57 protein-coding genes and 1 tRNA gene (1 of these 58 cut by a window edge) are annotated in these 55,807 nt (G+C 61.2%); 24 read left to right on the plus strand and 34 right to left on the minus strand.

Features of this window, described 5'->3' with window-relative positions:
- Positions 1-58: 58 nt before the first annotated feature.
- The 7 genes from QLG02_RS10755 to pncC form a co-directional block, all read right to left on the minus strand.
- Positions 59-151, minus strand: a tRNA-Ser gene (locus QLG02_RS10755).
- Between the two features lie 214 nt (positions 152-365).
- Entirely contained in the window at positions 366-554 is a 189-nt protein-coding gene (gene csrA / locus QLG02_RS10760) for a carbon storage regulator CsrA (RefSeq protein ID WP_005305164.1), read from the minus strand.
- Between the two features lie 93 nt (positions 555-647).
- On the minus strand, positions 648-1,895 hold the full coding sequence (locus QLG02_RS10765; protein ID WP_011707428.1) for an aspartate kinase: 1,248 nt from the start codon (positions 1,893-1,895) through the stop codon (positions 648-650).
- Positions 1,896-1,911: 16 nt separating this feature from the next.
- Complete coding sequence (alaS, locus tag QLG02_RS10770; protein ID WP_043127213.1) at positions 1,912-4,536, minus strand: alanine--tRNA ligase; 2,625 nt, start codon at positions 4,534-4,536, stop codon at positions 1,912-1,914.
- 471 nt (positions 4,537-5,007) lie between these two features.
- Positions 5,008-5,508, minus strand: coding sequence for a regulatory protein RecX (locus QLG02_RS10775; RefSeq protein ID WP_017411244.1), 501 nt, complete (start codon positions 5,506-5,508; stop codon positions 5,008-5,010).
- A 41-nt stretch (positions 5,509-5,549) separates the two neighbouring features.
- Positions 5,550-6,614, minus strand: coding sequence for a recombinase RecA (recA, locus tag QLG02_RS10780; protein ID WP_011707431.1), 1,065 nt, complete (start codon positions 6,612-6,614; stop codon positions 5,550-5,552).
- A gap of 79 nt (positions 6,615-6,693) precedes the next feature.
- A complete protein-coding gene (pncC, locus tag QLG02_RS10785; RefSeq protein WP_016352049.1) occupies positions 6,694-7,185 on the minus strand; it encodes a nicotinamide-nucleotide amidase in 492 nt (163 codons plus the stop codon).
- Between the two features lie 234 nt (positions 7,186-7,419).
- Between pncC and mutS the strand changes: the two genes are divergently transcribed.
- Positions 7,420-10,002, plus strand: a complete 2,583-nt coding sequence (gene mutS / locus QLG02_RS10790) for a DNA mismatch repair protein MutS (protein ID WP_282465152.1) — start codon at positions 7,420-7,422, stop codon at positions 10,000-10,002.
- Positions 10,003-10,095: 93 nt separating this feature from the next.
- On the opposite strand, the gene QLG02_RS10795 is transcribed toward mutS, so the two are convergent.
- On the minus strand, positions 10,096-11,694 hold the full coding sequence (locus QLG02_RS10795) for a BCCT family transporter (protein ID WP_268030036.1): 1,599 nt from the start codon (positions 11,692-11,694) through the stop codon (positions 10,096-10,098).
- A gap of 9 nt (positions 11,695-11,703) precedes the next feature.
- Positions 11,704-12,231 carry a hypothetical protein gene (locus QLG02_RS10800; protein WP_011707435.1) on the minus strand — a complete coding sequence of 176 codons (528 nt, stop codon included), beginning with the start codon at positions 12,229-12,231 and terminating at the stop codon, positions 11,704-11,706.
- A 163-nt stretch (positions 12,232-12,394) separates the two neighbouring features.
- Here QLG02_RS10800 and QLG02_RS10805 point away from each other — a divergent pair, with 163 nt between their 5' ends.
- Positions 12,395-12,874 (plus strand): MarR family transcriptional regulator, encoded by a 480-nt coding sequence (locus QLG02_RS10805; RefSeq protein WP_011707436.1) that lies wholly within the window; start codon positions 12,395-12,397, stop codon positions 12,872-12,874.
- A 46-nt stretch (positions 12,875-12,920) separates the two neighbouring features.
- Here QLG02_RS10805 and QLG02_RS10810 read toward each other — a convergent pair whose 3' ends face one another.
- Positions 12,921-13,502 carry a YjaG family protein gene (locus QLG02_RS10810; protein WP_282465153.1) on the minus strand — a complete coding sequence of 194 codons (582 nt, stop codon included), beginning with the start codon at positions 13,500-13,502 and terminating at the stop codon, positions 12,921-12,923.
- A gap of 162 nt (positions 13,503-13,664) precedes the next feature.
- On the opposite strand from QLG02_RS10810, the gene QLG02_RS10815 reads away from it, so the two are divergent.
- Positions 13,665-14,609 carry a D-2-hydroxyacid dehydrogenase gene (locus QLG02_RS10815; protein ID WP_106551741.1) on the plus strand — a complete coding sequence of 315 codons (945 nt, stop codon included), beginning with the start codon at positions 13,665-13,667 and terminating at the stop codon, positions 14,607-14,609.
- Positions 14,610-14,675: 66 nt separating this feature from the next.
- Here the strand turns inward: QLG02_RS10815 and mepM are convergent, their stop codons facing one another.
- On the minus strand, positions 14,676-16,013 hold the full coding sequence (gene mepM / locus QLG02_RS10820; RefSeq protein WP_016352056.1) for a murein DD-endopeptidase MepM: 1,338 nt from the start codon (positions 16,011-16,013) through the stop codon (positions 14,676-14,678).
- 260 nt (positions 16,014-16,273) lie between these two features.
- Here mepM and QLG02_RS10825 point away from each other — a divergent pair, with 260 nt between their 5' ends.
- Positions 16,274-17,566 carry a LapD/MoxY N-terminal periplasmic domain-containing protein gene (locus QLG02_RS10825; RefSeq protein WP_282465154.1) on the plus strand — a complete coding sequence of 431 codons (1,293 nt, stop codon included), beginning with the start codon at positions 16,274-16,276 and terminating at the stop codon, positions 17,564-17,566.
- Positions 17,566-18,507 carry a TAXI family TRAP transporter solute-binding subunit gene (locus QLG02_RS10830; protein ID WP_077095162.1) on the plus strand — a complete coding sequence of 314 codons (942 nt, stop codon included), beginning with the start codon at positions 17,566-17,568 and terminating at the stop codon, positions 18,505-18,507. Before QLG02_RS10825 ends, QLG02_RS10830 begins: the two co-directional genes overlap by 1 nt.
- Here the strand turns inward: QLG02_RS10830 and QLG02_RS10835 are convergent.
- Positions 18,502-19,176: a transglutaminase-like cysteine peptidase gene (locus tag QLG02_RS10835; RefSeq protein WP_282465155.1), complete on the minus strand. Its 675-nt coding sequence runs from the start codon at positions 19,174-19,176 to the stop codon at positions 18,502-18,504. The two genes, QLG02_RS10830 and QLG02_RS10835, sit on opposite strands and share 6 nt — an antisense overlap.
- Before the next feature lie 85 nt (positions 19,177-19,261).
- The gene (znuA, locus tag QLG02_RS10840) at positions 19,262-20,176 is read right to left on the minus strand and encodes a zinc ABC transporter substrate-binding protein ZnuA (RefSeq protein WP_282465156.1); all 915 of its coding nucleotides are present in this window, start codon (positions 20,174-20,176) and stop codon (positions 19,262-19,264) included.
- Positions 20,177-20,270: 94 nt separating this feature from the next.
- On the opposite strand from znuA, the gene znuC reads away from it, so the two are divergent.
- Complete coding sequence (gene znuC, locus QLG02_RS10845; protein ID WP_106551737.1) at positions 20,271-21,035, plus strand: zinc ABC transporter ATP-binding protein ZnuC; 765 nt, start codon at positions 20,271-20,273, stop codon at positions 21,033-21,035.
- Positions 21,036-21,056: 21 nt separating this feature from the next.
- A complete protein-coding gene (znuB, locus tag QLG02_RS10850) occupies positions 21,057-21,836 on the plus strand; it encodes a zinc ABC transporter permease subunit ZnuB (RefSeq protein WP_011707445.1) in 780 nt (259 codons plus the stop codon).
- 89 nt (positions 21,837-21,925) lie between these two features.
- Here the strand turns inward: znuB and QLG02_RS10855 are convergent, their stop codons facing one another.
- Positions 21,926-22,843, minus strand: a complete 918-nt coding sequence (locus QLG02_RS10855; RefSeq protein ID WP_282465157.1) for a LysR substrate-binding domain-containing protein — start codon at positions 22,841-22,843, stop codon at positions 21,926-21,928.
- A 91-nt stretch (positions 22,844-22,934) separates the two neighbouring features.
- Between QLG02_RS10855 and QLG02_RS10860 the strand changes: the two genes are divergently transcribed.
- Positions 22,935-23,792, plus strand: a complete 858-nt coding sequence (locus tag QLG02_RS10860) for a DMT family transporter (protein ID WP_011707447.1) — start codon at positions 22,935-22,937, stop codon at positions 23,790-23,792.
- A 10-nt stretch (positions 23,793-23,802) separates the two neighbouring features.
- On the opposite strand, the gene QLG02_RS10865 is transcribed toward QLG02_RS10860, so the two are convergent.
- Complete coding sequence (locus tag QLG02_RS10865) at positions 23,803-24,384, minus strand: uracil-DNA glycosylase family protein (RefSeq protein WP_102987937.1); 582 nt, start codon at positions 24,382-24,384, stop codon at positions 23,803-23,805.
- Positions 24,385-24,486: 102 nt separating this feature from the next.
- Here QLG02_RS10865 and rarD point away from each other — a divergent pair, with 102 nt between their 5' ends.
- Entirely contained in the window at positions 24,487-25,395 is a 909-nt protein-coding gene (rarD, locus tag QLG02_RS10870) for an EamA family transporter RarD (RefSeq protein WP_282465158.1), read from the plus strand.
- Here rarD and QLG02_RS10875 read toward each other — a convergent pair.
- The gene (locus tag QLG02_RS10875; protein ID WP_106551732.1) at positions 25,377-26,111 is read right to left on the minus strand and encodes an ABC transporter substrate-binding protein; all 735 of its coding nucleotides are present in this window, start codon (positions 26,109-26,111) and stop codon (positions 25,377-25,379) included. The two genes, rarD and QLG02_RS10875, sit on opposite strands and share 19 nt — an antisense overlap.
- A 44-nt stretch (positions 26,112-26,155) precedes the next feature.
- Between QLG02_RS10875 and QLG02_RS10880 the strand changes: the two genes are divergently transcribed.
- Positions 26,156-26,554: a GIY-YIG nuclease family protein gene (locus QLG02_RS10880; RefSeq protein WP_106551731.1), complete on the plus strand. Its 399-nt coding sequence runs from the start codon at positions 26,156-26,158 to the stop codon at positions 26,552-26,554.
- 216 nt (positions 26,555-26,770) lie between these two features.
- Here the strand turns inward: QLG02_RS10880 and pspG are convergent, their stop codons facing one another.
- From pspG to QLG02_RS10900, 4 genes are all read right to left on the minus strand, one after another.
- Positions 26,771-26,989, minus strand: coding sequence for an envelope stress response protein PspG (pspG, locus tag QLG02_RS10885; protein ID WP_010636066.1), 219 nt, complete (start codon positions 26,987-26,989; stop codon positions 26,771-26,773).
- A gap of 42 nt (positions 26,990-27,031) precedes the next feature.
- Positions 27,032-27,238, minus strand: coding sequence for a PspC domain-containing protein (locus tag QLG02_RS10890; RefSeq protein ID WP_045788971.1), 207 nt, complete (start codon positions 27,236-27,238; stop codon positions 27,032-27,034).
- Between the two features lie 2 nt (positions 27,239-27,240).
- The gene (gene pspA / locus QLG02_RS10895; protein ID WP_017782532.1) at positions 27,241-27,903 is read right to left on the minus strand and encodes a phage shock protein PspA; all 663 of its coding nucleotides are present in this window, start codon (positions 27,901-27,903) and stop codon (positions 27,241-27,243) included.
- A 206-nt stretch (positions 27,904-28,109) separates the two neighbouring features.
- A complete protein-coding gene (locus QLG02_RS10900; RefSeq protein WP_282465159.1) occupies positions 28,110-28,838 on the minus strand; it encodes a 1-acylglycerol-3-phosphate O-acyltransferase in 729 nt (242 codons plus the stop codon).
- 176 nt (positions 28,839-29,014) lie between these two features.
- Here QLG02_RS10900 and QLG02_RS10905 point away from each other — a divergent pair, with 176 nt between their 5' ends.
- The 10 genes from QLG02_RS10905 (at position 29,015) to QLG02_RS10950 (ending at position 36,536) form a co-directional block, all read left to right on the plus strand.
- Positions 29,015-29,395 (plus strand): hypothetical protein, encoded by a 381-nt coding sequence (locus tag QLG02_RS10905; RefSeq protein WP_039214077.1) that lies wholly within the window; start codon positions 29,015-29,017, stop codon positions 29,393-29,395.
- A gap of 54 nt (positions 29,396-29,449) precedes the next feature.
- The gene (locus tag QLG02_RS10910) at positions 29,450-31,492 is read left to right on the plus strand and encodes a protein-disulfide reductase DsbD domain-containing protein (RefSeq protein WP_282465160.1); all 2,043 of its coding nucleotides are present in this window, start codon (positions 29,450-29,452) and stop codon (positions 31,490-31,492) included.
- Between the two features lie 10 nt (positions 31,493-31,502).
- Positions 31,503-32,258: a DsbA family protein gene (locus tag QLG02_RS10915; RefSeq protein ID WP_029302149.1), complete on the plus strand. Its 756-nt coding sequence runs from the start codon at positions 31,503-31,505 to the stop codon at positions 32,256-32,258.
- 3 nt (positions 32,259-32,261) lie between these two features.
- Positions 32,262-32,789, plus strand: coding sequence for a protein disulfide oxidoreductase (locus tag QLG02_RS10920; RefSeq protein ID WP_282465161.1), 528 nt, complete (start codon positions 32,262-32,264; stop codon positions 32,787-32,789).
- 279 nt (positions 32,790-33,068) lie between these two features.
- Positions 33,069-33,353: a DnaJ domain-containing protein gene (locus QLG02_RS10925; RefSeq protein WP_005305278.1), complete on the plus strand. Its 285-nt coding sequence runs from the start codon at positions 33,069-33,071 to the stop codon at positions 33,351-33,353.
- A 23-nt stretch (positions 33,354-33,376) separates the two neighbouring features.
- Complete coding sequence (locus tag QLG02_RS10930; protein WP_282465162.1) at positions 33,377-33,919, plus strand: hypothetical protein; 543 nt, start codon at positions 33,377-33,379, stop codon at positions 33,917-33,919.
- 12 nt (positions 33,920-33,931) lie between these two features.
- The gene (locus tag QLG02_RS10935) at positions 33,932-34,699 is read left to right on the plus strand and encodes a hypothetical protein (protein ID WP_282465163.1); all 768 of its coding nucleotides are present in this window, start codon (positions 33,932-33,934) and stop codon (positions 34,697-34,699) included.
- Positions 34,700-34,710: 11 nt separating this feature from the next.
- Positions 34,711-35,613 (plus strand): hypothetical protein, encoded by a 903-nt coding sequence (locus QLG02_RS10940; protein WP_236381986.1) that lies wholly within the window; start codon positions 34,711-34,713, stop codon positions 35,611-35,613.
- Between the two features lie 238 nt (positions 35,614-35,851).
- Positions 35,852-36,103: a hypothetical protein gene (locus tag QLG02_RS10945; RefSeq protein WP_026080289.1), complete on the plus strand. Its 252-nt coding sequence runs from the start codon at positions 35,852-35,854 to the stop codon at positions 36,101-36,103.
- 58 nt (positions 36,104-36,161) lie between these two features.
- The gene (locus tag QLG02_RS10950; protein ID WP_282465164.1) at positions 36,162-36,536 is read left to right on the plus strand and encodes a hypothetical protein; all 375 of its coding nucleotides are present in this window, start codon (positions 36,162-36,164) and stop codon (positions 36,534-36,536) included.
- A gap of 133 nt (positions 36,537-36,669) precedes the next feature.
- Here QLG02_RS10950 and QLG02_RS10955 read toward each other — a convergent pair whose 3' ends face one another.
- Positions 36,670-36,864: a hypothetical protein gene (locus tag QLG02_RS10955; RefSeq protein WP_282465165.1), complete on the minus strand. Its 195-nt coding sequence runs from the start codon at positions 36,862-36,864 to the stop codon at positions 36,670-36,672.
- A 361-nt stretch (positions 36,865-37,225) separates the two neighbouring features.
- Here QLG02_RS10955 and QLG02_RS10960 point away from each other — a divergent pair, with 361 nt between their 5' ends.
- Complete coding sequence (locus tag QLG02_RS10960; protein WP_282465166.1) at positions 37,226-38,926, plus strand: DUF262 domain-containing HNH endonuclease family protein; 1,701 nt, start codon at positions 37,226-37,228, stop codon at positions 38,924-38,926.
- Between the two features lie 123 nt (positions 38,927-39,049).
- Here QLG02_RS10960 and parC read toward each other — a convergent pair whose 3' ends face one another.
- The 11 genes from parC to nudF form a co-directional block, all read right to left on the minus strand.
- Complete coding sequence (gene parC / locus QLG02_RS10965; RefSeq protein ID WP_282465167.1) at positions 39,050-41,341, minus strand: DNA topoisomerase IV subunit A; 2,292 nt, start codon at positions 41,339-41,341, stop codon at positions 39,050-39,052.
- 160 nt (positions 41,342-41,501) lie between these two features.
- Positions 41,502-43,397, minus strand: a complete 1,896-nt coding sequence (parE, locus tag QLG02_RS10970; protein ID WP_005305312.1) for a DNA topoisomerase IV subunit B — start codon at positions 43,395-43,397, stop codon at positions 41,502-41,504.
- A gap of 114 nt (positions 43,398-43,511) precedes the next feature.
- On the minus strand, positions 43,512-45,521 hold the full coding sequence (locus QLG02_RS10975; protein ID WP_282465168.1) for an FUSC family protein: 2,010 nt from the start codon (positions 45,519-45,521) through the stop codon (positions 43,512-43,514).
- A 1-nt stretch (position 45,522) separates the two neighbouring features.
- Positions 45,523-46,389, minus strand: a complete 867-nt coding sequence (locus QLG02_RS10980; RefSeq protein WP_011707470.1) for an HlyD family secretion protein — start codon at positions 46,387-46,389, stop codon at positions 45,523-45,525.
- Positions 46,382-46,651, minus strand: a complete 270-nt coding sequence (locus QLG02_RS10985) for a DUF1656 domain-containing protein (protein WP_045525566.1) — start codon at positions 46,649-46,651, stop codon at positions 46,382-46,384. The genes QLG02_RS10980 and QLG02_RS10985 overlap by 8 nt, the downstream gene beginning before the upstream one ends.
- Before the next feature lie 66 nt (positions 46,652-46,717).
- Positions 46,718-47,119, minus strand: coding sequence for a GFA family protein (locus tag QLG02_RS10990; RefSeq protein WP_029302140.1), 402 nt, complete (start codon positions 47,117-47,119; stop codon positions 46,718-46,720).
- Between the two features lie 37 nt (positions 47,120-47,156).
- Positions 47,157-47,780, minus strand: coding sequence for an NUDIX hydrolase (locus tag QLG02_RS10995; protein WP_282465169.1), 624 nt, complete (start codon positions 47,778-47,780; stop codon positions 47,157-47,159).
- Positions 47,781-47,782: 2 nt separating this feature from the next.
- Complete coding sequence (locus QLG02_RS11000; RefSeq protein ID WP_254197419.1) at positions 47,783-48,370, minus strand: YqiA/YcfP family alpha/beta fold hydrolase; 588 nt, start codon at positions 48,368-48,370, stop codon at positions 47,783-47,785.
- Positions 48,371-48,379: 9 nt separating this feature from the next.
- Complete coding sequence (gene cpdA, locus QLG02_RS11005; protein WP_011707475.1) at positions 48,380-49,198, minus strand: 3',5'-cyclic-AMP phosphodiesterase; 819 nt, start codon at positions 49,196-49,198, stop codon at positions 48,380-48,382.
- A gap of 26 nt (positions 49,199-49,224) precedes the next feature.
- Complete coding sequence (locus QLG02_RS11010) at positions 49,225-49,671, minus strand: DUF1249 domain-containing protein (protein WP_017409511.1); 447 nt, start codon at positions 49,669-49,671, stop codon at positions 49,225-49,227.
- A gap of 108 nt (positions 49,672-49,779) precedes the next feature.
- Positions 49,780-50,421, minus strand: coding sequence for an ADP-ribose diphosphatase (gene nudF, locus QLG02_RS11015; protein ID WP_016352088.1), 642 nt, complete (start codon positions 50,419-50,421; stop codon positions 49,780-49,782).
- A gap of 304 nt (positions 50,422-50,725) precedes the next feature.
- Between nudF and tolC the strand changes: the two genes are divergently transcribed.
- Positions 50,726-52,051 (plus strand): outer membrane channel protein TolC, encoded by a 1,326-nt coding sequence (tolC, locus tag QLG02_RS11020; protein WP_024944694.1) that lies wholly within the window; start codon positions 50,726-50,728, stop codon positions 52,049-52,051.
- Positions 52,052-52,154: 103 nt separating this feature from the next.
- Here the strand turns inward: tolC and hldE are convergent, their stop codons facing one another.
- Positions 52,155-53,582 (minus strand): bifunctional D-glycero-beta-D-manno-heptose-7-phosphate kinase/D-glycero-beta-D-manno-heptose 1-phosphate adenylyltransferase HldE, encoded by a 1,428-nt coding sequence (gene hldE / locus QLG02_RS11025; RefSeq protein ID WP_024943164.1) that lies wholly within the window; start codon positions 53,580-53,582, stop codon positions 52,155-52,157.
- Positions 53,583-53,887: 305 nt separating this feature from the next.
- Between hldE and lpxL the strand changes: the two genes are divergently transcribed.
- Both lpxL and QLG02_RS11035 read left to right on the plus strand, forming a co-directional pair.
- Complete coding sequence (gene lpxL, locus QLG02_RS11030) at positions 53,888-54,811, plus strand: LpxL/LpxP family Kdo(2)-lipid IV(A) lauroyl/palmitoleoyl acyltransferase (RefSeq protein WP_282465170.1); 924 nt, start codon at positions 53,888-53,890, stop codon at positions 54,809-54,811.
- A gap of 152 nt (positions 54,812-54,963) precedes the next feature.
- Positions 54,964-55,431 carry an energy transducer TonB gene (locus QLG02_RS11035; RefSeq protein ID WP_043164539.1) on the plus strand — a complete coding sequence of 156 codons (468 nt, stop codon included), beginning with the start codon at positions 54,964-54,966 and terminating at the stop codon, positions 55,429-55,431.
- 110 nt (positions 55,432-55,541) lie between these two features.
- Here the strand turns inward: QLG02_RS11035 and QLG02_RS11040 are convergent, their stop codons facing one another.
- Positions 55,542-55,807, minus strand: partial view of a CYTH domain-containing protein gene (locus QLG02_RS11040; protein ID WP_282465171.1) — the end only. 694 nt of this gene lie beyond the right edge of the window; 266 of the gene's 960 nt are visible here — the last part of the coding sequence; its start codon lies beyond the right edge, outside the window; it ends in the stop codon at positions 55,542-55,544.

Here is a 55,807-nt window from a genome sequence, read left to right on the forward strand (position 1 = left end):
ACCTCTGACCACCTGGTTCGTAGCCAGGTACTCTATCCAGCTGAGCTACGGGCGCAAATGGCGGAGAAGGGGGGATTCGAACCCCCGATGCGGGTATAAGCCGCATACTCCCTTAGCAGGGGAGCGCCTTCAGCCTCTCGGCCACCTCTCCGTTTGCGGGGCTGATAATACTTCACAGGGATTTTTAGTCAAACACTTTTTTGGAGAAAAAAGCGCGTTCGCTCAGCATTTGGTCAAAGCGTGGAATATTCAAGCAATATCGACACTTATCCCGCTCTTTTGCTCCCTGCGACGCGATTTTCAGCACGCCAGAAAAACAAAAGGCGACACATGAGGTGTCGCCTTGTCACAGCCATTAACGCCGCTTAGAAGCCGGATTGGCCCGGAACTTTCTCGGCCTGGATGCGCTGGTAGATCTCTTCGCGGTGTACGGAGACCTCTTTCGGTGCGTTCACACCGATACGAACCTGATTGCCTTTTACGCCCAGTACGGTGACAGTCACTTCGTCACCAATCATCAGGGTTTCCCCTACACGACGAGTCAAAATAAGCATTCGCTTGCTCCTGTATCCTGTTTTGTATTTATATCGATATGCGACATTATCTTACAAAGATACCGATATGGTAAATGGTTGAAACTAAATCAATCAGGGATTGTTTCCCAAGGGCTGCTCATGAGGCTCCTGATCCAGCCCAAAAGCGGAGTGCAAGGCACGCACTGCCAGCTCCAGGTACTTCTCGTCAATCACCACGGATATCTTGATTTCAGAGGTGGAAATCAACTGCATGTTGATCCCCTCCTCGCCCAATACCTTGAACATGGTGCGGGCGACGCCAGGATGGTTCCACATCCCGACTCCGACGATGGAAACCTTGGCGATCTCACCGTTGCCCTGCACGCAGGCGGCCCCCAGCTCGCTGGCGGTCTCCTCCAGCAGGGCGCGCGCCCGGCGATAGTCATCGCGATTCACCGTGAAGGTGAAGTCGGCGGTCCCATCGCCTAGCGTGTTCTGCACTATCATGTCGACATCAATGTTGGCGTCGCTGATCGGATTCAGGATCTGCGCAGCCACGGTGGGCCTGTCCGGCACACCCAGAATGGTCAGGCTCGCCTCGTTGCGATTGAACGCTATCCCGGATACCAGGGGAGCTTCCATCCTCTCACCTCCATATGTGATTAAGGTTCCCTCTCCATCGACAAAGCTCGACAGCACCCGCAGCGGTACGCGGTACTTGCCCGCGAACTCCACCGAACGGATCTGCAGCACCTTGGCGCCGAGGCTGGCCATCTCCAGCATCTCCTCGAAGGTGATGGTATCGAGACGGCGCGCCTTGGGCTCGATCCGCGGATCCGTGGTATAGACCCCATCCACATCGGTAAAGATCTGGCATTCATCGGCCTTGATGGCCGCCGCCACGGCAACCGCCGTGGTATCAGAACCACCGCGGCCCAGCGTCGTGATGGCGTTATGCTCGTCACGGCCCTGGAAGCCGGCGATCACCACCACCTTGCCCGCGCCCAGTTCAGCCTGAACCTGCTCGGTGTCGATGTGGGTGATGCGCGCCTTGCCATAGGCGGAATCGGTATGAATGCGAACCTGATCGCCGGTCATTGAGACCGCAGGACAACCGCGTTTGTTCAACGCGATCGCCAGCAGCGCTATGGTGACCTGTTCACCGGTGGAGACCAGCACATCCATCTCGCGCCGGTTGGCATCAGGATCCAGCTGCTGGGCCATGCCCAGCAACCGGTTGGTTTCGCCCGACATGGCGGAGACCACCACCACCACGTCATGTCCCTGGGCGCGGGTCTGCTCGACCCGCTCAGCTACCGCCTCGATCCGCTCCAGCGTGCCGACCGAGGTGCCGCCGTACTTCTGTACATAGAGTGCCACAGATCACCTCGCCCGATTACAGGCGCTCTTCCAGCCAGGAGTGTACGGATTGCAGGGCTGCCGGCACTGCCTCTGGCTGGGTACCACCCGCCTGGGCCATGTCGGGACGACCGCCGCCCTTGCCACCCACCTGCTGGGCGACCAGATTGACCAGCTCACCGGCCTTGACCTTGCCGGTCAGGTCGTTGGTGACGCCCGCGATCAGGTTGACCTTGCCCTCGCCACTGGTGGCCAGCAGCACGACACCGGACTTCATCTGGTTCTTCAGTTCGTCCAGCATGCCGCGCAGGGATTTCGGATCGGCCCCTTCCAGCGCTGCAACCAGCACCTTCTGACCCTTGATCTCGATGACCTGACCCAGCAGGTCGTTACCGGCCTGAGCGGCCAGCTTGGCCTTGAGCTGCTCCAGCTCGCGCTCCATCATCTTGGCCTTGTCCAGTACCTGACGTACCTTGTCGGCGATGCAGAACTGGTCGCCTTTCACCAGGGCGGCAGCTTCTTCGATCTGCTCGCCAACCTGATGCATGAAGTCGATGGCGGCCTTGCCGGTCACCGCTTCGATACGGCGCACACCGGCGGCGATGCCGCTCTCGGCGATGATCTTGAAGAAGCCGATATCACCGGTACGCTTGGCGTGAGTACCGCCGCACAGCTCGGTGGAGTAGTCGCCCATGCGCACCACGCGCACGTCGTCTTCGTATTTCTCGCCAAACAGCGCCATGGCGCCGGCGGACTTGGCGGCTTCCAGGTCCATCAGCTGGGTAGTGATTTCGTGGTTGGCGCGGATCTGGTTGTTGACCAGCTCCTCGACCCGGCGAATGGTCGCCATGGTCATCCCCTCGAAGTGGGAGAAGTCAAAGCGCATGCGCTCGGCGCCCACCAGAGAGCCTTTCTGGGTCACGTGCTCACCCAGCGCCTGACGCAGGGCAGCGTGCAGCAGGTGGGTCACGGAGTGGTTCAGGGCGATGGCCTGGCGACGCTCGCCATCGACCACGGCTTCGACCTCGGCCCCTTTCTCCAGGGTGCCCAGCTCCATATAGCCCTTGTGGATGATCGCCTTGCCCGCTTTGACGGTATCGGTCACGGCAAAGATGCCGTCGTCCACTTTCAGGGTACCGCTGTCGCCGATCTGGCCGCCGGACTCGGCGTAGAAGGGGGTCTGCTCCAGCACGATGACAGCTTCGTCACCAGCGATAAGACCGCTCACCTCGTCCACGCCCTTGTAGATGCCGACCACACGGGTGCGCTCGGTCAGGGTCTTGTAACCGGTGAAGGGGGTCTCGAAGTCGAGCTTGAGCATCTCGTTGTAGTTCACGCCGAAGCTGGAAGCCTCTTTGGCACGAGCACGCTGCTTCTCCATCTCGGCCTTGAAGCCCTCTTCGTCGATGCCGATCTCGCGCTCGCGCACCACGTCGGCCGTCAGGTCGGCCGGGAAGCCGTAAGTGTCATACAGCTTGAACACCACCTCGCCCGGAATGACCTTGGCATCGCCGAGATTGGCCAGCACGTCTTCCAGCAACAGCAGGCCTCTGTCCAGAGTACGCACAAACTGCTCTTCCTCGATGCGCAGCACGCGCTCGACCAGCGGCAGCTGGGCAATCAGCTCGGCGGCGACATCCTTCATCTGTGCCGCCAGCTCGGCAGCCAGTTTGTAGAAGAACACCTCGGTGGCACCCAGCTTGCGACCGTGACGCACGGCGCGGCGGATGATGCGACGCAGCACGTAGCCGCGACCTTCGTTGGACGGCATCACGCCATCTGCCACCAGGAAGGCGCAGGAGCGGATGTGGTCCGCGATGACGCGCAGGGACTGGTTGCTCAGATCGGTGGTGCCGACAATCTCGGCCGCTTTCTTGATCAACGCCTGGAAGATGTCGATTTCGTAGTTGGAGTGCACACCCTGCATGATGGCGGAGATACGCTCCAGACCCATGCCGGTATCCACGGACGGACGCGGCAGCGGCTCCATGGTGCCGTCAGCCTGACGGTTGAACTGCATGAACACCACGTTCCAGATCTCGATGAAACGGTCGCCATCCTCTTCCGGTGAGCCGGGACGGCCACCCCAGATATGATCGCCGTGGTCGTAGAAGATCTCGGTGCAGGGACCGCACGGACCGGTATCGCCCATCGCCCAGAAGTTGTCGGAAGCGTACGGTGCGCCCTTGTTGTCACCGATGCGCACGATGCGATCGGCCGGCACACCGACCTCTTTTTCCCAGATGTCGAAAGCTTCATCGTCAGTCGCGTAGACGGTCACCAGCAGGCGCTCTTTCGGCAGCTGCAGCACCTCGGTCAGGAAGCCCCATGCAAACTTGATGGCATCCTGCTTGAAGTAGTCGCCGAAGCTGAAGTTGCCCAGCATTTCGAAGAAGGTGTGGTGACGAGCGGTATAGCCGACGTTTTCCAGATCGTTGTGCTTACCACCGGCACGCACGCAACGCTGGGAAGTCGTCGCGCGATTGTAGGCACGCTTGTCTGCGCCAAGGAACACGTCCTTGAACTGGTTCATACCCGCGTTGGTAAACAACAGGGTCGGGTCGTTATGCGGTACCAGCGAGCTGGAGGAGACAACCTGGTGCCCCTGGGAACGGAAATACTCGAGAAACGCGGCGCGAATCTCTGACGTGGACATATACATGGAAAATCCTGCTTGATTCGAATACGGACTTTTAACCGCATTAATGTAAGTTTTCTGCGGGGTAAAGTAAAACGGACAGGGCCGCCACGGGTGAAAAAGCGCGCATAAATGGGAGCTGGGAGAAAAGGGAGGCAAACCGGGGCGTTTTCAGCCATGGTTCTGGCCGATGGCAGCGGAAAATCGGCCTGCTGCCGAGGAGCCTCTCACCGCGTCTACCACCAGGATGCAAGTTGCTGAATCCACAGACACCAGCGGCAAAGGACATGCAATCATGTCCATGGTGGCGACGGGAAAGACGATACGGACAACCCGAGCAAAAGACATCCTGTGAAATGCAGAACTGCGCCATGACAATCTTGGCTGCTGGGTGTTTGGTATTTGGTGTTGGGGCTAGGTAGCAAGCGCGCCACCATCAGCCCTGCAGGCCATCAACAGGCTGCGACGGCTTGCAGAAGAGCAGAAACGGAGTGGTTACAGCTCGCGCTCCTGCAAGGCGCTCAACGCATAGCGTCCTTGCTCCTGGGTAAAGCCGCGCCCCAGCAGGTATTTGAGCCACTTCATCCGCAGCTTGAAATCGGCAAGGTCGGCCACGTTGGCTCGCCGCTCCAACAGTGCCAAGGCCAGTTCAAACCAGTCCAGCTCCGGCTGCTCGAAGGCGGCGTCAATCTGGTTGTCATCCAGCCCCTTGCGGCGCAGCTCGAAACGGATCTTGATGGGACCGTGCCCCTTGGCCGCCCCGGCTCTTACCGCCATGGCGCCATAACGCTCGTCGTTGACCCAGTTATAACCCCGGCAATAATCGACGACCGCCTCGATCACCTCTTCCTGATAGCCCTGCTGGCGCAGGCGTCTGGCCAGCTCGGACTCGGCGCTTTCGCGGCGAGCAAGACTGCGCATGGCAAAGGCGCGGGCCGCCGCCAGTTGCTCTTCAAAAGTGAGTTCGACCGGTTTGTCAGCAGATTCATCAACCATAAATAACAAGGCCGGGTATCAACCCGGCCTTCCTTTGTTCCTTATTCGAACTCTTGTTCGCTTTCGGCATCGAACTCTTCTGCCTCAACCGGTGCAGCCTTGTCATCGACAGGTACGGCACCGGAGAGCAGCAGCTCGCGCAGGCGGGCTTCCACTTCGCCAGCCATCGCCTTGTTCTCGGCGAACAGCTTCATGACGTTGGCCTTGCCCTGACCGATCTTCTCGCCGTTGTAGCTGTACCAGGCACCGGCCTTGTCGATCAGCTTGTGCTTGACGCCCAGATCCACCAGCTCACCCTCTTTGGAAATGCCGGCACCGTAGAAAATCTGGAACTCGGCCTGCTTGAAGGGCGGGGCCACCTTGTTCTTGACCACTTTGACGCGGGTCTCGTTACCGACCACTTCGTCACCTTCCTTGATGGCGCCGATACGACGGATATCCAGACGCACGGAGGCGTAGAACTTGAGCGCGTTACCACCCGTGGTGGTCTCCGGGCTGCCGAACATGACGCCGATCTTCATCCGGATCTGGTTGATGAAGATGCACAGGCAGTTGGCATTCTTGATGTTGGCGGTCAGTTTGCGCAGGGCCTGGGACATCAGACGGGCCTGCAGGCCGACGTGGGAATCACCCATCTCGCCTTCGATTTCCGCTTTCGGGGTCAGGGCCGCCACGGAGTCGACGATGATGACGTCAACGGCGTTGGAGCGCACCAGCATGTCGCAGATTTCCAGCGCCTGCTCACCGGTATCCGGCTGGGAGATCAGCAGGTCGTCGACGTTGACGCCCAGCTTGGCGGCATAGATGGGATCCAGCGCGTGCTCCGCATCGACGAAGGCACAGGTCTTGCCCTTCTTCTGCGCTTCGGCGATCACCTGCAGGGTCAGCGTGGTTTTACCGGAAGATTCCGGGCCATAGATCTCGACGATACGACCGCACGGCAGGCCACCGATGCCCAGTGCCACGTCCAGGGAGAGGGAGCCGGTGGAGATGGCTTCGATGTCCATGGTCTTGCTGTCGCCCAGACGCATGATGGAGCCTTTGCCAAACTGCTTTTCGATCTGACCCAGCGCAGCCGCCAGTGCCTTCTGTTTGTTCTGATCCATGCCAATCTCCGCTGGAAATCGTGAGTAAAAATGAAGTTGGGCTAAGTATACTGTCTATTCATACAGTATCAAGCCCAATTTATCTGAGCAGGGCCAACAGACCCGACAAGGCCTGTCTCACCGCCTGCTGGCGCACCTGCCGGCGATCCCCGTCGAAACGGGCCAGCAGGGAATGATGACGGCCGGAGCGGTCCGCCCAGGCGAACCAGACGGTGCCGACCGGTTTGCCCGGTGTTGCGCCGCCAGGGCCTGCGATGCCGCTGATGGCGACACTGATGGCGGCAGAGGAGTGCGCCAGCGCACCACGGGCCATCTCCAGCACCACGGCTTCGCTCACCGCGCCGTGTTGCTCAAGGCTCTCGCCACTCACCCCCAGCATCTGCTGCTTGGCTTCGTTGGTGTAGGTGACAAAACCGCGATCAAACCACCCTGAGCTGCCCGCGATGTCGGTGATGGCCGTCGCCACCCCGCCACCGGTGCAGGATTCGGCGGTTGCCGCCAGCCAACCGCGCTGACCGAGGGCCTTACCCAGCTCGATGGCGAGGTGCTCTATCTCTGCATCCAGTTTCATCACGGCTCCTGCTGCGTCGTTGAAGAGGCACATTATGCGATCCCGTCACTGCCGCCCGCAACCGCCGGGCAGACCCCCACCGGCATCGATGTGCAGCACCAAGACCCGCTCAGCTAGAGACAACCCCGGAACCCGACCTCCCCCGCCGCCCTGCTTATGTGTAGAATGGCGCCATCAAGTTCAAGGCTCATCACCGCAGACACTGGCCCGCAGAGGCCCCTTCTGGAATCGCACATGACCGCACAACACCAAGCTACCGGCACCGCGCCAGGCGCCAATCTCAGCGCCCACACGCCCATGATGCAGCAGTATCTGACCCTCAAGGCCGAGAACCCGGAGATCCTGCTGTTCTATCGGATGGGCGACTTCTACGAGCTGTTCTATGACGATGCCCGCAAGGCCTCCCAGCTGCTCGACATCTCCCTGACCAAGCGCGGCCAGTCGGCCGGCAGCCCCATCCCGATGGCGGGCGTTCCCTATCACGCCATCGAGGGTTATCTGGCCAAGCTGGTGCAGCTCGGCGAGTCGGCCGCCATCTGCGAGCAGGTAGGGGATCCTGCCACCAGCAAGGGGCCGGTGGAGCGCAAGGTGATCCGCATCATCACCCCGGGCACCGTCTCCGACGAGGCGCTGCTCAGCGAGCGACAGGACAACCTGATCGCCGCCGTCTATCACGATGGTCGCCGCTTCGGCTACGGCACCATGGACATCGGCTCCGGCCGCTTCTTCATCAACCAGTTCGAGAAAGAAGAGACCCTGCTGACGGAGCTGCAGCGCACCAATCCGGCGGAGCTGCTCTACCCCGAATCCTTCGCCTTCCTGCACCATGTCGAGGGGCGCCGCGGTCTGCGCCGCCGTCCGGAGTGGGAGTTCGAGCTCGGCACCGCCCGCAAGCTCTTGTGCCAGCAGTTCGGCACTCAGGATCTGGTGGGCTTCGGCGTCGAGCAGAGCGAGACCGCCCTGTGCGCCGCCGGCTGCCTGATGCAATACGTGAAAGACACCCAGCGCACCGCCCTGCCCCACATTCGCAGCGTGCGCCTTGAGCAGCCCGATCATGCGGTCATCATGGATGCGGCCACCCGCCGCAATCTGGAGCTGACCCAGAATCTGGCCGGTGGCCACGACAACACCCTCTCCGCCGTACTGGACTGCACCGCCACCCCGATGGGCAGCCGCTTGCTCAAGCGCTGGATCCACCAGCCGATCCGCGACCGGGTGATCCTCAAAGGTCGCCAGAGCACCATCAAGGAGCTCATCGAGCAGAACCTCTATGACGAGCTGGGCGGCTTGCTGCGCCAGGTCGGCGACGTGGAGCGGGTGCTGGCGCGCCTGGCTCTGCGCTCGGCCCGCCCGCGCGACCTCACCCGCCTGCGGCAGGCCTTCGCCCAATTGCCCGAATTGCAGCGCCTGCTGGCGGAGAGCGAACACGAGGCGGTGCAGCAGCTGCGCGAACGCGCCAGCACCTTCCCCGAGCTGCTCGACCTGCTGGAGCGCGCCGTGATGGAGGTGCCGCCTGTGCTGATCCGCGATGGCGGCGTCATCCGCGACGGCTTCAACCAGGAGCTGGACGAGCTGCGGGATCTGGCCAACGGCGCCACCGCCAGCCTGGCCCGCATCGAGGAGCGCGAGCGGCTGCTGACCGGCATCAACACCCTCAAGGTGGGCTACAACAAGGTGCACGGCTTCTACATCGAGGTGAGCCGTGCCAACAGCCACCTGGTGCCGGCCCACTATATCCGCCGTCAGACCCTCAAGAACAACGAACGCTACATCATCGACGAGCTTAAAAAGTACGAGGACAAGGTGCTCACCGCCCAGGCCCAGGCGCTGGCGCTGGAAAAACGCCTCTACGAAGAGCTGCTCGATGCCCTGCTGCCGCATCTGGGCGATCTACAGGAGTCTGCCGCAGCACTGGCGGAACTGGACGTGCTGGCCAACCTGGCGGAGCGGGCCGAGACCTTGGACTACCGCTGCCCGACGCTCATCGATGAGGATCAGATCATCATCGAGGCGGGCCGCCATCCGGTGGTGGAGCAGGTGATGACCGACCCCTTCATCGCCAACCCCATCCGGCTGGAGCGGGAGCGGCGGATGCTGATTATCACCGGCCCCAACATGGGCGGTAAATCCACCTACATGCGCCAGACCGCGCTGATCGTGCTGCTGGCCCACATCGGTGCCTTCGTGCCGGCCGACAGCGCCCGCATCGGCCCCATCGACCGCATCTTCACCCGCATCGGGGCGTCGGACGATCTCGCCTCCGGCCGTTCCACCTTTATGGTGGAGATGACCGAGACCGCCAACATCCTCAACAACGCCACCGCCCGCAGCCTGGTGCTGATGGACGAGATAGGTCGCGGCACCAGCACCTATGACGGCCTCTCGCTGGCGTGGGCCTGCGCCGAACAGCTGGCGAGCAAGATCGGCGCCTACACCCTGTTCGCCACCCACTACTTCGAGCTGACCCGCCTGCCGGAGCTGATGGACGGGCTGGCCAACGTCCACCTCGATGCGGTAGAGCACGGCGACACCATCGCCTTTATGCACGCGGTGCAGGAAGGGGCGGCCAGCCGCTCCTACGGTCTGCAAGTGGCGGCACTGGCAGGGGTACCGAAATCGGTGATCCAGCAGGCCCGCCACAAACTGCATGAGCTGGAGGGTGCCACCCCGGTCGCAGCCGGTGAAAGCCGTCCGGCCCCGGTGGCCATGGCACCCCAGAGCCATCCGGTAGTCGATGAGCTGGAAGCGGTGCGCCCGGACGAGCTCACCCCGCGGCAGGCGCTGGATCTGCTCTATCGCCTCAAACAGATGCTGTGACCAGCGACAGCTGATCAGTCATGAAAAAGGGGAACCGCGAGGTTCCCCTTTTGTTTGGCTGCTTGATGGCACCCTGAATAGGATAAAGCCAGGTCAGGCCGGCCCGATCCGCTCCAGCAGGCTCATGTGGGTTGAACCATCGTGACGCTTGAGCTTTTGCCGGTATTCGAACTGGTGCTGGCTCTCCTGCTTGAGCCCCAGCATCAGCGAGTAGCACATGGCCAGCATGATTACCGAGAAGGGCAGCGCCGCTATGATGCTGGCGGCTTGCAGGGCGGCCAGCCCGCCGGAGACCAGCAGGATGGCGGCCACCAGCCCCTGACCCAGCCCCCAGATGGCGCGGTGCAGCACGGGAGGATCCTGATCGCCGATGGAGAGCAGGGTCGTAATCACCAGGGTACCCGAGTCACTGGAGGTGATGAAGTAGGTACAGATCAGCAGGGTCAGCACCCCCTTGGCGATCCAGCCGAAGGTCTCCCAGTGCAGCAGTTCCACCGTCTGGTAGAGCGCCAGGGTCACGTCCTGATTGACCGCGGCCACCACGCCACCAACACCGAACAGCTCCAGATTCATGGCGGTACCGCCGAACACGGTGAGCCAGAACATGCCGAGCAGCGAGGGCACCAGCAGCACGCCGAGCACGAATTCACGGATGGTACGCCCCTTGGAGATGCGGGCGATGAACATGCCGACAAACGGCGCCCACGCAATCCACCAGCCCCAGTAGAAGGCGGTCCAGCTCGACTGCCAGGCCGAGGTGCCGTTGGCCTCGGTATTGGTCCAGAAGCTCAGCTTGACGATGTTTTGCAGGTAGTCACCGATGTTCTGCACATAGGCGTTGAGGATGTAGGTGGTCGGCCCCAGCACCAGGAAGAGACCCAGCACGAACACGCTCAGCCAGATATTGAGCTCGGAGAGCAGCTTGACCCCCCGTCCGACCCCGGAAACCGCCGACAGGGTGGCGATCAGGCTGATGCCGCCGATGAGCCAGAGCTGGTTTGCTTGCGATACCTCCATGCCGAACATCTGGTTGAGACCTGTGTTCATCTGGGAGACCCCCAGGCCAAGGGAGGTGGCCACCCCGAACACGGTGCCGAACACCGCCAGCACGTCGGCGGCGTGGCCCCAGAAGCCGTAGATGCGATCGCCGAGCAGCGGATAGAGCACGGAGCGGATAGCCAGCGGCAGCTTGCGCCGATAGCTGAAGAAGGCGAGCGACAGGCCGACGATCACGTAGATGGCCCAGGGATGCAGGCCCCAATGGAAGAAGGTGAGGCGCATGGCGATCTGGGCCGCTTCCGGAGTCATCCCTTCGGTGATGAAGGGGTTGCCCTGCAGGTGGTTCATCGGCTCAGCGATGCTCCAGAACACCAGGCCTATGCCCATGCCGGCACTGAACAGCATGGCAAACCAGGCGAAGTAGCCGAACTCCGGTACCTGGTCGTCGTCACCCAGCCGGATGCTGCCAAAGCGGCTGAACATCAGGTAGACAGCGAAGAACAGGAACAGGGCGACCACCAGAATGTAGTACCACTTAAACCCGGCAATGATCTGATCCTTGGCGCCGACAAACCAGCTGGCGGCGGTTTCGGGGACGAACACCCCGAACAGCAGGAACAGGGTGATGACGGTGAGCGCCGTCATGGCCATGGTCGGGTTGAGGCCTTTGAATAGCCCTTTGCTTGCTCTCATCTGGCCTCCTTAGTCGTTGTTGAAAAAGTCTTCACCCACGTGATCGCCGGCACCGCCGATGGCGCGGTAGACCAGCTTGCCGGCCGTCTGCACCCGGTGGTCCACCAGGCTGACCGAAGGCTGGCCATTCACCGCATGACGCTTGCCGAGGAAGATGGCCATGGGCACGCCCAGATTGGAAATGCCGCTGGTGATCCAGAGCCGGTTGAAGTCGTAGGAGCCGCCGATGAACTCCAGCTGGGCCAGACCGGTATCAAGCCCGGTCAGATAGAAGTTCATCGCGCTCTCGTCCGGGAAGAGGTGCACCAGCACATAGGCGTAACGTAATTCATTCACCAACTCCTTTAGGTTGAAAGAACCAGTCTCGCTACAGGAGAGAGGCAGCTCACCATCGTAGTGGTGCACCTTGAGGTTGTTGGGGTCTTCATCATAGGCAGGCTGGTAACGCACGAAAGCCGAGGTATCAGGCAGTTCATAACGCACTCTGACCACCCGAAGGTCGGCCGCCAGCGACTTGATGTCCAGTTCGTCACTCATCATCTTGCTCCTCAAAGGTCGGGTCAAAATTCGGAAAATGCCCGCTAACCTAACACAAAAATAATTAGAGCAGAAATCATTACAGTAAAAACCATATTGACCTTGTGACGAATTAGGCGGAGAATTTTGCGCCTCTCAACAGCCCCTCGACGATTCGTTCCCCATGGAAAAACATGATGAAGTGCTGGTCGCCCTGCGCCAGATAATTCGTGCCATCGACATGCACTCCAAGCGCTTGATCAAGGAGGCCGGCCTGACCTCGCCCCAGCTCTTGCTGCTCAAGGGGATCGACGAGCTGGGCCAGATCTCCATGCGCCAGCTGGCGGATCACACCAACATGAGCCAGGCCACCGCCACCACCATCATGGACCGCCTCGAGAGCCGCCAGCTGGTGCAGCGCATCCGCAGCGAAACCGACAAGCGCAAGGTGCATGCGACGCTGACTGACGCAGGCCGCGCCCTGCTGGCCCAGGCGCCCACCCCGCTGCAGGAGCGCTTCATCCAGCGCTTTCAGGCACTTGAGGTCTGGGAACAGACCCTGTTGCTCTCTTCCCTGCAGCGCATCTCGGCCATGATGAATGCTGACGAGATAGACGCGGCCCCGGTGCTGAGCGTCCGGCCCCTCACCGAGGAGCGGGCATAAAAAAGCTCCCGAACGGGAGCTTTTTTTATGGGCCGGGGGAGTGTGATCACTCTTCCAGGCTGATGCCGATATTGGAGACGCCATCCTGGGCCGCAAAGGTGCGGATCGCCAGAATAAGGTCGCTGTCGCGCTCATGGGCAACCCGCTTGAGCAGCTCGACCTGGAACTCCAGCTCGGCTTCCATGTATTCGTGCTCGTAGAGCTCCTCGTCGGTGAGGTCGCGCTCTTCCAGCATCTCGATGAAACCGGCCACGGTACCGACCGACGCATGGCTGGCATCGTTGGCCTCTTCACCCACCCGGCAGATCACCGAGTTGTAGGCACAGCCCAGCGCCACGCAGGCATCCAGCGCCGGATAGGCACCGTAGGACTCGAATTTGCCAGGCTCGGGAATATAGACTTCAAACGCCTCCAGGATCGCCCCCAGATTGACGCGGGAACCCTTCACCGTCAGGTAATTCCACATCTGATCCAGGGCGTGGCGAAATGCCTTCGCATCCCCGAAACCGGAGGCCTGGGAAAACAGCGCATAGTTGGGGTACATGCGCTCTGCCAGCGCCAGGGTGTAGACGGTCTGTTGCCAAGGCTGTAGCTCGGCCAGTCGCTTATAAAACTTGTCACCAAACACTGGAGTCGGATCCTTTGCAAAATGTGGGGCAGATTGTAGCCCACGAGGGGCCGCGCGAAAACGAAAAAGCGGCCTGGTCGGCTATGTTGGCCGGTCAACTCGGGTAAGATGAGGACAGAGCGGCCTCTCTCCCGCGCCGCAAATCTGATAAGGAACAAGAGTATGAGTCAACGTACCCTTCTTTTGCTCAGCCAGGACAATGCTCACTACGAGCGCCTGCTCAAGGCGGCCCACCTCCCCCATTTGCGCATTCTGCGGGCCGACAACCAGGGCGAGGCCGAAAAATTGATCGGCGAAGCCCACATCCTGATGGCAGAACCGGCGCGGGCCAAACCGCTGCTGGCCAAGGCCGGCAAGCTCAGCTGGCTGCAGTCCACCTACGCCGGAGTCGACGTGCTGCTGGATGCCAGCTGCCGCCGCGACTATCAGCTCACCAACGTGCGCGGCATCTTCGGTCCGCTGATGAGCGAATACGTGTTTGGCCATCTCCTCAGCCTGATGCGCCAGCTGCCGCTCTATCGGGAGCAACAGAAGCAACGGCTGTGGCAAAGCCACCCCTATCACGGCCTCAAGGGACGCACCTTACTCATCTTGGGCACCGGCAGCATAGGCCAACACATAGCCCACACCGGCAAGCACTTCGGCATGAAGGTGCTTGGCATCAGCCGCAGCGGCCGCGAGCGGGCCGGCTTCGATCAGGTGTATCAGCTGCCGGCCCTCAACAAGGTGCTGGCACAGGCCGATGTCATCGTCAGCGTCCTGCCCGCCACCCGCGAGACGCATCACCTCTTCACCGCTCCCCGTTTCGAACACTGCAAAGCAGGTGCCATCCTGTTCAACGTGGGGCGCGGCAACGCCATCCACGAGGGTGACCTGCTCACGGCGCTGCGCACCGGCAAGCTGGGCATGGCGGTGCTGGACGTGTTCACACAGGAGCCGCTGCCCGCCGACAGCCCGCTCTGGGGCCAGCCCAATCTCATCATCACGCCGCACAACAGCGCCTACAGCTTCCCCGAGGATGTGGCCCAGATCTTCGTGCGCAACTACATCCGCTTCATCGACGGCCAGCCGCTGGACGGCAAGATAGACTTCGACAAGGGCTATTGATGGCCATCAGCCAATAAAAAGGCCCCACCAGAGTGGCGGGGCCTTTTTATTTCGGCGACAGAGGCATCAACCGGCCTCCATCTCCTTGCGATAGCTCTTCACCTTGGCGAGGAACTGGCGCTTCTCCTTGCCGGAGAGCGGTTCCGCCATCGGCAGCTTGACCTTCATGGCATCGACCGGACGGTTGTTGATCCGCACCTCGTAGTGCAGGTGGGCACCGGTGGAACGACCGGTGTTGCCGGAGAGCGCAATCTTGTCACCCATCTTCACCTTCTGGCCCGGCTTGACCAGCAGCTTGCTCAGGTGCAGGTAGCGGGTCATCAGGGTACGACCGTGCTTGATCACCACATAGGTGCCGGCCAGCGGGTGGCTGGTCGCCTTCAGCACGACACCGTCACCGGTTGCCATCACGGGGGTGCCGACCGGCAGGGCAAAGTCGGTGCCCTCATGGGGGCGTACCTGGCCGGTGATCGGGTGACGGCGGTTCGGGTTGAAGCTGGAGCTGACCCGGTAGCGGCTGTGGGTCGGATAACGGCGGAAGCCGCGCTCCAGGCTGTTGCCCTGGCCATCGTAGTAGTTGCCATCTTCAGACAACCAGGCAGACACGCTCTGGCCCTGGCTGAACACTTCCACCCCCAGCAGCTGGGTATTGCCGGTGCTCTTGCCCTCGACCGTCTCCTGGCGCACCAGCACCTTGAACTTGTCACCCTTTTTCAGATCCTTGGCGAAGTTGAGCCGCCACTGGAACAGGTTGGCAATCTTCTGGATGTGGTTGGCCGGGATCCCCGCATTGCGGGCACTGACGTAAAAACTGCCGTTGATGACCCCGTCATACCCCTTCTTCTGCCACTCCACCTCTTCGTTGAGCATGTTGGCGCTGTAGGTGTCATCGGTGCGTTCCAGGATCAGGGTCTGCTTGATATTCAGACGAATCTTCATCTGCTGCAGTATGTTGTCCTGATCGATCAGCAGCTCGATGGTTTGGCCGGGCTTGAGACGTGCCAGATTGTTCTTGGTATCGGCATCCAGCACCTTGTAGAGGGTGGTGGTGGAGAGACCCAGGTTGTTGAAGATGGTGGTCAGGTTTTCGCCGTTTCGTACCCGATAATCCTGCCACTGGGGGGTGGCATCGGTCGGGATGTCATCTTCCGGGGTCGCGGCTTCCACCAGCTCGTGATCCGGGATGTCGTTGAAGTCCGTATTGTCTTCGTTGGTTGCGGTGCCGTTGGTGGCGATCGGCAACTCCAGACGCAATGGCCGCTCCAGGATGTCACCCGGCGCTGGCAATATGGCTACCGCTGACAGCGTCATCGCGGTCAGCAATAGCATGGCGTAAAAGTGTTTGCGGGGAACCGGGGGTTCCCAATTGGCAGCCTGCGCTACCAAGGGACGGAGACGTTTCATCCGCTATCCTGTCATTAGATCTAAGGGTGTTAGTGGTCAGTTTGTTTGTTATGAAACCGTATAAAACTGATTGTTTGACCTAAATACTCACAATTAGTTCATAGCAATCTGCATGAACCTCACATTTTATGCATAACATTCCTTTATGGGCAGAAATGATCGTCTTTTTTAACCATTTTTTTCCTATTTTTAAGAGCCGGGTCCGCTCGCATCAGACCCAAGGTTTCAGCATGTTGCGATAACTTTTCCATGGAGTGGATATGTCGTTAGCGAAACTGTTAAATCGAATCATCCTGATCTTGTTCCTGGCTGGGGCCATCCTGCTGTTCATGCTGGAGGTCACCACGGTACGCCAGTCCATCCTCGATCAGATGTCTGCCAATCTGGAAACCGCCATCACCGCCCTCGGCCTGGTGCTGCAGGGCACCCTGCTCAACGATGACAAGGTACTGGCCGAAACCATCGTCAACGCCATGTTCGATGGCGGCTTCGTCAGTGCAGTCACCCTGCTGGATCCCGATGGCCAAGTGCTGTTTCAGAAGGTCTTCCACACGGCGCAGCAAAACGTGCCGGCCTGGCTCCCCTCTGTTATCGACATGCCGCCGGTAAAAATTGAGCAGGAGCTGACCGATGGCTGGCGCATGCTGGGCACCCTCACCCTGGAAGGGCACACGGGTTATGCCTACCAGCACCTGTGGAATGCCATCAGCCGTACCGGCACGGCGCTGCTGGCCGGTCTGCTGGTATTCACTCTGGTGATCTCCTGGGTCTGCAACCGGCTGCTGCGCCCGCTCGAGCAGATCAACCAGCAGTTGGTGAAGATCCGCAAGCGTCAGTTCAGCGGCAATCTGGCCTCCCCCTGGCTGCAGGATCTCAAGGAGCTGGTGGCCTCGGTCAACCAGCTGGTGTCCGAACGCAAACGGGATCTGCTGCAACAGCGGCTCAAGATAAGCCAGCTCAGCAAACAGGTCGCCATATCAAATCAGCCCCTGCAAACTCTGACTGAGGTGGGAGAAGGCCTGCTGCAACAACATTTCTTCTCGACCCAGGGCAGTATTCGCCTCTACAGCCGCCTCATTCCAGAGGTCACCCCCTCGCTGGACAGCTCGCCGGACGAGATCCGGCACCTGCTCGATCTGTGGTTGCACCACACGGTCGAGGGGCTGCAACTGCCGCTCAGCCTGCTCGGCCACGCTGACTGGACGCAATTTTCTGCCCTGCTGGCCAAGGGCAGAGGCAAGACCCTCGACTGGCGCTGGGATCAGGAACATGTGCCGCCCCTTGCCCAGGAGCGGCTGGCCGCCTTGCAGGAACAGGGCGTGGAGATGGCCTTCAGCGCCATCCCGATGACCAACGAGACCTTCAATCAGCTCGACCCCATCAACCCTGTCTTTATCAGCTGCCAGCCAACCCAAGCCCCGCTCTACTGGAATCTGGTAGCCCAGTGTCTGCACAGCGCGGGCTACACCCTGCTGGCGGAGGCCGGCGACATTCAGGATATCGATACCCTGCGCAACTGGGGCATCGATGGCTACGCCAGCAAGGAGGCATGATGAACAAGACCGGATTGTTGCTCGCTCTGCTGTGCCCACTGCCGCTGCTGGCCGACACTATGACCATCGCCACCGGCGGTGAGCAGGGGATCTATCACCAGATCGCCAAAGAGTTCTGCCGGCTGGCCAACAAGAGCGATGCCGGATTGCAGTGCAAGCTGCAGGCGACCTCGGGTTCCATCGAAAATCTGCGCCAGCTGAAGAGTGGCGAGACCCGCTATGCGCTGGTGCAGTCGGACTGGCTTTATCAGGCCAGTCACGGCCTGGGTCCGTATGCCAGTCAGCCACAGCCAGAGCTCAGAGCCATCTTCGCCACCCACGCCGAACCCTTCACCATAGTGGTAAGGGCTGACGGCGATATCACCAGCCTGGAGCAGCTCAAGCTGGCCCCCATCGACATGGGGCTCAAGAGCTCAGGCACCCGCCAGACGGCGCTCGCCCTGTTCAACGTGCTGGGCACCAAGGAGCAGGATCTCGATCTCAAGAGCGTGGCCAATCTGGCCGAGTCGCTGTGCAGCAAGCAGATCGATGCCTATGGCCTGGTGATGGGTCACCCCAACCGCATCGTGCTGGATACAGCCAAACGCTGCGCCGTGCGTTTTCTGCCGATCGAGGGAGCGACCCGGGATCAGCTGCTCAAGGGGGTGAAGTATTACCAGCGCAGCCAGGTGCCTGCGCGCATCTACCCGGGCAACCTCAAGGCGACGCCGACCTTTGCCATCGCAGCTACCCTGGTGACCACCGCCAGCACGCCGGAAGCCGATGTTTACCGCCTGACCAAGGCCATGCTGACCCAGCAAACCAAGTTCAATGAGCAGACCTACGGCTACGCCAACCTGTTCCACCAGGCACGCAATAAGACCGGCCCGGTGCTGAGCATCGACCAGCATCCGGGCGCGGCCAAATATTTCGAGGAGTTGAAAACCGCGGGCAAGCTATAGCTCGCGGCGAGGGGAGCGCAGTTGCTCGCTGGAGAATCGGGTCTTCATCGACGTCCACTGCGCCAGCCTGTCGGCACTGCCAGCCAGCGTCCCTTCACGGCGGGACTTCATGATCCAGATGCTTTTGGCATCAAAGCTGTAGACGGGGATAAGGTCGGTTCGCTTGCTGCCGGGCAGGATCCGGCTGTTGATGTTGTCGAGTACCAGCGGATCCGACTTGGGGGTCGCGAAGTAGAGCGTCACCATGTGGAACTGGTTGTAACGCACCGCCTTGACGTAGGCCAGCCGCAGCTTCTTCTCATCCACCCCCAGCTCCATCAGGGTGTAGTACTTGGAGATGCTGTAATCCTCGCAGTCGCCACCGCGGGCGCCGATAAACTCCAGCGGATTGGCCCAGTAATCCGTTTCTCCCCACAATCTGGGATCATCGCTATAGGTCAGGTTGTTGAAGTAGTTGTTCACCAGCTCGATCTTCTGCTGATCTGTGGTACCGGCCCTGGGCGTGAGCAGACGCGAAAATGCCTCGGCCCGCTGAATGGCACGACCACCATACACTTCCTGCAATTTTGCCCGCAGCTCGGGGCTGGCGATGTATTCGGAGAGGCGGGATGCCTGCACGCTGGCGCAGCATAGCGCCAACGTGCAGGTGGAAACGAGCAGCCATTTCATACAAGACACTCCCTGTCAGATGCTGGAGGTCAGTATAGTTGGCTGTGCTCGCCCCATCGATGAGCACGACGGCTCGGCGGGTCTGTTAGCGGCACTCGGCGAAAGCGTCGGCCAGTTGCTGCATGAACTGGGGATAGCCATCCGGGCCGAGCGGCACCTGTTCACCCACTTCGTCCAGCAGCAGCACCTTGGCACCAGTATTGCGGGCCACCGACTCGATCACCGCCGGCGAGAATTGCGGCTCGGCATAGATGCAGCTCGCCTTTTTCTCTTCCAGCGCCTTGCGGATCTCCACCAGGGTCTTGGCGCCGGGGCGTCGCTCCGGGCTCACGGTAAAGTGGCCCTTGGAGCTCATGCCGTAGTGGCGCTCCCAATAGCCATAGGCCTCGTGAAACACGAAGTAGCCCTTCTGATTCACCGCCTTCATCTGCTCGGCAATCACCTTGTCCTTGGCCTCCACCTTGGCCTTGAACGCCAGCAGGTTGGCGCGATAACGCTCGGCGTTGGCCGGATCCTGAGCGCTCAGGGTTTCGCTCAGGGCATTGGCAATGACCAGCGCCTGGGTCGGTCCCAGCCAGATGTGGGGGTCGACACCCTCGTGGTGGTGCCCCTCATGACCGTCGTGGTCATGGCCTTCATGCCCCTCGTCGGCGTGTTCTTCGTGACCGACCTGCTTGCTGTAATCAAACAGCGGCATCCCTTCGACCCGGGTCAGGGTCAACACATGGGGATGCTTGGCCAGCGGTTTGGCCATGAAGCCTTCCAGCTCGGGGCCGACCCAAACCACCAGATCGGCCTCATTGATGCTGCGAATATCGGAGGGGCGCAGGGAGAAATCATGGGGCGAGGCACCGGTCGGCAGCAGCACCTTGGGCTCGCTCACGCCGTCGGTGATGGCGGCCGCGATGAAACCCAGCGGCTTGATGGTGGTCAGCACCTCGAGGGCACGGACAGGCAGACTCACCGCCAGCAGGGCAGTGATCAGGGCAAGAATTCGCATAGAGATCTCGTCAGGAAGTGTGTGTGTGATAATATAACAAACCAACGTTATTGTTATATTATAACTCTCACAGGCTGTAAACCCCGGAGCTGTCATGACCCAACTGGTGGAGCTGAAAGAGGTCTGTCTTTCCTTTGATGGACGATCCGTGCTCGACAAGGTCTCCTTTACCCTGAACAAAGGCAAAATCACTACCCTGGTCGGCCCCAACGGAGCGGGCAAGAGTACCTTGAGCAAGCTGGTACTGGGCCTGCTCACGCCGGATTCGGGCCAAATCACCCGCAGCCGCGACCTGCGAGTCGGTTATGTGCCCCAGCGCCTCTATCTGGATCCCACCCTGCCGCTGACGGTGCGCCGCTTCTTGCAACTCGGCAAGAATGGCCGCCTCTCCATCGAGGAGGCGCTGAACCGGGTCGGTGCGGAAGATCTCTTGGACAACCGGATGCAGAAACTCTCCGGCGGCGAGATGCAGCGGGTGCTGCTGGCCCGCGCCCTGCTGGTCAAACCCGAGCTGCTGGTGCTGGACGAACCGGTGCAAGGGGTGGACATCAACGGCCAGATCGAGCTCTACGCCCTCATCAGCCAGCTGGCCGCCGAGTTCAACTGCGCCGTGCTGATGGTCTCCCACGACCTGCACCTGGTGATGGCCAGCACCCACGAGGTGATCTGCCTCAACCGCCATGTCTGCTGTCATGGCGAACCGGAGAGCGTGGCCCGCCATCCCGAATTTGCCCGCCTGTTCGGTCGACCGGAGCAAGAGGTGCTGGCGGTCTACACCCACCATCACCACTGCGACGGCGAACACCATCATCATAAACCGCAGGCCCCCATCATTCGCCTGCCCTCCCGCAATCAATAACGTACCCGACAGGATCATCAAGTGGACAGCTTTCTGTTATACGCCCTCGCGGCCGGCCTCGGCATCGCCCTGCTGGCCGGCCCTCTCGGCAGCTTCGTGGTGTGGCGCAAGATGGCCTATTTTGGCGACACCCTCTCCCACGCCTGCCTGTTCGGTATCGCGCTCGGCATCCTGCTGCAGGTGGATCTCACCCTGGCGGTGGTGGTCTGCTGCCTCGCCATGGCCATGCTGCTGGTGATCATGAGCCGCAACCAGCAGGTGGCCACCGACACCCTGCTCGGCATCCTGGCCCACAGCGCCCTGTCGCTCGGTCTGGTCACCTTGAGCTTCATGGACAACGTGCGGGTGGATCTGATGGCCTACCTGTTCGGCGACCTGCTCTCGGTCCAGCCGATGGACCTGCTCTGGATCTATGGCGGCGGCGCCCTGGTGCTGCTCACCCTTTGGCGGCTGTGGGATCCCCTGCTCTCCATGACCATCTCGGAAGAGCTGGCCCGGGTGGAAGGGGTCAGGGTCGATGTACTGCGCTGCGTGCTGATGCTGCTGATTGGCTTGGTGATCGCGGTGGCGATGAAGTTTGTCGGGGCGCTGATCATCACCTCCTTGCTGATCATCCCTGCGGCGACGGCCCGCCGCTTCAGCCGGACACCGGAACAGATGGCCGGCTTTGCCGCCCTCATCGGCTGCCTTGCCGTGCTCGGTGGACTACTGCTCTCCTGGTATCAGGACACCCCGGCCGGCCCTTCGGTGGTAGTCTGCGCCACCAGCCTGTTTATCCTGAGCCAGTTCAAAAAAGCCTGAACCCAAGTGGCCTGAGCCTTGCTGTCAGGCCACTCCATATCTCGTCTCTTCGCTGGCTCTCCGCCACCAACTGCTCGTGCCGAGCCTATTCAAACGCGCCTGAGCGGTTCATTCTCACCGGGGCGCAGGCTGGCTTGCGCCTCCTGCCAAAGCCACTGGCGCAGCCGGCTGATGGCGGGCTCATGGACACGCGAACGCTTGCAGACGAAATAGAAGTTGTCCCCGGTCTCGAGTGCATGCAGCGGCAGTCGCACCAGACCGGGATCCTCCGGCTGCAGCATATAGTCGTTGATGAGCGCCGCCCCCTGATCCCAGTTGGCCGCCTCCAGTGCCAGCAGAATGTGGCTGAAATGGTGCATCCTCGCCTCGGGGGCGATCGTCAGTCTGCCCACGTCGGCCCAGCGCCGCCAATCCTCCCCTTTCTCCTTGTAGATCGCCTGGATGGAAAGCAGCGGCAGTTGCCACAGGGCCGCGGGCCACTCCCCCTCCACCTGCTGCCACAGCCGCCGGCTGCACACCGGCATCAGCCGCTCCCGATAGAGCAGATCGTGCATATAACCGGGCCCCTTGGGGGAAACGGTGATGAAGCAGTCCGCCACCCGATCGGAGAGCTCGGGATCCTCCGCCACCATCTCCAGGCTGAGATCCAGCTCGGGATAAAGCTGACGCAGCCCCGCCAGCCTCGGGATCAGCCACTTCACCGCAAACGAGCTGTAGACCGCGAGCCGGATCCGCATTTCGCCACCGCCGCGCAGCTGCTCGCTGCTCTGGGCAATCTGGCCGAGCCCGGCGGAGATCCCCTCGAAATAGACCTCCCCCTGCGCCGTCAGCGACAACAGCCGGCCCTGGCGCAGCAGCAACCGCTCACCCAGAAAATCCTCCAGCAGACGGATCTGGTGGCTGACAGCGCTCTGGCTGACGTTCAGTTCAAGCGCGGCGCGAGAAAAGCTGAGCAGACGGGCAACCACTTCGAAGTATTGAACGGCACGCAGGGGGGGCAGCTTCATTATCCAAAATTCTCATGCATGGTGACTTTTTATCATTTTACTGGATAACGGAGCGCGGGCTACCCTTCCCTCATCAAACATGGGAGGTGGTATGAATGCAGTGGGGATCGGCATCCTTTATCTGGTGCTGGGCAATATGGTGGCGGTCTTTTCCGACGCGCTGGTCAAGGTGCTGGAGCCGGACCAGCCGGTGTTCCAGTTCGTCTTCTTCCGCCAGCTCTCCGCAGCCATCCTGCTGGCCCCCTGGCTGCTCTGGTCATGGCGTCGCAACCCGCCGGTGGCGCTCAAGTGGCATCTGCTGCGGGCCCATATCTGGGCGGTCGGCGTCTGCCTGATGGTGATCGCCCTCACCCGGCTGCCGCTCGCCACCGCCAACGCCCTCTTCTATGCGGCGCCGCTGATGATGGTGCCGCTGGCGGTGTGGCTGGCGGGGGAAGCGATCTCGCGCCAGAAGGTGCTGACCGCCTTCATCGGCTTTGTCGGGGTGCTGATCGTGCTGCGTCCCACCGAGGTGAACTGGGCGGCGCTGGCGGCGCTCGGGGTGGCGCTTTCCATGGCGCTCAACAACCTGCTGATCAAGCGGATCCCGCTCCAGCAGCCCATCGCCCAGACCCTGTTCTTTACCAACGTGTTGAGCATGCCCTTCATCATGGCGCTGGCCTGGTGGGAAGGAGGCGACTGGCAGTGGCAGATGTGGTGGCCCGCCTTCGGCTCTTCGGCGCTGATCATGGTCTATGCGGGATTGTGCGTGGTGGCCTATCGCAAGGCGGAGGCGAGCAAAATAGCCTCGGCGGAGTACACCGGCCTGCTGATGGCGGTCGCCATCGGGGTATGGCTGTTCGATGAGCAGCCGGGCCTGCCGCTGCTGCTGGGGTGTCTGTGCATCATACTGCCGCTCATCGCCATGGCCCGCAGCAAGCCCAAGCCGCAGGTCGAACCGGCGCTCTAACCAACGAGGGTCACCCCAGCAGTGGGGCGACCCTTTGTTGCAGATGGGGGATCACATCCTGCTCGAACCAGGGGTTCTTCTTGAGCCAGAAGGTGTTGCGCGGTGACGGGTGCGGCAGCGGCAACCAGGCCGGGCCGTAGTCCGCCCAGCTGCGTACCGTCTCGGTCAGCGACCCTTTCGCCGCATCCCGCAGGTAGTAGGCTTGCGCATACTGGCCGATCAGCAGAGTCAGCTCGATGTTGGGTAGCAGCATCAGCACCTTGTCGTGCCAGGTGGGCGCACATTCGGGGCGCGGCGGCAGATCCCCCGACTTGCCCTTGCCGGGATAACAGAGCCCCATGGGCATGATGGCGATACGGGATTCATCGTAAAAGGTGGCCTTGTCCACCCCGAGCCACTGGCGCAGGCGATCGCCGGAGGGATCGTCCCAGGGGATGCCGCTGGCATGCACCCGAGTGCCGGGCGCCTGGCCGATGATCAGCAGGCGGGCGCGCTCGCTGCCGCGGATCACCGGTCTGGGCCCGAGCGGCAAGTGTGCCTCGCACAGGCGGCAGGCCCGGATCTGTTCAAACAAACTGTCGAGTCGGTTCATGGGCCCGATAGTAGCAGAGTTTTCCGCCGGATCCTGCTTGTGAAAGATTCAGCAGATACTTATCATGCAGCCACATTTGTTTAATTTAATAAACGGAGCGAGATGAAGAACTGGATGGGCACCGGCAGCGCGGCCCTCTCATTCGTGCTGTGGGGCATGCTGCCCCTCTATTACCAGTTCATGCCCGCGGTCAACATGTGGGAGCTGCTCTCCCACCGGGTACTCTGGTCGGCGGTACTGCTGGGCGTCCTGTTCCTCCTCATCGGCTACCGGGTGCCCTGGGCGCGACTGCGCAGCGAACCGCGCCAGCTCGGCCTCATCCTGCTGGCCGGTCCCGTCATGTCCATCAGCTGGTGCATGTTCACCTGGTGCCTCACCACCGGCCAGGTACTGGCCACCAGCCTCGCCTTCTTCATGACGCCGCTGTTCAACATCGTGTTTGCCGTGTTGTTCCTCAAAGAGAGGCTCACCCCGCAAAAACACCTGGCGGTGGCGCTGGCGCTGGCGGGGCTGGCCTACATGCTGTTTTCTTACGGCCAGCTACCCTGGTTTTCCCTCATCATGGGGGCCAACTTCGCCCTCTACGGCCTGCTCAAGAAGAAGGTGCACTATGACGCCGGCGTCAGTCTCTATCTCGAGGCGCTGGTGCAGTTGCCCGTTGCCCTGCTGATCATCGGCGCTCTGGCAGTGAGCGGCACCAGCCAGTTCGTGGCCGGTGACTGGACCGAGCGTCTGCTGCTGATGGGCAGTGCCCCCGCCACCCTGCTGCCGGTGGGGCTGTTCTGCTACGGCATGATGCGCACCCGCATGAGCACTGTGGGTCTGCTGCAATACATAGAACCCAGCCTCGCCTTCCTGCTCGCCATCTTCTGGTTTGGCGAGACGCCGGATCCGGTGAAATCGGTGGGGTTTGCCTTCGTCTGGGCCGGCCTGCTGGTGAGCCTGCTGCCGCTGCACAAGCTTGGGCGTAATCTGCGCCGCAATGCCGGCGCTCAGGGTCTGCCGCGGTAGGACTCCAGGATGGCGTGCCACTTGGGATCCCGGTCCATCTGCTCGGCGATGTCATTCAGCCGGCTGTGCAGTGCGCTGCGGGATTTTGGCAACAGGATGTGGCGGGTATAGCTGGACTGGGCAAAGGGTGAGACGAACAGCTTGCCCTCGAAGGCCGGGTCATGGGTGAAGAAGGTGAGCGCCGAGCCCGGCACCAGGGTCACGTCGATGCGACCGCGCACCAGCAGGCTGAAGTTGGTCTTGACCTTCTTGGCATCGACCCGCACCAGATCGCCCCTGGCCGCCGCCTCGTCGATGCCCTGATAGCGATACCCCTCGATGCCGCCGAAGGTCATCCCCTTCAGTGAGTCGGGCCCGCGATAGATGACCGGCCTGGCGACGCTGGAGATGAGCTCGTTGGTATCGCGCATGATGGGAAAGGTCCAGAGGTAGAGCTCGCGCTGGGGATCCCCCACCCAGGCGGGATTGACCCAGGCCACCAGGCCGTCGAAGCTGGGGTCCGACATCTCCAGCGCCAGTCTGGCCCGATTCACCAGCCAAAGTTCCAGCCTGGGTTCTCCGCCAAGCTTTTCATTGAGATACTTGACCAGATCCCGGCTCAGACCGGTCTGCTCCCCGGTCATGAAGGGGGGGTGCTGATGATAGTCGTAGAGACGCAGCGTCTCGCCATGAGCCGATATCGACAGCAAACACCACAACCACCACCACGCTCGCATCGCACCTCCTTGAGCTGCTCTTGAGTGTGGCACAGAGAGATCGAATGAGAGAACCCGCTCCCGACGCCGAACCGGCTGCCAGCCACTGGTTTATCTACATGGTGCGCACTGCCAGCGGCCTGCTCTATACCGGGATCAGCACGGACCCCGTCCGCCGCCTGCGCCAGCATCAGAGCGGCAAGGGATCCCGCGCCCTGCGTGGCAAGGGGCCGCTGGCCCTGGCTTGGCAGCAGGCCGTCGGCGAGAAAGGGGCGGCACTGCGCCTCGAATACCGGCTCAAGCAGCAGAGCAAGGCCTTCAAGGAGCAGCTGATCACCCAGCCGGAGCGCTGGCTCGTCTGCAGCCAGTCATGGCTGGCCACCGCCCAGACACAAAAAAGGCCGCGGTATGCAGCGGCCAAGGAAGGATCCGATAACAGGGAGTGTCAACGGCAGGTTGATTAACCTGCTTGCGCCGGCTGCTGAAACCAGCACGCCACCACCCAGACACAAAAAAGGCCGCGGTACGCAGCGGCCAAGGAAGGATCCGGTAACAGGGAGTGTCAACGGTAGGTGTTGATTAACCTGCTTGCGCCGGCTGCTGAAATCAGCACGCCACCAGCAGACGCAAAAAAGGCCGCTGTACACAGCGGCCAAGGAAGGATCCGGTAACAGGGAGTGTCAACGGTAGGTATTGGCCTGCTTGCGCCGGCTGCTGATGAACCAGCACACCACCAGCAGCACCAGCAACCAGGGCGCCAGCTTGATGATGAGGGCAAACATGCCGGCCAGGGCGCCAAACAGCACGAAGACGCCACTCACCAGCAGCATGGCCAGCACGGTGAACCCGGCCAGCGCCATGCCGACCAGAACCAGCATCAAGACGATAAATTCCAGCATGTTTTGCTCCTCACTGGGTTAATGCGGCTGAGTGACCCGGGGTCAATCCAGCCAGCGCTTCAATTCACGACGGGGCGGCATGATCAGTACCGCCAGCAGATAGGCGGCCAGCGCCAGGGGCGGCATCAGGATCAGCGCCATCAGGGCCACGACCCGCACCGTCACCCTGGAGAGCCCCAGCCCGTTGGCGATGCCGGCACAGACTCCGGTCAGCTTGCGATGGGCAAGATCCTTCGGCCAGGGCGTCATGGTTATGCCTCCACCTTTTGACCCTTGAGGCGGGCCAGCTCCCGTTCAATCTCGTCGTTCAGCTCCAGCTCGCGGAACTGGGCCTCCAGCGAGGGGTTCTGCCCCAGGGTTGCCGCCTCCAGCTGGGCCTCCAGCTGATCGACCCTGCCCTGAAAGCCGTCAAAACGGGCCATCAGCTCGTGCATGCGCTGGTTGTCCACCTGGGCACGGGCCCGCAGCCGGCTATGGGCGGTCTGCTCGCGCAGGGTCAGCAGCTTCTGCTTCTCGCGCGCCTCGGTCAGCTTGGCGGCCAGCCGCTCGCTGTCGGCGGTGAGCTGGGCCAGCACCTCGGCGACCCGCGCCTTGTCCTGCTCCAATTGTTCGCATTTTTTGACCTCGGCCAGCTTCTCGGTCAGCGCGGCCCGGGCCAGGTCCTCACGCCCCTTCTGGATGGCGAGTTCGGCCTTGGCCGACCACTCCAGGATCTGGTGTTGCAACGCCTGCTGATGACGCTCAAGCTGCTTCTGTTCGGCAATGACGCGGGCGGCCTGGGTTCTCATCTCGACCTGGACCTGTTCCATCTCTTCGATCATCAGCCGCAGCATCTTCTCCGGCTCTTCGCTCTTGTCGAGCAGGCTGTGCAGGTTGGCATTGATCACGTCGGTCAGGCGGCTAAATACGCTCATGGTCTGGCTCCTTGTTGATGGGATGGCTATCTCTTCCCATGACACTACAAGAGCCGTGCCAAGATGATTTTTCCTTTACTTACATATAGATGAGGTTTTATCAGGTATTTTCAACATCGTCTTGGTGGCGAAAAATACCGATCTAGTGGTGATTTTCACCAATAAAAAAGGGAGCCGGCGGCTCCCTCATGCAATCAGCGGCGTACTCAGGCGGCCCGGGGATGACCGAGCTTGCTGTCCAGCTCCGCCAGCTTGGCCTCCATCCGGGTACGGCAGTTGTCGGAGAGGTCGCGAATGCCGGCGGCGCCGTGCTCCTTGCTGCAGACCGGGGCCATCACTTCCAGCAGCACCTCGCCGTTGTCCCAGCGGTTGAGATCGATCTGGCCGAAGTAGCTGGAGCAGACGATGGGCACCACCGGCACCTCTGCCTGTACCGCGGTGTGGAAGGCGCCCGCCTTGAACGGCAGCAGGCCGCGCCCCTTGGAGCGGGTTCCCTCCGGGAACATCCAGATGGAGGTGCCGCGATGCTTGATGCGCTCCACCACCTGGCCGATGGTGCCGATGGCGCGGGAGCGGTTGGAGCGGTCGATCAGCACGTTGCCGGAGAGCCAAAAGATGAGGCCGAAGAAGGGCAGCCACAGCAGGCTCTTCTTGCCCACCGCCACCACGCCGGGCTGCACCGCGCCGGTCACGGTGAAGATGTCGTAGTTGCTCTGGTGGTTGCAGACGTAGACCGCCGGCCCCACCGATTTGACCTCGTCGGCCACCGTCACCCGGACCTTGAGGCCGATCAGCGGGCAGACAGCATGGTACATGCGGGCGAAGACATAGACGTTGTTGGGATGGCGCGGACGCACTAGGCAAAGCAGCAGACCGAACAGGAACCAGAAGATGAGCAGCAGACCAAGCAGCAGCACACGGGCAAGTTTGAGCATCGAACACCTCGGATTTTGACTCGGCGCAGTATACTGGTCCCCCTTTTAGCGAACAAGCGTTCGCCAAACAGAACCGACCACCCCTGCCGCTCGCCCCTCTGCCTTAAAACGGACGGCGGCTTGCCCCACCCGGCGTTGGCCGTTAGGATGTGGCCATCTTGATGAACGGGGCGAGCATGATTCACCAACAACGCGTGGCGAAACGACTCCTGCTGCTGGTCTGCCTGCTGGTGCTCAATTGCGCTGCCCAGCCGCTGGCCCGGCTGGCCCTGCTCGATCACGCTCTCAGCTGTCAGGCCCTGCCCTCCTTCGTCACGGCCGACGACCAGGCCGACAAGGGCACGCCCGCCAGCCCGCAGCCCAGCAGCTGCCAGCTCAACGGCAAGTGGCTGAGCGCCACCACCCTGCTCTGCCTCGAACAGCTGTTCTTTGCGGTGGCGCTGCTCATCGCGCTGCTGGCCCCGCTCTGGCGCTACACGCCGCCACTGCCGCCACCACGGGCCGTGTCGCCCCCCGAACGACGACTTCACCTCACCCTCTGTGTCTGGCGGGAATGAGTTCAGCCGCGCTTTTTGAGCCTGCTGTCATTCATTTTTTGCGAGACAACATCTATGTCAACTCTCTTCAAGGCGAGCCTGCTGCTGGGCTGCCTGCTGTGGCAATCCAGCGGATTGGCCAGCGATACGGGCTGGCTCACCAGCCCCCAGAACGATCACGCCAAGGTCAGGCTGCAAGCCGACCGCAGCGCCCCTGACCATACCCGCATCCTGCTCGAGGTGGCCCTCGAATCCGGCTGGAAAACCTACTGGCGCAGCCCGGGTGAAGGGGGCATAGCGCCCCAGATCCTGTGGGATCAGCCGGTCGGCGACTTCCAGTGGCACTGGCCCACGCCGCGCCCCTTCGAGGTGGCCGGGCTCAGCACCCAGGGTTATCAGCAACAGGTGCGCTTCCCCCTGAGCCTCGACTACCCGGCCGGGCAGCCGCTCAAGGGCACCTTGCGCCTCTCCACCTGCAGCAACGTCTGCATCCTGACCGACTACCCCTTCACCCTGGCGGTGGATGGGCAGGCGCCGGCCGGTTTCGACTTCGGCTGGGCCCAGACCATGAGCACCCTGCCGCAGATGCTGCCCGCCGACACCCGGGTCGAGCTCGGCTACCAGCACAACCAGCTGCAGCTGCGCGCCGAGCGGGCGGAGGGCTGGCAGGCGCCTGCGCTCTTCATCGATGCACTGGAGGGGGCCGAGTTCGGCAAGCCCGCGCTCGAGGTGAGTGGCAACACCCTGATCGCCCGGGTCCCGGTCAGCGACGGCTGGCAGGGGGATGCCCCTGACTTGCGTGGCCAATCCCTCAACCTGTTGCTTGGCAGCGGCGATGAGGCCTGGCAGACCCGCGCCACCATCGCCGATCCCCTCGCCTTGCCAGCCCCAGGCCAGCCTCTCATCTGGCTGCTGGGGGCGGCGCTGCTCGGCGGCCTCATCCTCAACCTGATGCCCTGCGTGCTGCCGGTGCTGGCCCTGAAACTGGGTACCGTGCTGCAGCAGCAGGAGAGCGAACAGCGACAGGTGCGCAAGCAGTTCCTCGCCGCCAGTGCCGGGATCATTGCCTCCTTCTGGGTGCTGGCAGCCATGAGCAGCCTGCTGCGCGCCACCCAGGGGGCAGTCGGCTGGGGGATCCAGTTTCAGAGCGCCGGTTTCATCGGCTTCATGGTGGCGGTGACCCTGCTGTTTTGCGCCAACCTGCTGGGGCTGTTCGAAATCCGCCTGCCCAGCAATCTCAGCACTCGCCTCGCCACCAGCGGCGGCAAGGGGCTCGGTGGCCACTTTCTGCAGGGGAGTTTCGCCACTCTGCTGGCCACCCCCTGTTCGGCCCCCTTCCTCGGCACCGCGGTGGCCTTTGCACTGGCGGCGCCGCTCGGCCAGCTCTGGCTCATTTTCACGGCGCTCGGCCTTGGCATGAGCCTGCCCTGGCTGCTGGTGGCGGCCCTGCCGCGCCTCGCCCTCTGGCTGCCCAAACCGGGCCGCTGGATGGGGCGACTGCGCATCCTGCTCGGGTTGATGATGCTGGGCTCCAGCCTCTGGCTGGCGAGCCTGCTTGGCAACCATCTGGGCAGCACGGCCACCGGCTGGCTGATGGCCGCCATGCTGCTGGCGCTGCTGATTGGCATCCTCTGGCGTTATGGCATGCGCGGTTTCACGCTGGCCCTCTCCCTCTCGGCACTCATCGGCGGCGCCCTGCTGCTGGGTGGCGCCCTCACGGCGCAGGGGTCGGGCAGCGTCGATCGCATTGCCTGGCAGCCGCTCTCCGAACAGGCCATCGTCGATGCGCTGGCCCAGCGCAAGCGGGTCTTCGTCGACGTCACCGCCGACTGGTGCGTCACCTGCAAGGCCAACAAGTACAACGTGCTGCTGCGTGACGAGGTGCAGAACGCCCTGTCGGCCCCGGACGTGGTGGCCCTGCGCGGCGACTGGAGCCGGCCGAGCGATGCCATCTCCGCCTTCCTGCGCCAGCGCGGCGCGGCCGCCGTCCCCTTCAACCAGATCTACGGGCCCGGCCTGCCAGAGGGAGAGATCCTCTCGCCCCTGCTGGACAAGGCCGACTTGCTCGACGTGTTGCACCAGGCCGGCCTCGTCCAGGCCGATGCCCCCCATTTTTAAGGAGAATCCCATGACCCTGCGTACCCTGAAACTGCGCACCCTCACCCTCTGCACCGCCCTGGTTGCCGGCACCCTCTGCGCCCCCTTGCTGCAGGCGGCGCCCTTTACCCCGGAGCAGGAGGCACGCATCAAGGAGCTCATTCGCGAGACCCTGGTCGCCAACCCCAAGATCCTCGACGAGGCGGCCGAATCCTGGGAGAAGCAGAACGCCGCAGCCCAGGAGGCCCAGCTCGGCGATTTCATCAAGGGCAATCAGGATGTGCTGTTCAACAGCACCACCAGCCCGCGCCTCGGCGCCAAGCACCCCAAGCTGACCCTGGTGTTGTTCACCGACTACAACTGCCCCTACTGCAAGCAGTTCGATCCCCAGCTGACCAAGCTGCTCAAGGCCTATCCCGACGATCTGGGGCTGGTGATCAAGCTGTTGCCGTTCAAGGGGCAGAGCTCCGCCAAGGCGGCCCAGTACAGCCTGACCCTGTGGCAGCAGGAGCCGGCCCGCTTCCTCGCCCTGCACGACAAGCTGATGAGCAAGCAGGGGATGCTGACCGAAGCGGACATCAACAAGGCGTTGGCGGCCACCGGCAACACCGCCCTCAAGCCCGATGCCAAGGCCACCGAGGAGCTGCGCAACAGCCTTCGCATCGGCACTCTTCTTGGCGTGCAGGGCACCCCGGCGACCCTTATCGGCAACCAGCTGGTACCGGGTGCCGTGCCCTATGACGAGCTGGAGCAGCTGGTGAAGGCCGAGCTGGCCAAGCGGAGCTAAGCCATGGCGGAGGATGCAGTCGTAAAACCACCACGCTGGCGCCGCTGGGGCAAGGAGGCGCTCTGGCTGCTGCTGATGGCGCTGGTCATCTCTACCCTGCTGGATCTGTGGCGCGGCCCCACCCTGCCGGCAGGGGCCATGGAGGCACCCTTCACCCTGCAGGATGGCACCGTCACCAGCCTGGCCGAGCAGAGCCGCGGCAAGCCGCTGCTGGTCTACTACTGGGCCAGCTGGTGTGGCGTCTGCCGCTTCACCACCCCCACGGTGGAGCAGCTCTGGCAGCAGGGTGAAAACGTGCTGACGGTGGCGCTGCGCTCCGGCAGCGATGACCAGTTGCGCGCCGGGATGGCGAAGAAGGGGCTTGCCTTTCCCACCCACAACGATGAGCGAGGGGAGCTGGCCGCACGCTGGCAGGTAGGGGTCACCCCCACCTTCCTCATCATCAAGGATGGGAAGCTGGTGAGCAGCACCACCGGCTGGAGCTCATGGCTCGGGCTCAAAGCCCGTCTGCTGTGGGCCAGCCTGCGCTGACCCCTGACCTCGACGCCCGGCCAGTCCGGGCGTTTTTTCAACCCCTGTCACACATGGGTCGCCATGGAACTGACAAAATAGTCACAAACGGCCCCAAACCTCCCCTGACGAGGCCCCGCACGACGCCACCCGCACGCCCATCTGTTCGCTTCCTATCCATGGCGATGGCGGCCTGTTTGCGTTAAAATGTCGGGTTTTTGCCGAGCCTGGTTTGCCAAGAGCCCCGCCGCCAGGCCAGCGCAGGGTCAATTCCACGATGCCAGTGAGGCAGGATCCGTCATGAACAACTACTTCCGGGTGTTGGGCGTCAAGTCCAACGCCAGTGAAAACGACATCAAGAAAGCCTATCGACGGCTGTCGAACCAGTACCACCCCGACAAGCTGCACGGGGCGAGCGAAGAAGAGAAAGAGCAGGCAGCCCTCAAGCTGCACCAGGTAAAGCAGGCTTATGAAGTGCTGTCCGATCCGAAACAGCGGGCCGCCTTTATCAAGGATTTCAACAACGTCATCGTGACCGATCCCGCTGCTGCCATGCAGGAGATGTGGGACCAGTTCTACCCCTGAGCCACCAGGCAAGAAGAGCGACTATGCAAAATAAATGGGACCAGGCACGGCTCAAGGCCCTGCAAAGCGATGCCAGTGAAAACATCGAATCCTACCGGGATCAGGACGACCCCAAGGGACTCGAGCAGTTCACCGACCAGATGAAGGCCCTGCTGCTGGCCGATATGAGCATGCTGGAGTTCATGCCCGAATACCTGCCGCTCGCCCTCTATGGCCGGGTGCAGTTCCCGCCCAAGGCCAAACAGCAGTGGAACAAGTGGCTCGCCAGCGGCGAGCAGCCGAGCTGGGACGAGTTCAAGGTGAGCGTCGGCTTCAACAACGCCGTCCTGCCGCTGGTCAAGGCGGTGCGGGCCCAGAGCGAAGATCAGCTGATGGAAGCCTGCGCCGTGCTGTTCCTGCTCGACAACCCGCTGCCGCGCGGCAACCACCGCGGCGATGACGACGTTGATCTGCGCGACGATGAAGAGGAAGACGGGGAAGATGCCGACGCCGATTACCACGGCGGCAGTGACCGCTATGGTGATGACGACGGCGATCAGGATATGTACGACGAAGTCCGTTTCTAATTGGGGCAAGGCATGAGCAACAGTCTGATAGAAATTACCGCCATCGAGATCAAAGAGCTGGCCGTCATCGAGCCGAAGCAGGCCAGCGAAAAGTTCGAGCTGATCGCCAAGACCATGTCTGACGACCAGCTGGCAGAAGTGATTGAAAACATTGATATCGTTACCCTGACCCAGATCAACGGCCAGCACGACATCTCCTTCCCCTCCATCATCTCCGAGCTGATGACGCCGGAGCGGATCCGCGACATCGTCTGCCAGCAGCCGCTCTACTGGGAAGAGGCGATCAAGAACAACGCCGACGAGCTGCAGCAGCACACCTTCGACTTCCTCAACTACCTGATCCGCACCCAGGATAGCGAAGCCAAGCAGCGCGAGATCCTCGAGTGCGTGGCCGAAGACCCGGCCGGTCTCTTCTACCTCGCCATCCCCTTTATCGAGTTCTATCGTGGCGATCGCTATGAAGAGGACGAAGGCTATCGCGACGCGCTGCACGCCGAAGAGGAAGATCTCGAAGAGTCCCTGCGCTACAGCGAGCGCCAGCAGAGCGAGGATGTCCACGACTACGCGCTGGACGACCCGAGAAGCCTGCTGATGCTCATTCGCGAGCTGGCCCCCGAGGTGGAGAAAGCCATCAAGGCGCTGCTGCGCAATGAACACTCCACTTGGGACGGCATCATCAACAAGTTTGCCGCCGAGCTGGTGATGCAGGCCAAAGAGAAGAACAAGGTCGAGGAAGACGAGTACGGTGACGTCGACGACATGTTCAGCTTTCTGGATTAAGGAGCCCATTCATGCAGTTAGTCATTCGCGATGCCAACCAGGGCCCCTTTCTGACCCAGGTGCTGCGCTTTGGCCGCGACAATGAACGTTTGAGCGAGCAACAGCTGGCCGCCATCAAGGGCAAAGCGGTGCTGATGAGCCTCAAATTCGCCGACAAGTACTACAACAAGTACAAGATGCACCTGCTGGAGCAGGCCGCCCACGACGTCATCGGCGTGGTGAGCCTCGGCCTGCAGGAGCTCTCGGCGCGGGATCCCGCCAAGGCGCTGGCGCTGCTACAGGCGCCGGAAGGCCCTATCAAGCCGTTCCAGAAGGGCTGGTCGATGCTCATCACCGTCAGCCCCAAGCAGGCTGGCAACAGCCTCTATGGTGACGTGGATGCCCGCCTTTTGGACAAGATCTCGAGCCCGCCCGATGTGGAGGAGTGGCAAGGGTGGCAGGAGTACGAGAAGGCGCTGACCGAGCACAACAAGAGCCGCCTGATGGAACTCATCGACCAGCACTTCTTCGCCTGCGAGAGCGACCACCCCACCATGGAGGACAAGCTGGCCGAAGCGCTGCTCTACCGCATCCTCTGCGGCAAGGGCAGTGGCGCCGCCCCGCTCAAGGTGAAACAGGATCTCAAGCGCAAGCTGGCGCGGGAGATTGAGCTCGACGAGCGCTGGTACGACACCGACTACCTCGCCGCCCAGCTCGCCCTGATGTTGAACGCGCTACCCGCCGACATGGCCGCCGCCCTGCGCCAGGAGCTGAGCCCGGGCTTTGTGCCCAACCTGCTGCACACCCTCGGCTTTGTGCGCCAGTACCAGCTACTGCAAAAAGAGAACGCCTCGCCAGAGAAGCTCGACAACATCGAGATGCGTGCCGGTCTCAAGCACCCGCTGCTCGGCTGGCCGCTCTATCACGACTTCTAAGGGGCCATGCCCCCTTGCAGGACGGCACTTGCCTCTCCTCCCACAACGCCCGGCTTGCCGGGCGTTGTGCTATCCGCCATCCCGCTGGCAGCAGAAACCTTTGCCATGGCCGCCGCCCTTGGCAGAAAACTACCCCGTAAGCGTCATTGGCCCCATTTTTGGCAGGGATATAATGACTCCCCCATACAAGCCGCCGGGGAGCCAGGCCGTGAGCAGAAAGCCGGACCGCATGACCGCCATGCAGCAGATCATCGACGCCGTGAAGGCGGAATTTCCGCTCTATCAACCGGATACCTTCAAGTGCGGGCCGGACAACACCTGCATCGGCTGTCCCAAGAAGCTGATGGAGCTGGTGGATACGGATCTCTGCTACTGGCAATATCAGATCGATCGCGGCATTCCACCCTCCTTCGACGAGATCCAGCGCTTCGGCAAGATGTGCAAAAACATCCGCCGGGCCCTGGTGCGCAATGGCCGCATCCCCGCCTGAGCGCCGCGTCACAGCCACGGGAGAAGCCCCCATCGGCAACCCCCGAGAGGAACAGTTTATGACCCAGGAAAGGATACAGACCCGCTACACCCTGAATGGCCCCCTTACCAACCACGCCGAGCTGGAACTGGCCATCGCCCGGGTGATAGAGGCCCACAAGCAAGACTTCTTCCCCCTGCTGGAGCGGCTGGTGGATGTGGGTGACAGTCGGGTCAAGCTCAGTCAGAAAGACCCGCTGCGGGTACTGGGGGTGGAACTCGACGGGGCTAACACCGGCGGCGGTGCGCGCCTCAGCTACGAATCCAACTTCGCCGAGAGCTGCCGGCTGATCGATGAATATGACCAGCACCAGACCAGCGTGGCCTTTCGTCTCGACGGGGATCAGCTGATATTCGATCTTGAGCTGCCCATACAGTGGAATTTCGACAACTAGGGCTACTCCCCCGCCTTCGCTCAGCATCCTGCCCATCACAAGAAAGGAGCCTTGCCGGCTCCTTTTTCACTGATTCACCGCATCAAGCGGATTGTCCCGCCCTCTGCGTCACCCCTCAGGTGAGATAGTAACGTCACGACCGGACCGGCTCGGCGAAACCGACCCGGATGCAGAAGGGCGCCAGATCGTGATTGGCCTGCTCCAGGCTGAGGGTCTGATGGTTGTCCTCCCGGCACCACTGCACGAACTCGCCGCTGTTAAAGCTGTAGTGATCCCCGTGAAAGACCCCGTGTGCTTCGATCAGATCGATGGCTTTGTCGATCTCCATGATTGGCCTCCTGGCTTTGTGCTCTCCTCTTCAATCTTAGCGAGCAGGGACTATTGGCGAGGCGTAATCGGTCGTATCGTTGACCCAGTGACGATTGGAAAAGAGGAAAGGAGGGTTGCCAGTAGGGCAGCGACTGCCGGTTTTCGTGAATGTCTGATTACGCTGCGCTAATCAAACCTACGGCCCTATCAGCCGCTGCATATGAGCAAAATGTCATAGTGAAAAACTGGGTTGGATCACAATAAGAGACTATTCCATTCGGGTAATATGTAGTTTAAAAAATCTGACTTTCTTATACTCAGTATAAATATACCAAAAAAATTTTTAACTCGGCATAACACTGACTTTATTGGTAGATAAAATGAAAATTGAATCTAAAGACACTGATGTTGAAAGTTTACTTGTAGGATCTTATTTTCACATTCCTAGATTTCAGCGTCCATACTCATGGGATGATGAAAACATCAATGATTTTTGGGATGATGTGGTTGTTAATCAATCCGAAGACTATTTCATAGGTTCCATGGTAGTTTTCAAAAAAGAAAAACAACATTTTGGGGTTGTTGATGGGCAACAAAGGCTAACAACCATTACAATATTACTTTGTGTGTTGAGAGATTGTTTTTTAAAGCTAAAATATGAGGATTTGGCAAAAGGCATTCATCAACTAATCGAACGTAAGGATAGAAGCAATAAGAATGAGTATGTACTAAAAACAGAAACATCCTTTCCATATTTTCAAGAACACATCCAAAAATTCAATGAAGATCCCGAACTAGAAACAAAAACCAGATTAGAGGAAAGCAAGCTAAAGAATGCACATGATGTATTCAACAAGCTAGTCAATTCAATGCTTCACTCGATCGATATAGACACATCTGTAAAGCCAGAATTAAAAGTAGAATTAAAAATAAAAAAACTATTGGACGTTAGAAATTCCGTCTTAAATCTCAATTTGATTTTTGTCACATTAGATACTGAAGATGATGCATACATCATATTTGAAACGTTAAATACTAGAGGTAAAGACTTAGCATTAACTGATTTAGTAAAGAACCATTTTTCAAAAAACCTTAAATCAAAGGGAGATGTTGATCACACCAAACTGAAATGGGAATTGATGTTAGATACTATACACAACTCCTCAACTGATATTTCAATGGATAATTTCATATACCATTTTTGGTCATCAAGATATGAAGCTGTCCCACTTAAGAAGTTGTTCCAAAAAATAAAAAAAGAAATCCTTAAAGCTAACGCAAGATCATATCTTGACGACCTCGTATCTGATGCAAAAATATATCGATCTATTCATGAGCAAAATTTTGTATGGACGAAAAATGAAACTGAAGTATCAAATTCTTTGTACGCTTTACAAATGTTTAAGGTTTCTCAACCAACACCAGCTACGATGGCACTAGTAAGAGCGTACAGAGACAATAAAATAAAATACAAAAAACTACGTGATGCATTAAGTGCAATCGAGAAATTCCATTTTATATTTACAGCTATCACGTCTTCACGCTCTTCTGGTGGCATATCCGCGATGTACTCATCTTTTGCCATAAAATTATTCGAGTCAAATGACTCACAGGAAGCGGCAACAATAATAAATGATTTTATATCAAAGCTGCGAGATAAGAGACCATCGTTAGAAGAATTTAAAGTTGCATTTAAAGAGATTAGATATACAAATACAAACTCAAAGCAGAAAAATCTTGTTAGATATATTCTGGAAAAATTCTCCATGCATTATTCATATAAATATCCTGTAGACTTTGATGAATTGACCATAGAGCATTTTTGTCCACAAAAAAACATTGGCATAGGAGAATGGACTGAATCATCTGTTGGCTGCTTAGGAAATTTAATATTTTTAGACCAAGAAATGAATGGAAGAATAAACACAAAAGAATTTAAAGAAAAAAAGGATCTTCTTATTAATGAACAATATACATTGCCACAGTTTCTTATAGAGCAAGAAGAATGGCTTCCATCATCCGTGTTTGCTCACGCCGATATTATGGCTACGGAAGCATATAATGAAATATGGAAAATATGACACCTGCTATATGAACACCAACTTTAGTTGGTTACAATATCAAAATCATTGAGTGCGGCAGTCCGTAATTTAATACGAACCCATATCCTCAAATAGAAGGGAGCTTCTGCTCCCTTCTATTTTTCAACCTTCCTGATCTTCCCCGGCTACCGGCTCGGCGCCGGCGACGGGTTCAATCTCGATGCGATCGACGCGCTGCAGACCGCGGGGCAGTTTGGCGCCGCGGCGACCGCGCTCGCCGCGGTAGTAGTCAAGATCAGAGGGCTTGAGGGTGAGCTTGCGCTTGCCGGCAAACAGGGTGACCGACTGGCCCTGCGGGATGACGGCGGCCATCACCACAAACTCCTCTCGTGCCTTCACGCGCGCCGAGGGGATGCTGATGAGCTTGTTGCCCTTGCCCTTGCCGAGCACCGGCAGGGTATTGAGCGGGAACAGCAGCATGCGCCCCTCGTTGGAGATGGCCATGCAGAGATCGGTGTCCGGCGCGCCTATCTTCTGGGGTGCCATCACCAGGCCCCCTTCCGGCACGGTGAGCAGCGCCTTGCCGTTCTTGTTCTTGCCAATCAGGTCGTCGTATTTGCAGACGAAGCCGTAACCGGCGTCGGAACAGATCAGATACGGCTCACCTTCGTTGCCCATCACCAGATGGCGCACCTCTTCCCCGGCGCCCAGCGCGAAGCGGCCGGTGAGCGGCTCGCCCTGACTGCGGGCGGAGGGCAGAGTGTGGGCCTCCAGCGAGTAGGTTCTCCCCAGAGTGGAGAGGAACACTGCCTGCTGGTTGCTGCGGCCATGAGCATGGGCGAGGTAGTTGTCCCCCGCCTTGTAGGAGAGGCCCTCCACATCGACGTCGTGGCCCTTGGCGGCGCGTACCCACCCCTTGTCAGAGAGGATCACGGTAACCGGCTCACTCGGGGTGAGCTCCTTCTCGGTCAGGGCCACGGCGGTGGCGCGCTCCACCAGCGGGGTGCGGCGATCGTCGCCGTACTTCTCGGCGTCCGCCAGGATCTCTTTCTTCAGCAATGTGCTGAGACGGCGCTCGGAACCCAGGATCAGTTCCAGCTTGTCGCGCTCTTCCGCCAGTTCATTCTGCTCGGCGCGCAGCTTGAACTCTTCGAGCTTGGCCAGGTGGCGCAGTTTCAGCTCGAGGATCGCCTCGGCCTGGGTCTCGCTGATGTTGAAACGCTCCATCATCACCCGGCCCGGCTCCTCCTCGGTACGGATGATCTCGATCACCTCGTCGATATTGAGGTAGGCAATGAGCAAGCCTTCGAGGATGTGCAGGCGGGCCAGCACCTTGTCGAGGCGATACTGCAGGCGGCGACGCACCGTCTCACGGCGGAAGCTCAACCACTCGGTGAGGATGGTCTTGAGGTCTTTCACCTGGGGCCGGTTGTCCAGACCCAGGATGTTGAGGTTGACCCGGTAGTTCTTCTCTAAGTCCGTGGTAGCGAACAGGTGGGCCATCAGCCCCTCTACATCCACCCGGTTGGAGCGCGGCACGATCACCAGACGGGTCGGGTTCTCGTGGTCCGACTCATCGCGCAGATCGGTGACCATCGGCAGCTTCTTGGCCACCATCTGGGCGGCAATCTGCTCCATGATCTTGGCGCCGGAGGCCTGATGGGGCAGCGCCGTGATGACGATGTCGCCATCTTCTTCGCTCCACACTGCTCGCTGCTTGATGGAGCCCTTGCCGGTCTCGTAGATTTTGCGGATGTCATCGCGGGGCGTGATGATCTCTGCATTGGTCGGGTAATCCGGCCCCTGCACATGGGCCATCAGGGCATCCAGGCCGGCATTGGGGTTGTCCAAGAGCTCCACGCAGGCGTGGGCCACTTCCCGCGCGTTGTGGGGCGGGATATCGGTCGCCATGCCTACCGCTATACCGGTCACCCCGTTGAGCAGGATGTGCGGCAGGCGGGCGGGCAGCACCACCGGCTCCTTCATGGTGCCGTCGAAGTTCGGCGTCCACTCCACCGTGCCCTGGCCGAGCTCGGAGAGCAGCAGCTCGGAGAAGCGCGACAGGCGCGCCTCGGTATAACGCATGGCGGCGAAGGATTTGGGATCGTCCGGCGCCCCCCAGTTGCCCTGACCGTCCACCAGCGGGTAGCGGTAGGAGAAGGGCTGGGCCATCAGCACCATGGCTTCATAACAGGCGCTGTCGCCATGGGGGTGGTACTTACCCAGCACGTCACCCACGGTACGGGCGGACTTCTTGTGCTTGGACAGCGCCGACAGACCCAGCTCGCTCATGGCGTAGATGATGCGCCGCTGCACGGGCTTGAGGCCGTCGCCGATATGCGGCAGGGCCCGATCCATGATGACGTACATGGAGTAGTTCAAGTAAGCCTGTTCGGTAAAGGTGCGCATTGGCTGGCGCTCTACCCCGTCCAGACTGAGCTCTAGATCGCTCATAGATTTGTTCTCTTTCGGTTATAGAGCCGGTTGGCGCTCTACTTCATCCACAGACTGAGCTCGATAGCATCACTCATGTGATTATCTCTTTCGGTTCGGGAGCCCCCACAGGGCGGCTCCGGCTAAATGCTTGCCGGCCCCGACAGGGCCGGCCGACGGCTTAGATGATGGCGAGGTTGCCCTTCTCTTCCAGCCACTCGCGGCGATCGCTCGCCCGCTTCTTGGCCAGCAGCATGTCCATCAGCTGCAGGGTCTCATCCCCTTCAGCCTCTGGTCCCATGGTGAGCTGCACCAGACGGCGGGTGTTGGGATCCATGGTGGTTTCCCGCAGCTGTTTCGGGTTCATCTCACCCAGCCCCTTGAATCGGGTCACCATCACCTTGCCCTTCTTCTTCTCGGCTTCGACCCGCTGCAGCACGCCGTTCTTCTCGTCCTCGTCGAGGGCGTAGTAGACCTCTTTACCGATATCGATCCGGTAGAGGGGTGGCATGGCCACATAGACGTGGCCCTGATTGACCAGCGCGCGGAAGTGTTTCACGAACAGGGCGCAGAGCAGGGTGGCGATGTGCAGACCGTCCGAATCCGCATCCGCCAGGATGCACACCTTGCCGTAGCGCAGGCCGGAGAGATCGTCGGAGTCCGGGTCGAGCCCGATGGCCACCGAGATGTCGTGCACCTCCTGCGAGGCGAGCACCTGACCGGCCTCCACCTCCCAGGTGTTCAGGATCTTGCCGCGCAGCGGCATGATGGCCTGAAACTCCCGATCCCGCGCCTGCTTGGCACTGCCGCCTGCGGAGTCACCCTCCACCAGGAACAGCTCCCCCTGCATGGGGTCGGCGCAGCCGCAGTCGGTGAGCTTGCCGGGCAGGGCCGGGCCCTGGGTTATCTTCTTGCGCACCACCGTCTTGGCGGCGCGCATCCGGCGCTGGGCGCTGGAGATACAGAGCTCGGCCAGCTGTTCGGCCAGCTCGGTGTTGCTGTTCAGATAGAGGCTGAAGGCATCCTTCACCACGCCGGAGACGAAGGCAGAACTCTGACGGGAGGAGAGCCGCTCCTTGGTCTGACCGGCAAACTGCGGATCCTGCATCTTGATGGAGAGGATGTAGGCGCAGCGATCCCAGATATCTTCCGGGGTCAGCTTGACCCCGCGCGGCAGCAGGTTGCGAAACTCACAGAACTCGCGCATGGCGTCGAGCAGGCCCTGACGCAGACCGTTGACGTGAGTACCGCCCTGGGCGGTGGGGATCAGGTTCACATAGGATTCGGCGAGGCATTCCCCCCCTTCCGGCAGCCAGCAGAGGGCCCAGTCCACCGCCGACTGCTCGGTGCTGAAGGCGCCGACGAAGGGCTGCTCCGGCAGGCAGGTGAACTGCTTGACCGCGTCGACCAGGTAATCCTTGAGGCCGTCTTCATAGCACCACTCCAGCTTGATGCCGGTGTTCTTGTCGAGGAACTTGATGGTCAGACCCGGGCAGAGCACCGCCTTGGCCTTGAGCAGGTGCTCCAGCTTGGAGACCGAGAAACGGGGCGAATCGAAGTAGTGGGCTTCCGGCCAGAAGCGTACCCGGGTGCCGGTGTTGCGGCGCCCGCAGGTGCCGGTGATGGTCAGCTCCTGCACCTTTTCGCCCTTCTCGAAGGCGATGTCGTAGACCTGGCCGTCACGGCGCACCGTCACTTCGACCCGCTCGGAGAGGGCGTTCACCACCGAGATGCCCACCCCGTGCAGACCGCCGGAGAACTGGTAGTTCTTGTTGGAGAACTTGCCGCCCGCGTGCAGCTTGCAGAGGATCAGCTCCACCCCGCACACCCCTTCCTCTGGGTGGATGTCGACCGGCATGCCGCGACCGTCGTCGATCACCTCGAGGGACTGATCTTCATACAGGGTCACCTCCAGGGTACGGGCGTGACCCGCCAGCGCCTCGTCGACGCTGTTGTCGATGACCTCCTGGCCGAGGTGATTGGGCCGGGTGGTGTCGGTATACATGCCGGGGCGGCGACGCACCGGTTCAAGGCCATTGAGGACCTCAATGGCATCCGCATTGTATTGAGTAGACATGGAGGGCCTTGCGAATTGACGTTTGGGGAGAATCTTACTCGTTGGGAGGGTATTGGACAAACCCGGCGGCGGCAAAGCTTGATCCGGACGGGGTAAGTCGCCCCGTCGGCCAGTTCAGCGCGCCTCGGCCGCCACCGGCAGCGCCTGCTGCAACTGGGAGAGCGAGCTGTGCAGCCGCCACACCATGCCGGCCAGCTCCCGCGCCGTCGGCTCCCTGTGGTTGGCCAGGGCCGCACTGATCCGCTGCAGCTCGGCCAGGGTGCGATCCAGGGAGGCGTGCTGCACCCCCTGCTCGGTGAGGATCCCCTGCAGAGAGCGGATGCAGTTGTCGCGCACCAGGTAGAGGGGCTGATCCTCGCCGCGCCACTGACGCAGCTGCCAGACGATGTGGCTGCAGTTGAGCAGCACCACGCCCCAGCGCAGCACCCAGAGACGGGCGGTCTGATCCTGGCTCTGGCTGAGCTGGCTGATGCAGTGGTAGATGAGCGATTCGAACTTGCTCTCGCTCTGGCGCGGGGCCGGCTCCAGCTGATCCATGAAGTGGCGGCGCAGGGAGCGGATGAGGCGGCGGCTCTTGCGCCGATCCGAGCTCGGTCGCAGCAGCTGGAACGCCAGTCCGGCGCTCATCACCCCCAGCGCCTGTCCCAGGCTGCCGTTGATGTACTGCAGGTAGTCGTAGCTCGGCGGATTGGTGATGGCGAGAAAGGAGCCGAGCAGCACGATGAGCTGGCCCCACAGCACCGCCTGCCTGGGCTGTTGCTGCTTGAACAGCTGCATGGTGATGAGCACGGGGAACAGCAGGGCGCAGAAGAGCCAGAAGTCGTCGAGGCGGATCATCAGGCCGAACTTGACCGCGAAGCAGATGAGGCTCAGCAGCAGGATCGCCTTGAGCATGGTGTTGGCCCCCTTGGCGGGCGCCGGGGTGGCCGAGTAGAGCACGCAGCAGATGGAGAGCAGGGTCAGCGCCGAGCTGCCCGCATCCCACTGGCTGTGGATCCAGAAGGCGCAGCCCAGCAGCACGCAGAGGAAAGTGCGCCCGCCGTTGTGGGCCGCCTCCAGCGTATCGGTGTGGCTGGTGAGCGAAGAGTGGCGCGGCGGTGCCGGCCACTCCTGATCGTCGTAGCGGGCCAGCCGATCCAGCCAGCGCTGACACTCCAGATAGCTCCAGCAGAAGTGGCGCAGCCGCCGCCAGAAGGTGTGCAGCCGGTAATCGCTGGCCGCCGTCGGCACCAAGGGGGCCAGCAGCCGGGCGATGCGGTACTTGTCGCAACCGGGCTGGCCCAGCTCGGCCAGTAGCCGCTCCAGCAACGCCTGCAGCCCCTCCGGTTGCGCCGGCCAGTTGTGCAGCATGCGGCGCTGGCTGGAGATGAGGCTGATGAGCCGCAGCTGGCGGTGCAGCAGGAAGTTGAGCAGCCGGTTGTGGCGACGCAGCCGATGGTGGCTCCAGACCGCCTGGATGCGCAGCACGTTCATGGTGAGGATCTGGCCGATCAGCCCCTCGTGGGCGGTGCGCACCTCCGGGCTCGCCTCCCCCAGCCAGAGCAGCTGGGCATGCTCCAGCAGACGGGCCTGGGTCTTGTGCAGCGACTGCAGCAGGGTCTCACCATCAGAGGTGCTGGGCAGGATCATCATCAACAGGCCACCGCAGAGGATGCCGATGATCACCTCGCTCACCCGCGCCTGGGCGATGTCGAAGATGTGCTGCGGGTCGGTCACGTTGACGCAGGAGAAGGCGATGATGGCGGCGGTGTAGCCCGCCAGCGCAAAGGCGTAGGAGACGTTGTTCTGATGGTGGTTGGAGATATAGGTGCAGAGCGCCAGCCAGAGCGCGATGAGGAAGCTGAACAGCCAGGGATCGCTGATGCCAAGGCCGGTGATCACCACTGCCGCCATGGCACCGATGAGGCTGCCAACCACCCGCCCCAGACTCTTGCTGATGACCCCGCCCACGGTGGGAAAGCTCACCACGGCGGCTGAGGTCATCGCCCAGTAGGGAGAGTCCAGCTCCAGCACGAAGGCCAGCCAGAGCGACAGGCACATCGCTAGGCTGTTGCGCAGGGCGTAGCGCCACTGGCCGCCATTGGCCTTGCCCCAGGGGGTCTGGCGCCAGAGCGAGGCGGCCACCTTACTCCCCTATGGTGATGGTGCAGGTAGTGCCTGCAATCAGCGTCAGCTCGGGCGGCACCTCCAGCAGCTTGATCCGCACCGGCACCCTCTGAGCCAGCCGCACCCAGGGCACATTGGGTTTGACGTCCAGCAGCAGGTTGTCGGCCCCCTCCACGCTCTGATCGTGGATGGCGCGCCCTATGCTCTCCACTTCGCCGCGCAGCCGCTGCTCCCCGCTGTAGAGCACCACCTCGGCCGGTTTGCCCGGCGCTATGTGCCTGAGCTTGGTCTCCTCGAAGTAGCCCTGCACGTAGAAGGAGTGGATGTCCACCAGCGCCACCAGCGGCACGCCGGCGCTGGCATAGTTGCCGACCCGGGTCTGCAGGTTGGTGATGTAACCGTCGCTCGCGGCATGTACCCGGGTCTTGGCCAGCGACCATCTGGCCTGCTCCAGATTGGCCTGGGCCACCTGGTAGGCCGCCTTCATCGCCTGGGCATTGAGGCGGGCCTCGTCCACCGCCTCGGCGGAGATGACGCTGCGCGACAGGCCGCTGCGCCGGCTCGCCTCGTGCTCTGCCTTGTCGAGATCCGATTTGGCCTTGGCCAGCGCCGCTAGGGCGTTGTCCAGCGCAATCCGGTAGGGCTCGGGATCCAGAGTAAAGATCTCCTCCCCCGCCTTGACCAGCTGGTTGTCCTTCACCGCTATCTTGATGATCTTGCCCGACACCTCGGGGGTGATGCTGACCAGCTCGGCCCGCACCTTGCCATCCCGGGTCCAGGGTCCCTGCATGTAGTAGTTCCACAGCCACCAGCCCGCCGCCAGCGCCAGCGCGCAGACCAGCAGGGTAGAGAAGTATTTGAGGGTCGCGAGGGGTGATTTAGCCATGTAGCAATATCCATAGGGCGCCGCTGACGGCGAGGATAAACAGGGAGAGATCCATCAACAGGGGATGCCAGACATCCCCGCCGTAGAGCCAGTCGCGCAGCAGGTGGTGCACGGGCAGCCAGCCCAGCAGGCCGAGCAGAACCGCCTTGAACAGGGGCGGAAAGTAGAGAGAGGCGCCCAGGATCAGATCCGGCAGTGCTGAAGTTGTCACAAGCGGGCTCCCTGTTGGCAAGCGAGATAATGCGGACTCACAACCCGCCATGCGGCGGGTCTGGCAAGACTATCACAGCCCCGCAGGGCGCTACAGGAGCAGATGAGACCCCGCCGGTCAGACCAGCCGATCCGCCGGATGGTTGATGCCATCGAGCAGCGGCACCTCCCCCAGCTCGAACGGATTGACGCCTTCGAGGCAGGCGAGGTTGTAACCATACTGGGCCGGATTGGAGCGGCGCTGATGGTGGGTGTAGATGCCGCAGATGCTGCAGAAGTAGTGTTTGGCGGTGCGGGTATTGAACTGGTAGCAGCTCAGCACATCCTCTCCCTGCAGGATGCGGATGCCGGCCAGCGGCACCGAGGCGACGATGGCGCCCCGGCGCCGGCAGAGCGAGCAGTCGCAGCGACGCGGATCCACCACGCCGTCCGGCAGGGTCAGCTCCAGCACCACGGCGCCGCAGTGGCAGCTGGCCTTGTGCCGCTCCTGAATGGGGGTATTGCCGATGCGCTTGATCATGCTGCCTCCTTGCAGACGGGTCCAGGTGCCGAGCCAATCAATCAAACAGGGTATCCTGCCGCCCCTGCAGCAAGTGCTCATGGAGAGTTCGCAGCTGGGACTCCACCACCCGATGGCGGGAGAGCGGGGGCAAGTCGTCGATGGGAAAGAACCCCGCCCCTTTGGTTTCATCGGTTTCGGTGAGCAGCTGGCCGCCGGTCACTTCACACAGAAAGAACGCCTTGTGAGCGTGGGGCAGCTGGGGTGGATGAGGGTGTTTTAGCTTGTCGAACAGCGCCAGCAGCTGCACGGCCCGACACGCCAGGCCGGTCTCCTCCACCACTTCGCGCACCACGGCCCCCGCCGGCGAGTCACCGATGTCGCACCAGCCCCCCGGCAGGGTCCAGCAGCCATCACTGCGCTCCTGCACCAGCAGGATATGGCCTGCATCGTTCTGAATGAAGGCCCGCACATCGAGCTTGGGGGTGGGATAACCGCGATCGAGGGCGATCCAGTCGCTGATGGATTCCGGTGCCAGCTCGCTCTGGCTGGCGATGAGCGACACCGTGGCCGCTCGCAGCGCCTCGAAGCGGCCGATGTCGAAGGGATCTTTGGAGTAGGCGAGGCCCGCTTGCGCCGTGGCCAGCACCTGTTCCAGAAAGGTGGCCAACGGCGGCTGCATGGCTAGAGCCCGAGGAAGCGGACGATCTGGGCGGGGTAGCGCTCGAACGCCACGAAGGCGTGGTCGCCGCCGCACTCCAGCGAGAGGCGGGCAAAGCGGTATTCGTCCAGCGCCTTGCGGTAGTCGAGCACCTCGTCCTCCTGCTGTTGCAGTACCCAGAGTCGCTCGGGGGCGCTCACCGGGACCGCCAGCGCCCGCAGCTCATCCATGTGTTCAGGCAGCAGTTGATACTGCTCCCCCGTGTAGGGGTTGGTCTGGGGACCGAGGTAGTCGCAGAGCAGCTCGTGCGGGCGCACCGCCGGATTGATCAGGGCGGCGTGGCAGCCGTATCGCTCGCTGACCCGGGTCGCCATAAAGCCGCCGAGGGAGCTGCCCACGGCGCCCAGCTTGAACTCGTTGCCATAACGGCTCTGCAGATCGGCAACTGTCTGCTCGATGGCCGCCCAGGCCGCTGCCGGGGTGTTGGGCTGGGCCGGGATCACCACCTCGATATCGGGTCTGTGCTCGGCCACCCAGGCTGCCATCTGCTGCGCCTTGGCAGAACCGGGCGAGGAGTTGAAACCGTGCAGGTAGAGGAGTACGGGCTTCATCACGGCTCCTCAATAACCGGTGGCATTGGGGTCGGGCACGAACTGCCCCACCGGCAGACGCCACACCTGGCTGGCGATGCGGCCATCCGGGTAGAGGGTGAGGTAGCGCCAGCCCGGGCCGGATTCGTCCAGCGCGAAGCCATCAGAGAGCGGTTTGAACTGGATGCAGGTGGAGGGGCTGGCGATCAGCCGCACCCCGCGGTGCACCTCGTCAAACTCCTGGTGGACGTGGCCGAACAGTATGGTCTTCTGCTGCGGGTGGCGGGCCAGCACGGCAAACAAGTCGTCGGCATTCTTGAGGTTGTGCTGATCCAGCCAGGCGCAACCCACCGGCACCGCCTGATGGTGCAGGGCGATCAGGGCATGACGCTCGGGATGCTGGCGCAGTGCCTGATCCAGCGCCGCCAGCTGGTGATCCCCCAGCACCCCGTGAGGTTTGCCGCGCACCTGGGTATCCAGCAGGATCACCTGCCAGTGCTCGCCTACCAGCTGCTTGGCCTCGCTGATGCCGGCCGCGTGCAGGTATTCGGTCATCAGGGGGCCGTCGTCGTGGTTGCCGGGCAGCCAGTAGATGGGACGCGCCAGCGGCGCCATCATGGAGGCGAAGCGCTGGTAGGACTCCGGACTGTGATCCTGGGAGAGATCCCCGGTGGCGAGGATCAGATCGAACGGATGGTCATTGGCCTGCACCCGTTCCAGCACGGCAGCCAGGCTCTCGGCAGTGCGCACGGCCAATAGCCGCCCCTCGGCACTCGCGAAGAGGTGGGTGTCGGTAATTTGCAACAGGCGCACACTGCCGTCCTGCGCCTGGGGTAGCTCTGTTTCCAAAATCACGCTTCTTTTTATGAGTTCAACTAGAGGATGTTTATCAGGCTGGTACCATGTCTGAGACAAAATTTTAGCCAATCGGCCAGAAACAGGTTTACCTGCTCCTTTTCATCCCGCTGGTGCATATTTTTATTGGGATAATCATAACGTGGTTGCAACCTTGAAATCTGTTGCGCCGCACACACTTCCGCCATCCGCACGTCATGGTACAAACGAATCTCTATCCGGGCCTGCAAATAACTCGGCAATTCCGGGTTGTGCTGGGCCAGGATCACCTGGCTGGTGAAGCGACTCTCCTCGCTCACCGTGAGCTGAAACTGCAGGCCGTTGCCCACCTGATAGCGGCGTTCGGCACCGACACTGCCGCCCGGGGGCAACAGCTTCATCAGGGTCATGTAGTTGACCTCGCAGGTACGCTGCAAGGACATCAAATCAGGCACATAGCGCTTCATCGGGCTCTGGACTAACGACATTTCTCAGCTCCATCAATCCGAGCACATGGATAGTTGACCTCACAAGTACGCTGCAAGGACATCAAATCAGGCACATAGCGCTTGGCCTGGGTATGAACGAGCGCCACCTTAGCGCCCCGCCAGCCAGCGGGCACGCAGCTCGCCGTGATTGAGAGCCAGCCACTGCAGGGCGATGACGGAGGCGGCGTTGTCGATGCGCCCCTCTTTGAGCCAGGCATAGGCCTGCTCGCGGCTCACCACGTGAACCCGGATGTCTTCCCCCTCTTCCGCCAGACCGTGGATCCCCTCGGCCTTGCTGGCATCCACCTCGCCCACGTAGACCTCGATACGCTCGGTGCTGCCGCCCGGGCTCACCAGATAGCTGATGGCGTGTTCGCAGCGGCCCACCTCGATGCCCGCCTCTTCCACAGCCTCACGCCGCACCACCTCTTCAGCGACCTCGCCCGGGTCTATGATGCCGGCCACCAGCTCCAGCAGCCAGGGGGTGGCGCTGGTCTCGATGGCGCCGATACGGAACTGCTCCACCAGTACGATCTGGTCACGCACCGGGTCGTAAGGCAACAGAGCGGCGGCATGGCCGCGCTCGAACAGCTCGCGGACGATGGGCTCGTTCCAGCCCCCTGCAAATAACCTGTGCTGCAGACGATAGACGTTCACTTTGAAGAACCCGTTATATCCTGCTGATTTATCGATAATTTTCACGTCATCGGCAGAGTAGTGACGGGTTTGGGGCAAGGCTTGCTGCGACATACGAGACTCCCGCCAGCTTGACTTGGCTCGGTTAGGCCATAAAATCCGGGAACATGAATGAACATTCATTCACTCGCTCCCGTCGGAGATGAGGGACGGATTTTAGCAGCCACAGGACATTTGGCTAGGCACGAGGGGGAGAAAACTCACCCTCGTTCTTGACGTTCCTGTCGCTGGAAAAGAGACAGTTATCATAAAATTTTGCTTATAGTAGAGTGATTAAGCTGCAATCAAGCTTGGTCGGTGACAATATTTGCCCTCTCCAGCAACCAGTTTGGGTTACTACATAAGGTTAAATCGATCTATGAAAAGAACACTTTTGTCCGTCATGGTGTTGCTGGGCGTCAGTGCCGGTGCCCATGCCGAAAACCTGCTCGACATCTACCAGCAAGCCCAGATCAAAGACCCGCAGTTGCTGCAGTCCAAAGCCGTTCGCGATCAGGCCTTCGAGAAGATCAACGAAACCCGTGCCCCTCTGCTGCCCCAGATCGATCTGGGTGCCGGACTCAATTATCTGAAAAACAAGAACGATACCCAGAGCAATAACAACGCCAAGGGTGAAGTGACGCTGTCGCAGTCCCTCTATCGTCGCAGTAACTGGGTCAATCTGGATATCAGCGAGAAGCAGGCCACCCAGTCTGATGTCGCCTACAACCTCGAGATCCAGAGCCTGATGCTGCGTACTGCCCAGGCCTATTTCAACGTGCTCAAGGCGATGGACACCCTGGAGTTCGTGCGCGCCAACAAGGTTGCGGTAGAACGTCAGCTGGAACAGACCCAGCAGCGTTTCGAAGTGGGTCTGACCGCCATCACCGACGTGCACGAAGCCGAGGCCTCTCGTGACCAGGCGCTGGCGGACGAGATCAACGCCGAGAACTCGCTGGACAACAGCTACGAGACCCTGCGCGAGCTGACCGGTATCGATCACCGTCAGCTGGACGTGCTCAACACCGATCGTTTCAGCCCGCAGAAAACCGCCTTCGGCTCCGACAAGTGGCTGGAGCTGGCGCTGGACAAGAACCTGCAACTGCACAGTGCCCGCATCGGCAAAGACATCGCCAAGGAGCAGATTGACCTGGCCAAGACCGGCCATGAGCCGACTCTGGATCTGGGTGCCGGGCTGCAAACCAGCAATACCGATTACAAGCTTGATAGCATGCCGGGCGGCAATGACAATCAGGCCAACATCGGCCTGACCTTCAAGCTGCCGCTCTACAGCGGTGGCGCCACTAGCTCCAAAGTGAAACAGGCTCAGTACAACTACGTGGCGGCCAGCGAACTGCTGGAGAAGAACTTCCGCTCGGTGCAGAGCACGGTGCGTTCCTCCTACAACAACGTGAACGCCAGCATCGGCTCGGTACGCGCCTACAGCCAGTCCGTCATCTCCGCCGACAGCGCCCTGAAGGCGACCGAAGCGGGTTACGAAGTGGGTACCCGTACCATCGTCGATGTGCTGGACTCCACCCGCAAGCTGTACGAGGCCAAGCAGAAGCTCTCCGAAGCCCGTTACAACTACATCCTCAATATCCTGAGCCTGAAACAGGCTGCCGGTGTGCTGGAAGCTCAGGATCTGGTGGAAGTAAACCAGGGTCTGATGCCTGCCACTGCAAAAGCCAAGACCAAAGTCTGATCGTCGTTATCGGCAATGAAAAAGGCGACCATCAGGTCGCCTTTTTGTTATCCGGGAGTCGTCGCTTGCTGGCGATGGCCCCGGATAAACGGGGCCAGCAGTATTAGCCGCGTTCGCGGATGGTCTTGATGATGTCGCTGGTGGAGCAGCCATCCTCGAAGTTGAGGACTCGCACCTCGCCGCCGTTGGCGGTCACCTCGGCGTAACCGGCAATCTCTTCCGGCTTGTAGTCGCCGCCCTTGACCAGCAGGTCCGGCAGCACCTCGGCGATCAGCCGCTGCGGGGTGTCCTCGGAGAAGGGCACCACCCAGTCCACGGCACCCAGCGCGGCCAGCACGGCCATCCGGCGCTCGGTCGGATTGACCGGACGACCCGGCCCCTTGAGGCGACGCACCGACTCGTCGGTGTTGACCGCCACGATCAGGCGATCCCCCAGCTTGCCGGCATTGGCCAGGTAGGAGACGTGACCGGCATGCAGGATGTCGAAGCAACCGTTGGTCATCACCACCTTCTCGCCACGCAGACGGGCGGCCTGCACTGCAATCTTGAGCTGGGCTTCGGACATGACGCCAAAGCCGGTTTCTTGCTCGGTGTAGAGGGCGTTGGCCAGCTCGACCGGGCTGACGGTGGAGGTCCCCAGCTTGCCGACCACGATGCCGGCGGCGGTGTTGGCCAGGGCACAGGCTTCGTCCAGACTCTTGCCGGCGGCCAGCGAGGTGGCCAGGGTGGAGATGACGGTATCACCGGCACCGGTCACGTCATACACCTCGTGAGCCTGGGCCGGCAGGTGCAGCTCGGGTTGGCCTTCGCGGATCAGGGTCATGCCGTTCTCGGAACGGGTGACCAGCAGGGCCTCCAGCTCGAAGCGCTTGACCAGCTCCAGCCCCTTGGCAACCAGCTCCTCTTCGCTCTTCACCTTGCCCACCACGGCCTCGAACTCGGACATGTTGGGGGTCAGCAGGGTGGCGCCGCGGTACTTCTCGAAATCGGTCCCCTTGGGATCGACCAGCACCGGGATGCCAGCTGCGCGGGCGCGCTGGATCATGCCGGGCACGTCGTTGAGGGCACCCTTGCCGTAGTCGGAGAGGATCATCACGTCGCTGTGCGGCAGCGCCTGCTCGACCTTGCCCATCAGCAGGGTGGAGTCCACATCGTGGAAGGCCTCTTCAAAGTCCAGACGCAGCAGCTGCTGGTTGCGCGACAGCACGCGCAGCTTGGTGATGGTCGGGTAGTCGGCCAGACGAACGAAGTCACAGGCGACCTTGACGCCGGCCATCTGGCCAGCCAGGGCATCGGCGGCCTCATCCTGACCGGTCAGACCCAGCAGCACGGCGTGGGCACCCAGCGCGGCGGAGTTGAGCGCCACGTTGGCGGCGCCACCCGGGCGCTCCTCAATGTGTTCAACCTTGACCACGGGCACCGGTGCCTCGGGCGAGATCCGGCCGGTGGGGCCATGCCAATAACGGTCCAACATGACATCGCCAACGACCAGAACGCGGGCTTTTTCAAACTCGGGCAGGGTGATCTTCATCTGTATCGACTCTCAAAACCTGAAAAATCAGTCGCCGATTTTATCACACTCTTTTATTTGAGGGAGAAAAAGCAAACCTGCGGTTTCCATTTAAAGAAACCGGTAGTGACGATTCCCGTCACGCCAGTGAACCACCATCAGCCCCTCTGACCAGCACATAGCCATTCGCCCCCGACCCCGCTTTTCGGCTAGAATCCCCGCTTGCGAATAAAACGATCCGTTCAGGATCCCCACGTGCCTTTATCGCCTCCCCTTATTCGACCGGGCTTGCCCGGTGCATGGCGATTGCGAACAAGAGACTTTTCATGGCCCACGACAATGCTCCCCGCCTCGAACCCCGCCTGTTTCATCCCCGCTACTGGGCCAGCTGGTTCGGCCTCAGCCTGCTCTGGCTGCTGGTGCTGCTGCCCTGGCGCAGCCAGATGTGGCTGGGACGCCAGCTCGGCAGTCTGGCCCGCAAGCTGCTGAAATCCCGCGTCAAGATTGCCCGCCGCAATCTGGAACTGGCGATGCCCGAGCTGACCAAAGATGAGCGCGAGAAACTGCTCAAGCAGAATTTCGAGAGCGTGGGCTGCGCCATCTTCGAAGTCGGCATGGCCTGGTTCTGGCCGGATTGGCGGATGCGCAACCTGATGAAGGTAGAAGGGGAAGAGCACGTCATCGCCGCCATGGAGAAGGGTCAGGGCATGCTGCTGCTCTCCTGCCATTTCCTCACGCTGGAGCTCAACGCCCGCTGCTTCGGCCTGGTGCGGCCCGGAGTCGGTGTCTACCGTCCCAACACCAATCCGGTGCTGGAGTATGCCCAGTACCACGGTCGCTGCGCCTCCAACAAATACCTGGTGGACCGGATGGACGTGAAGGGGATGATCAAGGCGCTGCGCAACGGCGATGCGCTCTGGTATGCGCCGGATCATGACTACGGCAGCCATGCCAGCGTGTTCGTGCCCTACTTCGCGGTCGAGCAGGCAGCCACCATCACCGGCACAGCCACCCTGGCGCGAGTGAAAAATACCGTCACCCTGCCCTGCTACAACATTCGCACCAGCGAGGGTTACACCCTGCATATCGGGGTGCCGCTCGCCGACTATCCCAGCGGTGACGAGCTGGTCGATGCGACCCGCGCCAACCGCGAGATAGAAGCCGCCGTGCGCAAGGCGCCGGAGCAGTACATGTGGCTGCACCGCCGCTTCAAGACCAGGCCCAACCCGGACGATGCGGGCTATTACTGAGTCGGAAAAAACCGAAAAAGCCGCCGAAAGGCGGTTTTTTCTGGCCTGTTGCCGGTAAAGGGTTTTCATTCGTGGCTGAATATTTTATTAATGGCCCTGCCGAGCGGCGGGCCCCGCCCCGCCAGCAATACCAATAACGAAGGGAAGCGAACATGAAAGCCACTCTTTTGCTGGGCGCCTTGTGCGCATTGACCGGCTGCAGCCAGCAGACCCACAGCGTCCATCTGACCTCCCTCCCCTTAAGCGATCTCAAGGAAGTGAACGCCCAGTGGAGCCCGCTCACCCGGATGGAGTCCCGCTACCCCAAAGAGGCCATCCTGGCCGGGCAGACCGGTTGCAGCTCGCTCGAGTACGTGATCAACCCGGCGGGACGAGCCGAACAGATCCGGGTACTGGACAGCAGCGACCCGCAGTTCAGCGACGCCGCCATCGCCGTGTTGCAGCAGTGGCAATGGCAGGCCACCCCCACCAACTCTCAGCACATTCCGGTAAAATCCCGTACCCGCTTCGAATTTTGCATCGAGCACAACGGCCAGCCCTGCGACACCCGCGAACTGGAACTGCGCTGCCAGGGGGAAGACGTGGTGCGCAGCACCGGGCTGATCTACACCCAGGTCTGAATCAGCCGTGCAGGCCTACAATGCCAGCCCCGCTGGCCCTATCGACAGCGAAAGAAAAAGGTGAGCCAGGCTCACCTTTTTGCATTGCAAGCGCTGCGGCGCGCGGCTCATCACCCTTGCCGGTGCAGCCAGGCGGCGATGGCCAGCTGCAGGCGCACATAGTCGGCCTGAAGGAACTGTGCCGGCAAGGCCTGCTGCCAGTCGGCCTGTCCGGCGACCGAGGCCAGCCGCGACCCGAACCGGGTCAGGTCGTCAAGCCAGTCCGCTGCCGGCAACCTGCCGGCCGCCTCGGCAATCAGGTCCATGCCCAGGCGCAGCTGTTGCAACGCCAACCCCTGCGCCTCGGCGTCCGTCTGTTCCAGCCAGTACTGCTCGT

It is taken from the genome of Aeromonas sp. V90_14, assembly GCF_029967615.1.
In the GTDB taxonomy this organism is placed as follows: domain Bacteria; phylum Pseudomonadota; class Gammaproteobacteria; order Enterobacterales; family Aeromonadaceae; genus Aeromonas; species Aeromonas hydrophila.

Bases quoted from the DNA above. Each gene is read 5' to 3' on its own strand.
- csrA (WP_005305164.1), bottom strand. From the start codon at position 554: ATGCTTATTTTGACTCGTCGTGTAGGGGAAACCCTGATGATTGGTGAC.
- alaS (WP_043127213.1), bottom strand. From the start codon at position 4,536: ATGTATATGTCCACGTCAGAGATTCGCGCCGCGTTTCTCGAGTATTTC.
- QLG02_RS10775 (WP_017411244.1), bottom strand. From the start codon at position 5,508: ATGGTTGATGAATCTGCTGACAAACCGGTCGAACTCACTTTTGAAGAG.
- recA (WP_011707431.1), bottom strand. From the start codon at position 6,614: ATGGATCAGAACAAACAGAAGGCACTGGCGGCTGCGCTGGGTCAGATC.
- pncC (WP_016352049.1), bottom strand. From the start codon at position 7,185: ATGAAACTGGATGCAGAGATAGAGCACCTCGCCATCGAGCTGGGTAAG.
- mutS (WP_282465152.1), top strand. From the start codon at position 7,420: ATGACCGCACAACACCAAGCTACCGGCACCGCGCCAGGCGCCAATCTC.
- QLG02_RS10795 (WP_268030036.1), bottom strand. From the start codon at position 11,694: ATGAGAGCAAGCAAAGGGCTATTCAAAGGCCTCAACCCGACCATGGCC.
- QLG02_RS10800 (WP_011707435.1), bottom strand. From the start codon at position 12,231: ATGAGTGACGAACTGGACATCAAGTCGCTGGCGGCCGACCTTCGGGTG.
- QLG02_RS10805 (WP_011707436.1), top strand. From the start codon at position 12,395: ATGGAAAAACATGATGAAGTGCTGGTCGCCCTGCGCCAGATAATTCGT.
- QLG02_RS10815 (WP_106551741.1), top strand. From the start codon at position 13,665: ATGAGTCAACGTACCCTTCTTTTGCTCAGCCAGGACAATGCTCACTAC.
- mepM (WP_016352056.1), bottom strand. From the start codon at position 16,013: ATGAAACGTCTCCGTCCCTTGGTAGCGCAGGCTGCCAATTGGGAACCC.
- QLG02_RS10825 (WP_282465154.1), top strand. From the start codon at position 16,274: ATGTCGTTAGCGAAACTGTTAAATCGAATCATCCTGATCTTGTTCCTG.
- QLG02_RS10830 (WP_077095162.1), top strand. From the start codon at position 17,566: ATGAACAAGACCGGATTGTTGCTCGCTCTGCTGTGCCCACTGCCGCTG.
- QLG02_RS10835 (WP_282465155.1), bottom strand. From the start codon at position 19,176: ATGAAATGGCTGCTCGTTTCCACCTGCACGTTGGCGCTATGCTGCGCC.
- znuA (WP_282465156.1), bottom strand. From the start codon at position 20,176: ATGCGAATTCTTGCCCTGATCACTGCCCTGCTGGCGGTGAGTCTGCCT.
- znuC (WP_106551737.1), top strand. From the start codon at position 20,271: ATGACCCAACTGGTGGAGCTGAAAGAGGTCTGTCTTTCCTTTGATGGA.
- QLG02_RS10855 (WP_282465157.1), bottom strand. From the start codon at position 22,843: ATGAAGCTGCCCCCCCTGCGTGCCGTTCAATACTTCGAAGTGGTTGCC.
- QLG02_RS10860 (WP_011707447.1), top strand. From the start codon at position 22,935: ATGAATGCAGTGGGGATCGGCATCCTTTATCTGGTGCTGGGCAATATG.
- QLG02_RS10865 (WP_102987937.1), bottom strand. From the start codon at position 24,384: ATGAACCGACTCGACAGTTTGTTTGAACAGATCCGGGCCTGCCGCCTG.
- rarD (WP_282465158.1), top strand. From the start codon at position 24,487: ATGAAGAACTGGATGGGCACCGGCAGCGCGGCCCTCTCATTCGTGCTG.
- QLG02_RS10875 (WP_106551732.1), bottom strand. From the start codon at position 26,111: ATGCGAGCGTGGTGGTGGTTGTGGTGTTTGCTGTCGATATCGGCTCAT.
- QLG02_RS10880 (WP_106551731.1), top strand. From the start codon at position 26,156: ATGAGAGAACCCGCTCCCGACGCCGAACCGGCTGCCAGCCACTGGTTT.
- pspG (WP_010636066.1), bottom strand. From the start codon at position 26,989: ATGCTGGAATTTATCGTCTTGATGCTGGTTCTGGTCGGCATGGCGCTG.
- QLG02_RS10890 (WP_045788971.1), bottom strand. From the start codon at position 27,238: ATGACGCCCTGGCCGAAGGATCTTGCCCATCGCAAGCTGACCGGAGTC.
- pspA (WP_017782532.1), bottom strand. From the start codon at position 27,903: ATGAGCGTATTTAGCCGCCTGACCGACGTGATCAATGCCAACCTGCAC.
- QLG02_RS10900 (WP_282465159.1), bottom strand. From the start codon at position 28,838: ATGCTCAAACTTGCCCGTGTGCTGCTGCTTGGTCTGCTGCTCATCTTC.
- QLG02_RS10905 (WP_039214077.1), top strand. From the start codon at position 29,015: ATGATTCACCAACAACGCGTGGCGAAACGACTCCTGCTGCTGGTCTGC.
- QLG02_RS10910 (WP_282465160.1), top strand. From the start codon at position 29,450: ATGTCAACTCTCTTCAAGGCGAGCCTGCTGCTGGGCTGCCTGCTGTGG.
- QLG02_RS10915 (WP_029302149.1), top strand. From the start codon at position 31,503: ATGACCCTGCGTACCCTGAAACTGCGCACCCTCACCCTCTGCACCGCC.
- QLG02_RS10920 (WP_282465161.1), top strand. From the start codon at position 32,262: ATGGCGGAGGATGCAGTCGTAAAACCACCACGCTGGCGCCGCTGGGGC.
- QLG02_RS10925 (WP_005305278.1), top strand. From the start codon at position 33,069: ATGAACAACTACTTCCGGGTGTTGGGCGTCAAGTCCAACGCCAGTGAA.
- QLG02_RS10930 (WP_282465162.1), top strand. From the start codon at position 33,377: ATGCAAAATAAATGGGACCAGGCACGGCTCAAGGCCCTGCAAAGCGAT.
- QLG02_RS10935 (WP_282465163.1), top strand. From the start codon at position 33,932: ATGAGCAACAGTCTGATAGAAATTACCGCCATCGAGATCAAAGAGCTG.
- QLG02_RS10940 (WP_236381986.1), top strand. From the start codon at position 34,711: ATGCAGTTAGTCATTCGCGATGCCAACCAGGGCCCCTTTCTGACCCAG.
- QLG02_RS10945 (WP_026080289.1), top strand. From the start codon at position 35,852: ATGCAGCAGATCATCGACGCCGTGAAGGCGGAATTTCCGCTCTATCAA.
- QLG02_RS10950 (WP_282465164.1), top strand. From the start codon at position 36,162: ATGACCCAGGAAAGGATACAGACCCGCTACACCCTGAATGGCCCCCTT.
- QLG02_RS10955 (WP_282465165.1), bottom strand. From the start codon at position 36,864: ATGGAGATCGACAAAGCCATCGATCTGATCGAAGCACACGGGGTCTTT.
- QLG02_RS10960 (WP_282465166.1), top strand. From the start codon at position 37,226: ATGAAAATTGAATCTAAAGACACTGATGTTGAAAGTTTACTTGTAGGA.
- parC (WP_282465167.1), bottom strand. From the start codon at position 41,341: ATGAGCGATCTAGAGCTCAGTCTGGACGGGGTAGAGCGCCAGCCAATG.
- parE (WP_005305312.1), bottom strand. From the start codon at position 43,397: ATGTCTACTCAATACAATGCGGATGCCATTGAGGTCCTCAATGGCCTT.
- QLG02_RS10980 (WP_011707470.1), bottom strand. From the start codon at position 46,389: ATGGCTAAATCACCCCTCGCGACCCTCAAATACTTCTCTACCCTGCTG.
- QLG02_RS10985 (WP_045525566.1), bottom strand. From the start codon at position 46,651: ATGGCGGGTTGTGAGTCCGCATTATCTCGCTTGCCAACAGGGAGCCCG.
- QLG02_RS10990 (WP_029302140.1), bottom strand. From the start codon at position 47,119: ATGATCAAGCGCATCGGCAATACCCCCATTCAGGAGCGGCACAAGGCC.
- QLG02_RS10995 (WP_282465169.1), bottom strand. From the start codon at position 47,780: ATGCAGCCGCCGTTGGCCACCTTTCTGGAACAGGTGCTGGCCACGGCG.
- QLG02_RS11000 (WP_254197419.1), bottom strand. From the start codon at position 48,370: ATGAAGCCCGTACTCCTCTACCTGCACGGTTTCAACTCCTCGCCCGGT.
- QLG02_RS11010 (WP_017409511.1), bottom strand. From the start codon at position 49,671: ATGTCGTTAGTCCAGAGCCCGATGAAGCGCTATGTGCCTGATTTGATG.
- nudF (WP_016352088.1), bottom strand. From the start codon at position 50,421: ATGTCGCAGCAAGCCTTGCCCCAAACCCGTCACTACTCTGCCGATGAC.
- tolC (WP_024944694.1), top strand. From the start codon at position 50,726: ATGAAAAGAACACTTTTGTCCGTCATGGTGTTGCTGGGCGTCAGTGCC.
- hldE (WP_024943164.1), bottom strand. From the start codon at position 53,582: ATGAAGATCACCCTGCCCGAGTTTGAAAAAGCCCGCGTTCTGGTCGTT.
- lpxL (WP_282465170.1), top strand. From the start codon at position 53,888: ATGGCCCACGACAATGCTCCCCGCCTCGAACCCCGCCTGTTTCATCCC.
- QLG02_RS11035 (WP_043164539.1), top strand. From the start codon at position 54,964: ATGAAAGCCACTCTTTTGCTGGGCGCCTTGTGCGCATTGACCGGCTGC.